50 protein-coding genes (2 of these 50 running past the window's edge) are annotated in these 56,499 nt (G+C 66.3%); 18 read left to right on the top strand and 32 right to left on the bottom strand.

The features are described 5' to 3' along the window. From ACFFJ6_RS02835 to ACFFJ6_RS02825, 3 genes are all read right to left on the bottom strand, one after another. A protein-coding gene (locus ACFFJ6_RS02835; RefSeq protein ID WP_378384131.1) for a hypothetical protein crosses the window boundary here: on the bottom strand, positions 1–424 show its 5' portion. It extends 50 nt beyond the left edge of the window; only the first 424 of its 474 coding nucleotides appear in the window; the start codon lies at positions 422–424; its stop codon lies beyond the left edge, outside the window. Between the two features lie 442 nt (positions 425–866). Beyond that, positions 867–3,875, bottom strand: a complete 3,009-nt coding sequence (gene ppdK, locus ACFFJ6_RS02830; RefSeq protein ID WP_378384129.1) for a pyruvate, phosphate dikinase — start codon at positions 3,873–3,875, stop codon at positions 867–869. Positions 3,876–3,976: 101 nt separating this feature from the next. Then, positions 3,977–4,132, bottom strand: coding sequence for a DUF3096 domain-containing protein (locus tag ACFFJ6_RS02825; RefSeq protein WP_082364218.1), 156 nt, complete (start codon positions 4,130–4,132; stop codon positions 3,977–3,979). Between the two features lie 501 nt (positions 4,133–4,633). On the opposite strand from ACFFJ6_RS02825, the gene ACFFJ6_RS02820 reads away from it, so the two are divergent. Further along, on the top strand, positions 4,634–5,914 hold the full coding sequence (locus tag ACFFJ6_RS02820; RefSeq protein WP_378384127.1) for an MgtC/SapB family protein: 1,281 nt from the start codon (positions 4,634–4,636) through the stop codon (positions 5,912–5,914). Positions 5,915–6,092: 178 nt separating this feature from the next. Here the strand turns inward: ACFFJ6_RS02820 and ACFFJ6_RS02815 are convergent, their stop codons facing one another. From ACFFJ6_RS02815 to ACFFJ6_RS02780, 8 genes are all read right to left on the bottom strand, one after another. After that, the gene (locus ACFFJ6_RS02815) at positions 6,093–7,196 is read right to left on the bottom strand and encodes a hypothetical protein (RefSeq protein ID WP_378384125.1); all 1,104 of its coding nucleotides are present in this window, start codon (positions 7,194–7,196) and stop codon (positions 6,093–6,095) included. A 493-nt stretch (positions 7,197–7,689) separates the two neighbouring features. Beyond that, positions 7,690–9,921 carry a glycine--tRNA ligase subunit beta gene (gene glyS, locus ACFFJ6_RS02810; RefSeq protein ID WP_378384123.1) on the bottom strand — a complete coding sequence of 744 codons (2,232 nt, stop codon included), beginning with the start codon at positions 9,919–9,921 and terminating at the stop codon, positions 7,690–7,692. Continuing rightward, a complete protein-coding gene (locus ACFFJ6_RS02805) occupies positions 9,921–10,355 on the bottom strand; it encodes an endonuclease domain-containing protein (protein WP_378384121.1) in 435 nt (144 codons plus the stop codon). Before ACFFJ6_RS02805 ends, glyS begins: the two co-directional genes overlap by 1 nt. A gap of 73 nt (positions 10,356–10,428) precedes the next feature. Continuing rightward, positions 10,429–11,376, bottom strand: coding sequence for a glycine--tRNA ligase subunit alpha (locus ACFFJ6_RS02800; RefSeq protein WP_378384119.1), 948 nt, complete (start codon positions 11,374–11,376; stop codon positions 10,429–10,431). A 489-nt stretch (positions 11,377–11,865) separates the two neighbouring features. Then, a complete protein-coding gene (locus ACFFJ6_RS02795; protein WP_054165624.1) occupies positions 11,866–12,054 on the bottom strand; it encodes a DUF4234 domain-containing protein in 189 nt (62 codons plus the stop codon). Positions 12,055–12,162: 108 nt separating this feature from the next. Then, positions 12,163–13,071: a S49 family peptidase gene (locus ACFFJ6_RS02790; protein ID WP_378384117.1), complete on the bottom strand. Its 909-nt coding sequence runs from the start codon at positions 13,069–13,071 to the stop codon at positions 12,163–12,165. A 349-nt stretch (positions 13,072–13,420) separates the two neighbouring features. Beyond that, positions 13,421–14,191: a tRNA1(Val) (adenine(37)-N6)-methyltransferase gene (locus ACFFJ6_RS02785; protein ID WP_378384115.1), complete on the bottom strand. Its 771-nt coding sequence runs from the start codon at positions 14,189–14,191 to the stop codon at positions 13,421–13,423. 8 nt (positions 14,192–14,199) lie between these two features. Then, positions 14,200–14,427 (bottom strand): putative signal transducing protein, encoded by a 228-nt coding sequence (locus ACFFJ6_RS02780; protein WP_378384113.1) that lies wholly within the window; start codon positions 14,425–14,427, stop codon positions 14,200–14,202. Between the two features lie 224 nt (positions 14,428–14,651). Between ACFFJ6_RS02780 and ACFFJ6_RS02775 the strand changes: the two genes are divergently transcribed. Further along, positions 14,652–15,662 carry a polyprenyl synthetase family protein gene (locus ACFFJ6_RS02775; RefSeq protein WP_378384111.1) on the top strand — a complete coding sequence of 337 codons (1,011 nt, stop codon included), beginning with the start codon at positions 14,652–14,654 and terminating at the stop codon, positions 15,660–15,662. Between the two features lie 41 nt (positions 15,663–15,703). On the opposite strand, the gene ACFFJ6_RS02770 is transcribed toward ACFFJ6_RS02775, so the two are convergent. The 3 genes from ACFFJ6_RS02770 to ACFFJ6_RS02760 form a co-directional block, all read right to left on the bottom strand. Beyond that, entirely contained in the window at positions 15,704–16,603 is a 900-nt protein-coding gene (locus ACFFJ6_RS02770; RefSeq protein ID WP_378384109.1) for a 4-(cytidine 5'-diphospho)-2-C-methyl-D-erythritol kinase, read from the bottom strand. A 188-nt stretch (positions 16,604–16,791) separates the two neighbouring features. Continuing rightward, positions 16,792–18,570, bottom strand: coding sequence for a tetratricopeptide repeat protein (locus ACFFJ6_RS02765; protein ID WP_378384107.1), 1,779 nt, complete (start codon positions 18,568–18,570; stop codon positions 16,792–16,794). 248 nt (positions 18,571–18,818) lie between these two features. Next, positions 18,819–20,477 carry an electron transfer flavoprotein-ubiquinone oxidoreductase gene (locus ACFFJ6_RS02760; protein WP_378384105.1) on the bottom strand — a complete coding sequence of 553 codons (1,659 nt, stop codon included), beginning with the start codon at positions 20,475–20,477 and terminating at the stop codon, positions 18,819–18,821. Positions 20,478–20,674: 197 nt separating this feature from the next. Here ACFFJ6_RS02760 and ACFFJ6_RS02755 point away from each other — a divergent pair, with 197 nt between their 5' ends. Together ACFFJ6_RS02755 and ACFFJ6_RS02750 are read left to right on the top strand one after the other, a co-directional pair. Then, positions 20,675–21,514 (top strand): uracil-DNA glycosylase, encoded by an 840-nt coding sequence (locus tag ACFFJ6_RS02755; RefSeq protein ID WP_378384103.1) that lies wholly within the window; start codon positions 20,675–20,677, stop codon positions 21,512–21,514. Between the two features lie 402 nt (positions 21,515–21,916). Next, positions 21,917–24,163 carry a TonB-dependent receptor gene (locus tag ACFFJ6_RS02750; protein WP_378384101.1) on the top strand — a complete coding sequence of 749 codons (2,247 nt, stop codon included), beginning with the start codon at positions 21,917–21,919 and terminating at the stop codon, positions 24,161–24,163. A gap of 7 nt (positions 24,164–24,170) precedes the next feature. On the opposite strand, the gene ACFFJ6_RS02745 is transcribed toward ACFFJ6_RS02750, so the two are convergent. The 3 genes from ACFFJ6_RS02745 to ACFFJ6_RS02735 form a co-directional block, all read right to left on the bottom strand. Beyond that, complete coding sequence (locus tag ACFFJ6_RS02745) at positions 24,171–25,679, bottom strand: glycosyltransferase family 39 protein (RefSeq protein WP_378384099.1); 1,509 nt, start codon at positions 25,677–25,679, stop codon at positions 24,171–24,173. 82 nt (positions 25,680–25,761) lie between these two features. Beyond that, positions 25,762–26,649: a ribonuclease HII gene (gene rnhB / locus ACFFJ6_RS02740; RefSeq protein ID WP_378384097.1), complete on the bottom strand. Its 888-nt coding sequence runs from the start codon at positions 26,647–26,649 to the stop codon at positions 25,762–25,764. Between the two features lie 111 nt (positions 26,650–26,760). Beyond that, positions 26,761–27,924, bottom strand: a complete 1,164-nt coding sequence (locus ACFFJ6_RS02735) for a PA0069 family radical SAM protein (RefSeq protein ID WP_378384095.1) — start codon at positions 27,922–27,924, stop codon at positions 26,761–26,763. A 181-nt stretch (positions 27,925–28,105) separates the two neighbouring features. Between ACFFJ6_RS02735 and ACFFJ6_RS02730 the strand changes: the two genes are divergently transcribed. Then, positions 28,106–28,669: a glycosyltransferase family protein gene (locus tag ACFFJ6_RS02730; RefSeq protein ID WP_378384093.1), complete on the top strand. Its 564-nt coding sequence runs from the start codon at positions 28,106–28,108 to the stop codon at positions 28,667–28,669. 109 nt (positions 28,670–28,778) lie between these two features. Continuing rightward, positions 28,779–29,702 carry a bifunctional helix-turn-helix transcriptional regulator/GNAT family N-acetyltransferase gene (locus tag ACFFJ6_RS02725; RefSeq protein WP_378384091.1) on the top strand — a complete coding sequence of 308 codons (924 nt, stop codon included), beginning with the start codon at positions 28,779–28,781 and terminating at the stop codon, positions 29,700–29,702. A gap of 153 nt (positions 29,703–29,855) precedes the next feature. On the opposite strand, the gene ACFFJ6_RS02720 is transcribed toward ACFFJ6_RS02725, so the two are convergent. From ACFFJ6_RS02720 to ypfJ, 5 genes are all read right to left on the bottom strand, one after another. Continuing rightward, complete coding sequence (locus tag ACFFJ6_RS02720) at positions 29,856–30,608, bottom strand: CoA-transferase (protein WP_378384089.1); 753 nt, start codon at positions 30,606–30,608, stop codon at positions 29,856–29,858. Further along, the gene (locus ACFFJ6_RS02715; RefSeq protein ID WP_378384087.1) at positions 30,605–31,423 is read right to left on the bottom strand and encodes a CoA transferase subunit A; all 819 of its coding nucleotides are present in this window, start codon (positions 31,421–31,423) and stop codon (positions 30,605–30,607) included. The genes ACFFJ6_RS02720 and ACFFJ6_RS02715 overlap by 4 nt, the downstream gene beginning before the upstream one ends. A 109-nt stretch (positions 31,424–31,532) precedes the next feature. Beyond that, positions 31,533–32,081 (bottom strand): molybdenum cofactor biosynthesis protein B, encoded by a 549-nt coding sequence (gene moaB, locus ACFFJ6_RS02710; protein ID WP_378384085.1) that lies wholly within the window; start codon positions 32,079–32,081, stop codon positions 31,533–31,535. 134 nt (positions 32,082–32,215) lie between these two features. Then, positions 32,216–32,503 carry a GIY-YIG nuclease family protein gene (locus tag ACFFJ6_RS02705; RefSeq protein WP_378384083.1) on the bottom strand — a complete coding sequence of 96 codons (288 nt, stop codon included), beginning with the start codon at positions 32,501–32,503 and terminating at the stop codon, positions 32,216–32,218. Between the two features lie 142 nt (positions 32,504–32,645). Then, positions 32,646–33,566: a KPN_02809 family neutral zinc metallopeptidase gene (gene ypfJ, locus ACFFJ6_RS02700; RefSeq protein WP_378384081.1), complete on the bottom strand. Its 921-nt coding sequence runs from the start codon at positions 33,564–33,566 to the stop codon at positions 32,646–32,648. A 395-nt stretch (positions 33,567–33,961) separates the two neighbouring features. Between ypfJ and ACFFJ6_RS02695 the strand changes: the two genes are divergently transcribed. Next, on the top strand, positions 33,962–35,095 hold the full coding sequence (locus ACFFJ6_RS02695; protein ID WP_378384079.1) for a site-specific DNA-methyltransferase: 1,134 nt from the start codon (positions 33,962–33,964) through the stop codon (positions 35,093–35,095). 296 nt (positions 35,096–35,391) lie between these two features. Here ACFFJ6_RS02695 and ACFFJ6_RS02690 read toward each other — a convergent pair whose 3' ends face one another. From ACFFJ6_RS02690 to mutY, 3 genes are all read right to left on the bottom strand, one after another. Then, complete coding sequence (locus ACFFJ6_RS02690; RefSeq protein WP_378384077.1) at positions 35,392–36,714, bottom strand: methyl-accepting chemotaxis protein; 1,323 nt, start codon at positions 36,712–36,714, stop codon at positions 35,392–35,394. Next, positions 36,677–37,213: a PAS domain-containing protein gene (locus ACFFJ6_RS02685; RefSeq protein WP_378384075.1), complete on the bottom strand. Its 537-nt coding sequence runs from the start codon at positions 37,211–37,213 to the stop codon at positions 36,677–36,679. The genes ACFFJ6_RS02690 and ACFFJ6_RS02685 overlap by 38 nt, the downstream gene beginning before the upstream one ends. Positions 37,214–37,342: 129 nt before the next feature. Then, the gene (mutY, locus tag ACFFJ6_RS02680) at positions 37,343–38,473 is read right to left on the bottom strand and encodes an A/G-specific adenine glycosylase (protein ID WP_378384073.1); all 1,131 of its coding nucleotides are present in this window, start codon (positions 38,471–38,473) and stop codon (positions 37,343–37,345) included. A gap of 28 nt (positions 38,474–38,501) precedes the next feature. On the opposite strand from mutY, the gene ACFFJ6_RS02675 reads away from it, so the two are divergent. Both ACFFJ6_RS02675 and ACFFJ6_RS02670 read left to right on the top strand, forming a co-directional pair. Further along, on the top strand, positions 38,502–38,999 hold the full coding sequence (locus ACFFJ6_RS02675; RefSeq protein WP_378385708.1) for a DUF721 domain-containing protein: 498 nt from the start codon (positions 38,502–38,504) through the stop codon (positions 38,997–38,999). Positions 39,000–39,146: 147 nt separating this feature from the next. Next, the gene (locus tag ACFFJ6_RS02670; protein WP_378384071.1) at positions 39,147–39,824 is read left to right on the top strand and encodes a DsbA family protein; all 678 of its coding nucleotides are present in this window, start codon (positions 39,147–39,149) and stop codon (positions 39,822–39,824) included. 1,036 nt (positions 39,825–40,860) lie between these two features. On the opposite strand, the gene ACFFJ6_RS02665 is transcribed toward ACFFJ6_RS02670, so the two are convergent. After that, complete coding sequence (locus ACFFJ6_RS02665; RefSeq protein ID WP_378384069.1) at positions 40,861–41,109, bottom strand: DUF2442 domain-containing protein; 249 nt, start codon at positions 41,107–41,109, stop codon at positions 40,861–40,863. Then, positions 41,090–41,326 carry a DUF4160 domain-containing protein gene (locus ACFFJ6_RS02660; protein WP_378384067.1) on the bottom strand — a complete coding sequence of 79 codons (237 nt, stop codon included), beginning with the start codon at positions 41,324–41,326 and terminating at the stop codon, positions 41,090–41,092. Before ACFFJ6_RS02660 ends, ACFFJ6_RS02665 begins: the two co-directional genes overlap by 20 nt. Before the next feature lie 149 nt (positions 41,327–41,475). Here ACFFJ6_RS02660 and ACFFJ6_RS02655 point away from each other — a divergent pair, with 149 nt between their 5' ends. Continuing rightward, a complete protein-coding gene (locus ACFFJ6_RS02655; RefSeq protein WP_378384065.1) occupies positions 41,476–41,658 on the top strand; it encodes a hypothetical protein in 183 nt (60 codons plus the stop codon). Between the two features lie 238 nt (positions 41,659–41,896). On the opposite strand, the gene ACFFJ6_RS02650 is transcribed toward ACFFJ6_RS02655, so the two are convergent. Continuing rightward, positions 41,897–42,178 carry a HigA family addiction module antitoxin gene (locus tag ACFFJ6_RS02650; RefSeq protein WP_378384063.1) on the bottom strand — a complete coding sequence of 94 codons (282 nt, stop codon included), beginning with the start codon at positions 42,176–42,178 and terminating at the stop codon, positions 41,897–41,899. A gap of 194 nt (positions 42,179–42,372) precedes the next feature. Between ACFFJ6_RS02650 and ACFFJ6_RS02645 the strand changes: the two genes are divergently transcribed. From ACFFJ6_RS02645 to ACFFJ6_RS02615, 7 genes are all read left to right on the top strand, one after another. After that, on the top strand, positions 42,373–43,440 hold the full coding sequence (locus ACFFJ6_RS02645; RefSeq protein WP_378384061.1) for a GmrSD restriction endonuclease domain-containing protein: 1,068 nt from the start codon (positions 42,373–42,375) through the stop codon (positions 43,438–43,440). Positions 43,441–43,442: 2 nt separating this feature from the next. Next, the gene (locus ACFFJ6_RS02640; RefSeq protein WP_378384059.1) at positions 43,443–44,351 is read left to right on the top strand and encodes a HEPN domain-containing protein; all 909 of its coding nucleotides are present in this window, start codon (positions 43,443–43,445) and stop codon (positions 44,349–44,351) included. Between the two features lie 291 nt (positions 44,352–44,642). Next, positions 44,643–48,107 (top strand): chromosome segregation protein SMC, encoded by a 3,465-nt coding sequence (gene smc / locus ACFFJ6_RS02635; RefSeq protein WP_378384057.1) that lies wholly within the window; start codon positions 44,643–44,645, stop codon positions 48,105–48,107. Between the two features lie 280 nt (positions 48,108–48,387). Continuing rightward, entirely contained in the window at positions 48,388–49,374 is a 987-nt protein-coding gene (locus ACFFJ6_RS02630; protein WP_378384055.1) for a small ribosomal subunit Rsm22 family protein, read from the top strand. A gap of 68 nt (positions 49,375–49,442) precedes the next feature. After that, entirely contained in the window at positions 49,443–49,823 is a 381-nt protein-coding gene (locus ACFFJ6_RS02625) for a COG4315 family predicted lipoprotein (RefSeq protein WP_378384053.1), read from the top strand. A gap of 204 nt (positions 49,824–50,027) precedes the next feature. Beyond that, positions 50,028–51,974, top strand: a complete 1,947-nt coding sequence (locus tag ACFFJ6_RS02620) for an alkyl/aryl-sulfatase (RefSeq protein ID WP_378384051.1) — start codon at positions 50,028–50,030, stop codon at positions 51,972–51,974. Between the two features lie 167 nt (positions 51,975–52,141). Continuing rightward, positions 52,142–52,414 (top strand): hypothetical protein, encoded by a 273-nt coding sequence (locus ACFFJ6_RS02615; protein ID WP_378384049.1) that lies wholly within the window; start codon positions 52,142–52,144, stop codon positions 52,412–52,414. Between the two features lie 91 nt (positions 52,415–52,505). Here ACFFJ6_RS02615 and ACFFJ6_RS02610 read toward each other — a convergent pair whose 3' ends face one another. The 4 genes from ACFFJ6_RS02610 to ACFFJ6_RS02595 form a co-directional block, all read right to left on the bottom strand. Beyond that, positions 52,506–53,693, bottom strand: coding sequence for a cytochrome P450 (locus ACFFJ6_RS02610; RefSeq protein WP_378384047.1), 1,188 nt, complete (start codon positions 53,691–53,693; stop codon positions 52,506–52,508). A gap of 255 nt (positions 53,694–53,948) precedes the next feature. Beyond that, on the bottom strand, positions 53,949–54,806 hold the full coding sequence (locus tag ACFFJ6_RS02605; RefSeq protein ID WP_378384045.1) for a class III extradiol dioxygenase family protein: 858 nt from the start codon (positions 54,804–54,806) through the stop codon (positions 53,949–53,951). A 2-nt stretch (positions 54,807–54,808) separates the two neighbouring features. Further along, a complete protein-coding gene (locus ACFFJ6_RS02600; RefSeq protein ID WP_378384043.1) occupies positions 54,809–55,213 on the bottom strand; it encodes a protocatechuate 4,5-dioxygenase subunit alpha in 405 nt (134 codons plus the stop codon). 107 nt (positions 55,214–55,320) lie between these two features. Then, entirely contained in the window at positions 55,321–55,932 is a 612-nt protein-coding gene (locus ACFFJ6_RS02595) for an NUDIX domain-containing protein (protein WP_378384041.1), read from the bottom strand. A 201-nt stretch (positions 55,933–56,133) separates the two neighbouring features. Between ACFFJ6_RS02595 and ACFFJ6_RS02590 the strand changes: the two genes are divergently transcribed. After that, positions 56,134–56,499, top strand: partial view of a class I adenylate-forming enzyme family protein gene (locus tag ACFFJ6_RS02590; protein WP_378384039.1) — the 5' portion only. The gene runs 1,269 nt beyond the window's last position; the window shows 366 of its 1,635 coding nt (coding positions 1–366); the start codon lies at positions 56,134–56,136; its stop codon lies off the right edge, out of view.

The raw sequence follows: 56,499 nt of genomic DNA, 5'->3' as shown, positions 1-56,499 counted from the left end.
CCCGCGCGAAGTCGGCGCTGGCCAGGGCAATTCCCTTGGTGGGAATCGGGAGCGGCATGGCAACGGCGCCCGGCATGCCGGAGAGGAAGCCGGCCGAGCATCCGGCCATCGCCAGGCACTTGCCGCAATCGACCGGTGCCTTCGGGGCCTCCGAAGGACAGCACGGCATCGCGACCATCTCGTCAGAGCTGGCGGACATCTCGTCCATCGTCGCGGTGGCGTCCTGGTGACCGGCCATCGCGTGGTCCGCCATGCCCGACATGGCCACATCTTCGGCGGACGTAGCGTGCGCGGACGTGCCGTGCATCGCGATCGTCACAGCAGACGGCGTCCCGGCCGTCGCAGGACGTGCCAGCGGCGCCAGCACGAGGCCGGCGACCATCACGGCCGCGAGCAGCCGGCGTATGGCGAGGAACAGGGTCACGGCCGCAGGTTCGCATATTTCGCGGCGCTGCGGAAGATCCGGGGCGGACCGGAGGAATGCGCCTTTCCGCCGATCGCTCGGAGCGAGCGCCGGCTCCCCCTCACCGCAGCGAGCACCGCCTCTCCCCGTCCTTGCGAGCGCAGCGAAGCAATCCAAGGCCACGCACCGGAGCTGGATTGCTTCGTCGCTGCGCTCCTCGCAATGACGGGGAGAGGCCCGTGCATAGCCAGAGAGTGAGAGGACTCGCGGGAGGTCCCCGCCCCTCTCCAGTCATCGCCCGGCTTGTCCGGGCGACCCAGTATTCCGGGGCGCTCGTTGCTCACAACGGGCGCCCTGCAATACTGGGTCACCCGCATTCGCGGGTGACGACGGTTGGTGTTGGGGTTGGCGCCGCGCAACAGCGCAGCGCGCACGCGCGACGCTCGAGTATCGCAGCCGCAGCTTACGCCTGGCTGGCGATCGCCTTGCCGAGCGCGGCCTGGGCGGCGGCCAGCCGCGCGATCGGCACGCGGTAGGGCGAGCAGGACACGTAGTTGAGGCCGACTTCGTGGCAGAACGCCACCGACGCCGGATCGCCGCCGTGTTCGCCGCAGATGCCGAGCTTGAGGTCCGGGCGGGTCTTGCGGCCGCGCTCGACGCCGATCTTGACCAGTTCGCCGACGCCGTCGCGGTCCACCGAGACGAACGGATCGACCGCGAAGATGCCCTTCTCGATATAGGTGCCGAGGAAGCTGGCGGCGTCGTCGCGGCTGATGCCGAAGGTGGTCTGGGTCAGGTCGTTGGTGCCGAACGAGAAGAACTCGGCGCTCTCGGCGACGTCGCCGGCCATCAGGCAGGCGCGCGGCAGCTCGATCATGGTGCCGACCTGATATTTCAGCTTGGCGCCGGTCTCGCGATTCACCGCATGCGCGGTGGCGTCGATGCGGGCCTTGACCAGATCGAACTCGGCGCGGGTCGCGATCAGCGGCACCATCACTTCCAGACCGACCTGCTCGCCGGTGCGCTTCTCGGCCTCGACCGCGGCCTCGAAGATCGCGCGGGCCTGCATTTCGGCGATCTCCGGATAGGCGATCGCCAGACGGCAGCCGCGGAAGCCGAGCATCGGGTTGAACTCGGCGAGGTCGCGGGCGCGGTCGGCCAGCCGGCGCGGATCGGCGTTCATCGCGCGGGCGACTTCCTCGATCTCGGCGTGGCTGTGCGGCAGGAACTCGTGCAGCGGCGGATCGAGCAGACGGATCGTGACCGGCAGGCCCTTCATGATCTCGAACAGCTCGACGAAGTCGGCGCGCTGCATCGGCAGCAGCTTGGCGAGCGCGGCGCGGCGGGCCTGCTCGTCTTCGGCGAGGATCATCTCGCGCACGGTGCGGATGCGGGTCTCTTCGAAGAACATGTGCTCGGTGCGGCACAGACCGATGCCTTCGGCGCCGAACTTGATCGCGGTGCGGGCGTCGACCGGGGTGTCGGCGTTGACGCGGACCTTGAGCTTGCGGACCTGATCGGCCCAGCCCATCAGCGTGTTGAAGTCGCCCGACAGCTCGGGCTCGATCATCGGCATGCGGCCGGCCAGCACCTGGCCGATCGCGCCGTCGATGGTGATGACGTCGCCGGTCTTGAAGGTGCGATTGCCGACCGTCATCGTGCCGCGGCCGTAATCGACGCGGATCGAGCCGCAGCCCGACACGCAGGGCTTGCCCATGCCGCGCGCCACCACGGCGGCGTGCGAGGTCATGCCGCCGCGGGTGGTGAGGATGCCTTCCGAGGCGTGCATGCCGTGGATGTCTTCGGGGCTGGTCTCGATGCGGACCAGGATGACTTTACGGCCGTCGGCCTGCAGCTTGGCAGCCTCGTCCGACGAGAACACGATCTCGCCCGAGGCGGCGCCCGGCGAGGCCGGCAGGCCGGTGGCGATGACGTCGCGCTTGGCGTGCGGATCGATGGTCGGGTGCAGCAGCTGGTCGAGCGAACCGGGCTCGATCCGGGCCACCGCGTCCTGCTTGCTGATCAGGCCTTCATGCGCGAGCTCGACCGCGATGCGCAGCGCCGCCTTGGCGGTGCGCTTGCCGCCGCGGGTCTGCAGCATCCACAGCTTGCCCTGCTCGACCGTAAACTCCATGTCCTGCATGTCACGGTAGTGCTTCTCGAGCAGCGTGTAGATCCGCGTCAGCTCCTGGAACGCGTCCGGCATCGCCACTTCCATCGACGGCTTGTCGGAGCCGGATTCGAGGCGGGCATGCTCGGTGATGTCCTGCGGGGTGCGGATGCCGGCGACGACGTCCTCGCCCTGGGCGTTGATGAGGAATTCGCCGTACAGCCGGCTCTCGCCGGTCGACGGATTGCGGGTGAAGGCGACGCCGGTCGCCGAGGTCTCACCCATGTTGCCGAACACCATCGCCTGGACGTTGACGGCGGTGCCCCAGGACTCGGGGATATCGTGCAGGCGCCGATAGGTCACCGCGCGGGCGTTCATCCACGACGAGAACACCGCGCCGATCGCGCCCCACAGCTGGTCGTTCGGATCCTGCGGGAAGTCCTGGCCGATCTCGCGCGCCACCGCTTCCTTGTACTGGCCGACGAGCTGAACCCAATCGTCCGCATCGAGATCGGTGTCGAGCGTGTAGCCCTTGGCGTCCTTGTAGCTGTCGAGGATTTCTTCGAAGTGATGGTGATCGAGGCCGAGCACCACGTCGGAGTACATGGTGATGAAGCGGCGATAGCTGTCATAGGCGAAGCGGCGGTCGCCGGACTTGTTCGCCAGCGCCTCGACGGTCTCGTCGTTGAGGCCGAGATTGAGCACGGTGTCCATCATGCCCGGCATCGACGCGCGGGCGCCGGAGCGGACCGACACCAGCAGCGGATTGGCGGCGTCGCCGAAGCGCTTGCCGGTGATCTTGCCGACCTGCTCGAGCGCGCGCTCGACCTGGCTCTTCAGCTCCTTCGGATAGGTTTTGCCGTTGGCGTAGAAATAGGTGCAGACCGAGGTCGGAATCGTGAAGCCGGGCGGCACCGGCAGACCGAGATTGGCCATCTCGGCGAGGTTGGCGCCCTTGCCGCCGAGCAGGTCGCGCATGCTCGACTTGCCGTCGGCCTTGCCGTCACCGAACGTATAAACCCACTTGCCGGCCTTCGGCGCGCTCGCCGCAACCGGCGCCTTGCTGACGGACTTGACGGCGGCCTTTCCGGCGGCGGGCTTCGCCGCCGGCTTGCCGCGGGCAACGCTCTTGGCCGCAGGTTTTGCGGCCGGCTGGCTCGCCGGCTTGCTCAGCGCCTTGCTGACGGCCTTGGCGGCCTTCGCGGCCGGCTTCGGCGGCGTCTTCACCGCCGGCTTGCGGGCGCTCGCCGCGGCCTTGCCGCGCGCGGCCGGAGCCTTGGCGACGGACTTCGGAGCAGAAGACTTCGGAGAAGACTTGGATTTCGCAACTGTCTTCTTGGTCTTGGAAGCGGCTTTGGCCATGGCTTGAACGGTCCGCAGGAGGGGGGTGGGATTGGGCCGCTATACACCACGTTTTGGCGATTGCAAGCAAGGCGGCCGGCCTTGGACCGGCTCCGAGGCGACTAAAGGCGGAAGAAGCGCAACACGCCCATGCCAATGAGTCCGATGCAGATCAGGTAGACCGCCACCACGATATTGAGCAGCCGCGGCATCACCAGAATCAGGATACCGGCGATCAGGGCAACAATGGCAGGAATGTGGGCAGTGGTGATTGTCATAGCAGTCGTCTCCGAAGTGAAAGGAAGAGAGATCGAATCGCGGGCTGATTTGTAGCTGGCGCCGCAAGCGAGGGATACCGGCCACGGTTAACCGTGATCCCGCAAGACGTTCCCATCGTGCGCAAAATAACCCGGGGGGCGTGACGTTTTTTCCTCGGAACATAGCCGCGCGAGCGGCATTGCCTCGGTGACTGTGCGGCAAGGCTTCGATCGCAGCGCGGTCAAGAACATAGATCGTTCAGGTCGATGAGAACGTCGCTTGAACGAAGCCTGGGCGCATGATCTGCGACCGGGCAGAGAACCCCGCCCCGTCCCCCGCCCGGGCGGGGTTCGTCTGTTTGGCGTCCAGTTTCCGCGTCATACGCGAAACCTGACGCCGGCTCGCTGCCGCGGACGCCTTCTCTGCCTTGCGGCGACCTGTTAGGGTCGCGCAGCCGAGCCGCTCCCGGATCCCGGCAACCGCCGATGGTGATCCTCGCCTGCGTCGGCTGGATCGTTCTCATGCTTGCGACGCCCTCCTTTCACAGCCTCGGTCTTCTGCTGCTGCTGAGTTTCTTTCTCGGCTTCGCGTTCGAGGATTTTTTCGCCAAGGCCAGCTCGGCGCGGCCCGGCGGCATTCGCACCTTTCCGCTGCTCTCGCTCGGCGGCGGGCTGCTCTATCTGTTCGATCCGACACATCTGATCGCGTTCACCGGCGGCCTGCTGGTGCTCGGCGTGTGGCTGTCGCTGTTCTACAGCGTGCACCTTCGCGAACGCGACGAGCGTGGCGAGCGCAATGCCGGGCTGGTGGTGCTGCTGCTCAACATCCACGCCTATCTGCTCGGCGCCGTCGCGCTGGCGCTGCCGCATTGGGTGGCGGTGGGCAGCACCGTGGTGGCGGTGCTGCTGCTCACCGGCCGCGATCAGCTGCACGGGCTGGCGCGCCGCGTCGACATGAAGGAGGTCACCACCGCCGGGCAATTCCTCATCCTCACCGGCGTGGTGCTGCCGCTGCTGCCGAACGAGCCGGTGACGACACTCACCAGCATCACGCCGCAGCACGTCTGGCTGTCGCTGATCCTGGTCTGCACCCTGTCCTATGCGAGCTATCTGGCGCAGCGCTATTGGCCGCCGGCGGCGCGCGGATTGTGGATGCCGGCGATCGGCGGGCTGTATTCGTCGACCGCGACCACCGTGGTGCTGGCCAGGCAGGCGAATTCCGATCCGGCCGCGCGCCGTCAGGCGCTCGCCGGCATCACGCTCGCCACCGGCATCATGTATCTGCGCATCCTGGCGATCATCGCGGTGTTCAACATGACGCTGGCGCGCGACCTCGCCGCGCCGATGGGCGGACTGGCCGCGGTCGCGCTGCTGATCGCAGCGCTGCAATACTGGCTGATCAAGGCGCCGGCCGCGCAGGCGCAGGGCCAGACTCCGCGCGGCAATCCGCTAGAGCTCGGTACCGCTGCGGTGTTCGCCGTGATGTTCATGGTGATCTCGGTGGCATCGACCTGGGTGAAGACCCAGTTCGGCACCGCCGGCATCTACTGGCTGGCCGCCATCGTCGGCTTCGCCGATATCGACCCCTTCGTGCTCAACATGGCGCAGGGCGGCATCGCCGGCATCGGCGAGCACGCGGTGTCGATCGCCGTGCTGCTGGCGGCCTCGTCCAACAACGTGCTGAAGGCGACCTACGCGCTGTCGTTCGGCGGCCGCCAGACGCTGCAGAGTGCCGCGCTGCTGCTGCTGCTTGCCGTGGCCGGCGTGGCGCTGGCTGTGTTTCTCGCCAGCGTGAAGCTGTAGGCGCGAGGGCAGTAAAAGTCTGATGGAATCAGACTTGCTGATGTGCAGATCTCGCAACACGCACAGCCTCATGGTGAGGAGGCGCGTAGCGCCGTCTCGAACCATGCGCCAGAGGCGCCCGTGGCCCCATCCTTCGAGACGCCCGGCTTCGCCGGGCTCCTCAGGATGAGGACTTCGTCTAGCCGCTCTTCAGCAGCGACAGCAGCGTCGTGGTCGACTTGTAGCTCTGCACCGCGTGGTCGCGGAAGGCCGGCGTCCAGTTGGTGGCGGTGCGCTCTTCGGCGCTCATCGCCGAATAGGTGTTGAGCAGGCCCAGGCTGAAATCGGCGGGGTTGCCCGAGGTCTGGCTCTGCTTCAGCGCGGTCAGGATGCTGGCGCGGTTGCGGCTGTCGAGCTCGCGCTTGGCCGCGAAGGTCTCTTCCTTCGAGAACAGATTGTCCTTGTTGAGCGAGATCGCCGACAGATCGCGGTTGGTGAGCGCCGACAGATCGGCCTGCTGGCCGACCTTGCGGCCGGGATCGTACACCAGCTCCTTGCCGGCGGCCGAGGCGGCCTTGGCCTGCGCATCCAGCGCGGCGCGCGCCGACTTGGCGACGCTGGCGAAATCCTGCGTCGGGATCGGACTGCCGGACGGATATTGCGTCAGATAAGCGGCGACCGGATCGTTGCTGATGCCGGACGGCACCTTGGTCGGATCGGTCTGCGTCGCCGTGATGCCCTTGCCGACCGCGGCGCGCTCGGCCTGCCAGGTCGCGGTCGCCTTCTCCTCGCTGCTGGCGCCGTCGAGATAATCGGCGGCGGCCTTGTACACCGCATTGTAGTTGCCGGTGAGCTTGGCGGTCTGCGTCGCCGGCGACAGCGCCGCGTTGAAGCCGGCGATCCGCGTCACGCCGGCGAGGTTCTGCTCGGCCTCCGTAAACTTGCTGCCGGCATTGGAGGCGATCGCATACAGCGCGCGGCGATCGAGCGACGACAGATCGATCGTCGGCTTGCCGCTGGAATCGTAGGGCGCGCTGACGTTCGCCGCCTTGTAGAGCTTGTCGATCGCGGCGCGGCTGTCGCTGATGACGGTGGTGAAGTCCTTGGTGGCGGTGGCGCTGGCGAGCTGCGCCTTGGCCTGCGCCGACAGCGTCAGATTGGTCGCCGCATTGCTGGCGCCCGGCAGCACGTCGTCGCTGCTGCCGTTCAGGATGTTGGCGAGCGAACTCTGCGATCCGGCCGCGCGGGCATAGGCCGCCCCATATTGCGCGTATCCGGGCAGTTGATTGGAAATCGACGTCATGGCGCGCCCCGCCGTCCGCAAAGAATTAAGGAACCCTTACCGAGCGCCACCCTTTCAGGACATGGTTAACGGAACGTAAATGTTGCTGGAGATTGCTGCGACGGGCGTCTTTGAAGAGCGCTCTACGCTGCTGCACGCAAGCGATCGCTTTGGCGCAAGAAGCCGCCCGACCAAAAGTCGTCATGCGCGGGCTTGACCCGCGCATCCATCGCGCGCGCAGCGCGCTTGAGAGAGTCGTCGCGAAGAGGATGGATTGCCGGGTCAAGCCCGGCAATGACGACGTGCGAGGAACGAAGGGCTGCGTCGCGGTCCTCACTTCTCGTCCCGGCAACACGCCTCTCGTCATTCCGGGGCACGAGCGAAGCTCGTGAACCCGGAATCCATATCCCCTGGACTCGCGGGTTAGCACTGCCGTCGGCGCTTCCCTCAACGAGCAGCGCAAGGGGTTATGGATTCCGGGTTCGCCGCTGCGCGGCGCCCCGGAATGACGCGGTTAGTCCTGGATCTTCGAGAAGTCCGCCACCGCGCGCGTCGCGGCGCGGATTTCGTTCAGCAGCTTCAGGCGGTTTTCGCGGACGGCCTTGTCGTCCGCATTCACCGTCACCTTGTCGAAGAACGCATCGACCGCCGGCCGCAGACCCGCCATCGCGGTCATCGCCGCCGCGAAGTCTTCCTTGGCGACGGCCGCACCGGCCTCCGCCTTGGCGCGGTCGATCGCGGCGGCCAGCGCCTTCTCCTCGTCCTGCGCATAGAGCGAGGCATCCGGCGCGCCGTCGAAAGCGCGGCCGTCCTTCTTCTCCTCGATGCGCAGGATGTTGGCGGCGCGCTTGGTGCCGGCGAGCAAATTCTTGCCGTCATCGGTGGCGAGGAACGCGGCGAGCGCCTCGACGCGGCGGACGATCATCAGGATGTCGTCCTGCCCTTCGAGCGCGAACACCGCATCGACGAGATCATGCCGCGCGCCCTGGTCGCGGAGCTGGACTTTGAGGCGGTCGGCGAAGAAAGACATCAAAGGAGCAGAAACTGTTTTCTCGACGTAGTAGACGAAATCGTAACGCCCCTCGGTGGTCCAGCCTTGTTCAGCGAGTTCCTCAACAAGATCCTCTCGCCCAAGGATTTCTTCCGCGTCTCGTAGCTTCTGGGTTGCCTCGATATCTTCCGCCTTGAATGCACGATCGGCGTAAGGAAGCGAAGCCTTAGAAACCAGTGCTCGCACGCGAATCCGTAGCTGATTATCCAGAACAAGCCTAATCACCCCCAACGCCGCGCGCCGCAGCGCATAAGGGTCCTTGCTCCCCGTCGGCTTCTCGTCGATCGCCCAGAACCCGACCAGTGTATCGAGCTTATCCGCCAGCGCCACGGCGATGCTGACCGGATCGGTCGGGACGCGATCGGCCGGGCCCTGCGGCTTGTAGTGCTCCTCGCACGCCGCGGCGACGCCGGCGTCTTCGCCCTGCGCCAGCGCGTAGTACTTACCCATCAGGCCCTGTAGCTCAGGGAATTCGCCGACGACTTCGGTCAAGAGATCGGCCTTGCACAGCTTGGCGGCGCGCTTTGCCTTTTCGACATCAGCCCCGACCAGCGGCGCGATTTCGACGGCGAGGCGTTCGATGCGGGCGATACGCTCGGCTTGCTTGCCGAGCTTTTCGTGGAACACGATCTGGTCGAACTTCGGCAGCCGGTCTTCGAGCTTGGTCTTCAGATCGGTCTCGTAGAAGAACTTCGCATCGCTGAGCCGCGCGCGGATCACGCGTTCGTTGCCGGCCGTGATGGCGGCGCCGCCATCGCTGGCTTCGATGTTCGCCGTCAGGATGAATTTGTTGGCGAGCTTGCCGGTCGCGGGATCGGCGACCACGAAGCACTTCTGGTTGGCGCGGATGGTGGCGCGGATCACTTCGTCCGGGATCGACAGGAAGGCTTCGTCGAACGAACCCATCAGTGGCACCGGCCATTCGACCAGGCCGGAGACTTCGTCGAGCAGGCCGGCGTCCTCGACCAGCGCGTAGTTCTGGGCCTGCGCCAGCGTCTTGGCGTCGGCCAGGATGATGTCCTTGCGGCGCTGCGGGTCGAGCACGACCTTGGCGTCGGCGAGCTTGGCCTCGTAGTCCTCGAAGCGGCGCACGCTGATCTCGTCCGGCGCCATGAAGCGATGGCCGCGCGTCACCTGCCCGGCCTTGATGCCGCTGACGTCGAACGCCACGACGTCCGGCTCCTCGGTGTCGATGCCGAAGGTGGCGATGATCGAATGCAGCGGCCGCACCCATTGCAGCGCGCCGGGCTTGGCCGAGCGCTCGCCCCAGCGCATCGACTTCGGCCACGGGAAGGTGCGCACGATCACCGGCAGGATTTCGGCCAGCACATCGATCGCCGGCCGGCCCGGCTTCTCGATCAGCGCGACGTAGAAATCGCCCTTCTTGGGATCGCGCTGGATCTTGGCCTCGTCGAGCGAACCAAGCCCCGTGGCCTTGAGAAAGCCCTGCACGGCGGCATCCGGCGCGCCGACCTTCGGCCCCTTGCGCTCGTCCTTGAGATCCGGCTGCCGCGCCGGAATGCCGTGCACGGTGAGCGTCAGCCGCCGCGGCGTCGCAAACGCCTTGGCGCCTTCGTAGACGAGCCCTTCGGCGACGAGCTTGTCGGTGACCAGCCGCTTGAGATCATCAGCAGCCTTCGCCTGCATCCGCGCCGGGATTTCTTCGGAGAACAGTTCGAGGAGGAGATCAGGCATTACTTGTCCTCCCCACGCACGGCTTCACCCTCCCCTTGAGGGGGAGGGTCGCCTGCCGAAGGCAGGCGGGGTGGGGTGACAGCGGTCGCGTTGTAGATGGCGTCCATCACGGCGTCGGTCTTGCTCATCACATCATTGTTCCAAAATCGGATCACCCGGTAGCCTTCCGACTGCAGCCATTGCGTTCGTAGTTCGTCCCGCTTCAGGCCGTCCTCGTCGCCGTGCTGCGATCCGTCGACCTCGATGATCAGTCGCTTCGCGAGGCAGGCGAAATCGGCGATGTAGGGCCCGATCACCACCTGCCTTCGGAAGTGACTTCCTTCCACATTCATTCGTCGCAGACACCGCCACAGGATATCTTCAGCGGCGGTGCTGTTTGTCCGCAGTTTGTTTGCGGTGGCGCGCTTGAAGTCACTGATCTGGCGCTTGACCATGTCGCAACCGCTGTCACCCCACCCCGCTCGCTGCGCGAGCGACCCTCCCCCTCCAGGGGAGGGTAAGAAAGAACTACGCCTCCGCCCGTCCCGCTTCGGTGTGCACCCAGGCTTCGCCACAAGCCTTCGCCAGTTCGCGCACACGCAGGATGTAGCTCTGGCGCTCCGTCACCGAGATCACGCCGCGCGCGTCGAGCAGATTGAAGACGTGGCTGGCCTTGATGCACTGGTCGTAGGCGGGCAGCGCCATGGCGTGGGCTTCGCGTTTGGCGCCATCGGCGGACATCACCCAGCCGGCGTCGAGATATTTCTTGCACGCCTCTTCGGCCATCTTGAACTGCGCGAACAGCATCTCGGTGTCGGCGACCTCGAAATTGTGCTTCGAGTATTCCTTCTCGGCCTGCAGGAAGACGTCGCCGTAGGTGACCTTGTCGGCGCCGTCGCGGCCGTTGAAGTTGAGGTCGTAGACGCGGTCGATGCCCTGGACGTACATCGCCAGCCGCTCGAGGCCGTAGGTCAGTTCGCCGGCGACCGGCGCGCATTCGACGCCGGCGACCTGCTGGAAGTAGGTGAACTGGCTGACTTCCATGCCGTCGCACCAGCATTCCCAGCCGAGACCCCAGGCGCCGAGCGTCGGGCTCTCCCAATCGTCCTCGACGAAACGGACGTCATGCAGCGCGGTATCGACGCCGATCGCCTGAAGCGATTTCAGATAAAGATCCTGCAGATCGGGCGGCGACGGCTTCAGGATCACCTGAAACTGGTAGTAGTGCTGCAGCCGATTGGGGTTCTCGCCGTAGCGGCCATCCTTCGGGCGGCGCGACGGCTGCACATAGGCGGCGTTCCAGCGCCGCGGGCCGAGCGCCCGCAGCGTGGTGGCCGGATGGAAGGTGCCGGCGCCGACCTCCATGTCGTAGGGCTGCAGGATCACGCAGCCGTAATCGGCCCAGAAGCGCTGCAGCGTCAGGATCAGGCCCTGGAAGGAACGTTCCGGGCGCATGTGCGGAGGCGTCTGGTCCATGATCGGCTTTGGATTCACGAGGGTTTGGAAAGCGGGCGGACCGTATCGGCAGGGCCCCGGCAAATCAAGGCGATCCGGCCGGAATCAAGCGGTTAGCCGGCATCCAGCGCGTCGCGTCCGGCGGCTGGGGGCGGCGGATTAACCGCCCCTTAACCATGCCGCCGAGGTCACTAACGGCAATTAACTTTCGTTAGCAATCTCTACCTAACCATACCGGGGTGGGATCGGCGTGCGGCTGGGGAGCCGGGCGCGCAAGGACGGGAGACCTCAATGACGACGATTCAAATGATCGGCGCCGTAATGGTGGCGCTCACCGTGGCGCCGCTGCTCGGCGGCCAAATCCGTCGGCCTTAGCGATTCAGGCGCGCCCGACCGGTCGCGCCGCAGCCTTCGCAACCTCCAAGGTTGCTTGCCGGCCCTGAGGGCGATGCCCCGCCCCGGGGCCGGCGACGATTACGAAAGATAGACTGGGAAGGGCGCGCGCGGCGTTCAGCCGGGCCGGTAGGCTCCGGTGACCGGGTCCTGGCGCAGCGTCGGAATCTCGGCCGGCTGCGGCTCGGCGAAAATCGCCGTGCGCACGTCGTCGAGTTCCTGGTTGATTCGCCCGGCCGTCCGGAAGGCCCAGCGCACAACGGCGATGCCAACGAGGGTCCCGGCAAATACGAGCAGCGGCGGCATTGGTCGATCCTCATCTTCAGGTCACGTCACGCCCCGCCGACAGTTTCGCTGAATCGCCCCTTCCCCGCAATTCCCCCAGGCGAGGCGAAACGGCGCGCCGGAGATCTTCTAAAAGCCGTATTTGGCCCACACGGCGCGCGCCTCCAGCGCCGAGATCAGTTGCTCGGGTAGCGCCGCGACGCCATCCAGCGACACCTCCGCGCCGGCCCCCGACGATTTGCGCATGACGTTCGACAACAGCCCGGTCGGCGGCGCGATCACCGGCGTGCGCACCTTGTCGCCGAACTTGTCGCGCAGCACCGCGCGGAGGTCACCGATCGCATCGCTGAGGCCGAGCGCCACCGAGGTCGCGCCGGCCCAGTACTCGCCGGAGAACAGCTTCGACTCCTCGCCCTTCAGCCGCGCGCCGCGGCTCTCCTTGACCAGCGAGATGAACAGCGCGTGGATCTCGCGCTGCAGCGCCTTGATCCGCGCGACGTCGTCCGGATCTTCCGGCAGGAACGGATCGAGCTGCGCCTTGTGCTCGCCGGCGGTGTAGAGCCGGCGCTCGACGCCGATCTTCTTGATCAGTTCGGTGAAGCCGAAGGTGCCGCCGACCACGCCGATCGAACCGACGATCGACGACGGATCGCAATAGATCTCGTCGGCCGCGCAGGCGATCATGTAGCCGCCCGAGGCCGCGACGTCTTCGACGAAAGCATACACCGGCAATTTCTTCTCGGCCGCGAGCGCGCGGATGCGCAGATAGATCAGCCGCGACTGCACCGGCGAACCTCCCGGCGAATTGATCGCCAGCGCCACCGCCTTGGCGTGGCGCGTCGAGAACGCGCGGTCGAGTAGCTTGGCGACGCCGGCCAGACTCATGCCCGGCCGCAGCGGCGTGACCGCCCCGATCGTACCGGACAGGCGGACGACCGGCACGACCGGAACATCCGAGCGAAAGCGTGCGGGAAGTAGTTTGCCGAGACCACCCAGCAGCCCCACGGAGCTGCGGCTATCAGCCGCCGGTACGTTCATGCAGTCACCCTAATGTTGCTCAGATTTGGTAGTTGATTTTCGTCGTGGTCTGGAACGCGTTTTGCATCGCACAGTTCATATAGGAAGCTGGCTGCAACGACGCAGCGGAGAGGATCATGAAAATCTATTTAGTGATGCTGCTGATCGGCGCGATCCTGGCTGCGGTGCATTTCACCGCGACGCCCGATCGCAAGACTCTGCCGCAATAGGATTTTCCGGCTTCGGCCGGCTCGGAACAACAGCGCGCGCTGCGAGCACGCAGCACGCACGGACGCCGTCATCGTAGTTGAAATCTGTGTGAGGTTTGCACACTCCCGCCTGCCTAGAGCCTGCACAATTTGCCGAGCGTCTAGGCGGACACGGGTGGTCCCGGCAAAATTTGCTCTCCGCCCATCACGGCCTGGGCGCGCGAGGTCGGCTTGCCGTCGTCGCCGTTCAGGATCAGCGGCTCGCAAATCTGCAACGGTGCCCGGCTTCCCTTGACGGCCTGAACCAGAATCCGGATGGCCGGCTCGCGCGCCCGCCCATGCACCGCGATGATGCGGATATCGCCGAAGCCGCGGCGCAGCGCCTCAAGCACATCCGCCAAACCATCGGCCCGCCAGATCAGACTGAGCGTGCCGCCGGATCTGAGCACGCGCCGCGCGGCGTGAACCCAACAGTCCAGCGTGGTCGGACTTGCGACATGGGCTATCCGGCGCACGGTATCGGGCGAGCCGCGATGCCGGGCCGGATCGTTGAACGGCGGATTCATCAGCACGACGTCGGCGCTGTCGGGGGCAAGCCCGGCAGCCGCATAGGCGGCCGCACCGGCCGCGACGTCCAGCACGATCACCCGCGCCGCAATCCCGTTGGCGGAGGCATTGTGCTCGGCCAGTCCGGCCAGACCGGGCGCAAGTTCGGCCATCACCAGGTCGAGCCCGGCAACTCGGCGGCCAAGCGCGAGCCCGGCGGTGCCGACACCGGCGCCGAATTCCACCACCCGATCGCCCGCACGCGCCGGCGTCGCCGCCGCGAGCAGAATGGCGTCGTGGCCGGCGCGATGTCCGGCAACCGGTTGCCGGAGCCGCAGCCGCCCGCCGAGGAAGCCGTCCTCGGTGGTCGCAACCGCCTCAGGCATGCCCGCGCTCAGCCATCGTCGCGAAGCTCGTGCGCGAGCCCTGCGTCCGTCAAAACCTGACGCGCGGCCCGCACATCATCCGAATGGACGAGAACCCGCCGCGGGATGACCCCGACCGAGCCCTCCAGGACGCTCATGTTCTGATCCATCACCAGATAGTCGATCTCGGCGCCGTCGAGCAGCGCTCCGATCGCCGAAAGCAGCACCACGTCATTGGTCCGCACCAGTTCCTGCAACCTTGCGCCTCCCCTGATCCCTGCATTATAGCTCCCCGCAATCGTCGCGGGCGAGCGGCACGTTTCGCGGCCGGTCAAGTCCCATGCTATAATGGGCGCTACGTCGAAGAGCGAAATCGCCGGCCGCTGCGCATCGGCGTCCAAATTCGCCTCCGAACAACCCTATGAGGAGTTTTCGCGCGGACCCGCTTTGCCGAAAACATCCGTGAAAGTGGAGACCCAGCGTGGCCGTCATCGTACCCTTCGGAGGCCCCCCGTCCGCCTCGATCGACCAACTGGTCGGACTCGTCGCCGCGGACATGGAGCGGGTCAACGCCACGATCCTGTCGCGGACCGGTTCAGACGTCACGATGATCCCGGAGGTGGCGAACCACCTGATCTCCTCGGGCGGCAAGCGGCTGCGGCCGATGCTGACGCTGGCGATGGCCAATCTCACCGGCTACACCGGCGACGGCCACATCAAGCTCGCCGCCGCGGTCGAGTTCATGCACACCGCCACGCTGCTGCACGACGACGTTGTCGACGAGAGCGAGATGCGCCGCGGCAAGAAGTCGGCGAGGATGCTGTGGGGCAACGAGGCCAGCGTGCTGGTCGGCGACTTCCTGCTCGGCCAGGCCTTCCGGATGATGGTCGAGGTCGGGAGCTTGCGCGCGCTCGACATCCTCTCGGCCGCGTCGGCGACGATCGCCGAAGGCGAAGTGATGCAGCTCGCCGCCGCCAAGAACACCGCCACCACCGAGGACGAATATCTCGCGGTGATCCGCGGCAAGACCGCCGAACTGTTCGCCGCGGCCTGCGAGGTCGGCCCCGCGATCGCCGAGCGGCCGAAGGCGCAGCAATCGGCCTGCCGCTCGTTCGGCATGAACATCGGCATCGCCTTCCAGCTGATCGACGACGTGCTCGATTACGGCGGCAAGGCCGCCAAGCTCGGCAAGAACGTCGGCGACGATTTCCGCGAGGGCAAGATCACCCTGCCGGTGGTGCTGGCGTTCCGCCGCGGCAACGATACCGAACGCGAGTTCTGGGTGCGCGCGCTGGAGAAAGGCGACATCACCGACGCCGATCTCGATCAGGCGATCGGCTTGATGACCAAGCATCGCGCGCTCGAAGACACCATCCAGCGCGCCCACCACTACGGCGCCATGGCGGTCGATGCGCTGGCGCTGTTCCCGTCCTCGCCGATGAAGACGGCGCTGGAGCAGGTGGTGGCGTTCTGCCTGGCACGGTCGCACTGAGCGACGCGGCCGCGCTTTACTGAATGACGGGAGCCTTGAGATCAGCTCAGCGCGCCCGCATGCACCCACCAGCCGGGATGCGCCGCCTTCAGCGTTTCGGCGCCGGCCGCAGCGTCGTCGTCACCCTCGAACAGCGCGAAGCAGGTGGCGCCGGAGCCGGACATCCGGGCGAGTTGCACGCCCGGCAGCGCGGCGAGCGCCTGCAGCACGTCGCCGACCACGGGCTCGACCTTCAGCGCCGGCGCCTCGAGATCGTTGGTGCCACGCGCCACGGCCTTGATCCAATCGGCCGCCGACGCGCCCTGCTTCGGCCAGCCGGTCGAACTCAGCACATCCGCAATCCCGACATTGAGCTGGCCGGCGCGCAGGCCGAGCGCCGTGAACACGTCCTTGGTGGCCACCGGCACGCGCGGATTGACCATCACGGCGGGCAGCCGCGGCAGCGGCAACGGCGAGAGATTATCGCCGACGCCGGTCATGACGCAGGGCTGCGACGGCAGGCAGACCGGTACATCGGCACCGGTGAGCCGCGCCGCCTCGACCACGCGGGGATCCTCGGCGGAGAGGCCGTTGGCGCGGGCGAGCAGGCGCAGCGCCGCCGCGGCGTCGGCCGAGCCGCCGCCGATCCCGGCCGCAACCGGCAGATGCTTGTCGAGCACGAAGGCGCCGGCACGCAGATCCGGCACGCGCTCGGCGAGCAAGCGCGTCGCCTTCAGCACCAGATTGTCGGCGGTGTCGCCGCACTCCTGCGCGCCCGGCCCCACCGTGACGAGGCTGACGTCATCACCGGTGTGCAGCGTCAGCCGGTCAGCGCAATCGGCGAACGCCACGACGCTTTCGAGATCGTGATAGCCGTCTACACGGCGTCCCACCACGCGCAGCGTGAGGTTGACCTTGGCGCGCGCCAGATCGCTCAACGTGATCGCAGAACCGTTACTCAACGAAGGCCCCCCAGCCCATCATCCTCACCACCGAACGAAAACGCCGGATGCGCCCTCCGATCACAGGAGCCGCGGCGAAGCAATCCAGCCTTTGTGCCAAACGCATCTGACGCGTGGCGATCCGGATTGCTGCGTCGGCTCAGGAGCCGGCAGACGAGCGCAGGCCGCGCCGTGCTGTGGCGGGGCGGCTAACCGCCCTTGCCGTCTTCCTTCTTCTTCTCGGCGGCAGCGGCCGACGAGGTGTCGTCCGGCAGGCCGTTGGCGAGCTTGGCCTCGATCTTCGGCAGTTCATCCGGATCGGGCTTGAGGTCGCGGGCGTGGGCCCACTGGAAGCGCGCCTCGAGCGTGCGACCGACGCGCCAATAGGCGTCGCCGAGATGATCGTTGATAGTCGGATCTTCCGGCTTCAGGTCGATCGCCCGCTCCAGCGTCTTGACCGCCTCCTCGTAGTTGCCGATGCGGTAGTACGCCCAGCCGAGGGAGTCGACGATGTAGCCGTCGTCGGGGCGCTGATCGACGGCGCGGCGGATCATCTTCATCGCTTCGTCGAGATTGATGCCCTGGTCGATCCAGGAATAGCCGAGGTAATTGAGGACGTGCGGCTGCTCGGGCTGCAGCGACAGCGCCTTCTTCATATCGACTTCGGCCTTGGCCCACTGCTTGGATCGCTCCTCGCAGATGCCGCGGAAGTAATAATAGACCCAGCTGTTCTTCTCGGCGCCGGTGAGCGCGTCGATGCCCTGCGAATAGGTGACGGCGCAATCGGCGAACTTCTTGCGGCCGCGCTCGATATTGCCGAGCGCCATGATGGCTTCGAGGTCCTTGCCGTCCTCGGCGATCACCGATTTCAGGATCTTGATCGCCTCCTCGCTGCGATCGGTCGCATCGAGGTCGGTGGCGAGCTGGATCTGGGCGTTGCGCTTCAGCGGCGAACTCGCCGGCACGCGCTCATAGACCTTCACGGCCATCGCCGGCTTCTTGACCGACTCGTAGAGATCGCCGAGCGCCAGCAGCGCCAGCGCATGATCCGGCTGCAGATAAAGCGCGAGTTGCAGATAGACGAGCGCCAGATCCTCGCCGCCGCGGCGGGTCAGCGACGCGCCGATGCCGTACAGCGCCTCGGCGGCGCCGGCCTGCGGACTATCGACCAGCGGCGACAGCTTCTTGCCGGCGCGAACTTCGCGCAGGCCGTCGACCACCAGCGGATGACGCGACAGCTTCTTGTCGAAATTCTCATAGACGGCCGCGGCCGCCGCCTCGTCCTTGTTGCGCGACAGCCAGCGCGCATAGGCGTCCATCACCCGCAGCGCCGAATCGTCGAGCTTGTAGGCCCGCTCGAACCGCGCGCCGGCGTCCTTTTGCTTGTTGGCGAGTTCGAGCATCATGCCCGAATGCAGATCCTTGAAGATCGGGTACCATTCCGGGCCGGCCAGCTTGTCGATATTCGCCACGGCGCCCTTGTTGTCACCGGCCCCCTGCATGGCCCAGCTCGACAGCAGCGTGGCGACCAGATCGGTGATCGGACCGCGCACCGACAGGTTGATGTTCTGAACAGCGGACGCATACTTCTTGGTCTTGAGGTCGCGGACGCCGAGTACCAGGCGCGCCACGCGATTGGTCTTGTCGACCTTGAGGATGCGGTCGGCGAGCTTCACCGACTCCTCGATATTGCCTTCCGCCAGCGAGGCGATGAAGGCGCGGTCGAGCAGCTCGTTGTTCTTCGGATCGGTGCGCAGCGCCGAGCGATAGAACGCCGCAGCGGCGGCCGCGTCGCGCTCGATGCTGGCGTGCCGGGCCGCCAGATAGCTGCCGGCCGTGGTCATCGACCGCAGATCCTGGCTGCTCGGAAACTGCGCGGCGTTGTCGGCCGGATGATCCGGGGTCTGCGCCATCGCCGGCCCGGCGAGCGGCAGAGCCGCCACAGTGAGGGCGACGGCCATCGAGCGACGGAATCGATGAAGAAGCATCTAGTTGCCTAGCTCCAGGAAAGGGCTCGGATGTCCCGGCCGCCGAGCCGGCAGCGTCTGGCCGACGACAATGCCGGTTTTGGCGCCCAACCGCAAGGATCGGCCCCCGGCACGCATCGCACCGGCCGCCCCGCAAAGTGTCGCGGCGCGGCCCTCGATCGGATTGAGACGGTGGCAACATGGCAGGATCGTGACCGGCGCCGGCGTTAGGCCGCGCGGCCGCTCACGTCCTCGTGGTCAGAGACCGCTTACATGCCCTGATAATTCGGTCCGCCGCCGCCTTCCGGCGGGACCCACGTGATGTTGCCGTTCGGATCCTTGATGTCGCAGGTTTTGCAGTGGACGCAGTTCTGCGCATTGATCACGAAGCGCGGCCCGGTCGGCTCCTCGACCCATTCGTACACCGCGGCCGGGCAATAGCGCCCCGACGGACCGGCGAAGACGTCGTGCTCCGACTTCTTCTGCAGCTCCATGTCGGCGACCTTCAGATGCACCGGCTGGTCTTCCTCGTGATTGGTATTCGACAGGAACACCGAGGACAGCCGGTCGAAGGTCAGCTTGCCGTCCGGCTTCGGACCGGGGTGTGGCTGGTGCGACTTGGCGGGATCGAGCGTCGAGCGATCCGGCTTGCCATGCGACAGCGTGCCGAACACCGAGAAGCCGAGAGTCGAGCACCACATCTCGAAGCCGGCCAGCACCACGCCGACCGCGGTGCCGAACTTCGACCACAGCGGCTTGACGTTGCGGATCCGGAACAGATCGCGACCGATCGCGGAGTCGCGCCACGATTCCTCGTAGCTCGCGACCTCGTCGTTGCTGCGGCCCGCGGCGAGCGCCGCGGAGATGTGCTCGGCCGCCAGCATGCCCGAGCCGAGCGCGTTGTGGACACCCTTGATGCGCGGCACGTTGACGAAGCCGGCGGCGCAGCCGACCAGCGCACCGCCCGGGAAGGTCAAACGCGGCACCGACTGCCAGCCGCCTTCGGTGATGGCGCGGGCGCCGTAGGAGATGCGCTTGCCGCCTTCGAAGATCGGCGCAACCGAGCGGTGCGTCTTGAACTTCTGGAACTGCTCGAACGGCGACAGATACGGATCGTCGTAGTTCAGATGCACGACGAAGCCGACCGCCACCAGATTGGTGCCGTAGTGATAGAGGAACGAGCCGCCGCCGACATTATTGCTGAGCGGCCAGCCGAAGGAGTGCGCGATCCGCCCCTTGCGATGCTTGGCGGGGTCGATCTCCCAGACTTCCTTCAGGCCGATGCCGAATTTCGGCGGATCGCTGTCCTTGTCGAGCTTGTACTTGGCGATCAGCTGCTTCGAGAGGCTGCCACGCGCGCCTTCGGCGAACAGCGTGTACTTGCCGAGCAGCTCCATGCCGCGGGTGTAGGAATCCTTCGGCTGGCCGTCGCGGCCGATGCCCATATCGCCGGTGGCGATGCCGCGGACTTCCCCGTTGTCGCCGTACAGCACCTCGGTGGCGGCGAAGCCCGGGTAGATCTCGACGCCGAGTTCCTCGGCCTTCGGGCCGAGCCAGCGGCACAGGTCACCGAGCGAGCCGATGAAGTTCTTGTGGTTATCGAGCATCGGCGGCACCATGATGTTTGGTACCTTGAAGGCCTTGTCCGACGTCATCACGTAGAAATGGTCGTCCTCGACGTGGGTCTTGAGCGGGCAGCTCTCGTCCTCGCGCCAGCCCGGCATCAGCTTGTCGAGCGGCGTCACGTCGATCACGGCGCCGGAGAGAATGTGCGCGCCGACCTCGGAGCCTTTTTCGACCACGACCACCGAAAGCTCCGGATTGAGCTGTTTCAGGCGGATCGCCGAAGCCAGACCCGAAGGACCCGCGCCCACGATCACAACGTCGAATTCCATGGATTCGCGGGGCGGCAGCGTTTCGTCGCTCATCTATTTTCTCGCAGACACAGTCTTGAACGTTTCCAGCCGGTGTTCTTTCTTATTTTTCCCGGAAGGACAACCACCCAAATGTACCTGCCACCCCATCGTTCCGGCTTTCATGCGGCGTTTTTCTCGGGCAGAGTTCGCTGTGCGAAACCTTCGGCGCCGTCAGGTCGCCTTCCCGTCCCACTTCGATCGCCAAATCCATGATGCCTGAACCCGCGCCGAGCCTGCGGCAATTGCTGGCGTTCTACCTCGACGCCGGGGTCGACTGCGCGCTCAACGACGAGCCGGTCAACCGGCTGCTGGACGAGGAAATCGCCGCGCCGGTTCAGGCCGAGGCGCGCGAGGCACCCGCGCGCGAAGACTCCAGACGCGCGCCGCCGCCGCCCGCCCCGCGACTTGGCGCCACGCCACCGTCGCCCGAGGCCGCGATCGTGTCGGCGCGCGAGGCGGCCGCCACGGCGCCGACGCTCGAAGCGCTACGCGCATTGATGGAACAGTTCGACGGATGCGCGCTGCGATCGACGGCAACGCGCCTGGTGTTCGCCGACGGCAATCCGGAGGCGCGGCTGATGCTGGTCGGCGAGGCGCCCGGCCGCGACGAGGACATCGAGGGGCGGCCGTTCGTCGGCCGGTCCGGCAAGCTGCTCGACCTGATGCTGGCGGCGATCGGCCTCGACCGCAGCAAGGTGTACATCGCCAACGTGATCCCGTGGCGCCCGCCCGGCAACCGCACGCCGACGCCGCAGGAGATCCAGATCTGCCTGCCCTTCATCCAGCGCCAGATCGAGCTGGTGAACCCGGACATCGTGATGACGCTGGGCAACCCGGCGACGCAGACGCTGCTGCAGACGCGCGACGGCATCATGAAGTCGCGCGGGCGCTGGGCCGACTACAACACCGGCACGCGTTCCATCCGGGCGATCGCAACCTTCCATCCCGCCTACCTGCTGCGCTCGCCAGCGTACAAACGCATGACATGGATGGACCTGCGCGCTGTCGCACAGGCGCTCGAGAGCATTGCCGACAAGCCCGCGAGCTGACCCGCGCGCCCGCGCGGTCAGCATCGTCTCAAAAGATAGAAACAATCCAAGCTGGCCTCCGGCGGATTGACCTTCGTACACCGGTACCGCATCAACAGTGCGGGCTGGGGCGACGATTAGTTCATCGAGAATGAATTGGCCGAACCGCGCGAGCCCGCGTCTCACCAGACGCAGCCGTCGTTCGATCGGGGCCCACGCTGCAGAGTGCCCTCGCTGATCACCATCACGAGCGTCGGCTCGGGTGCGTGATGAACGCTGCGCCGTGGTGAAGAGGTGGCGGCCGCCGCCTCGCAGCTTCGTCCGATAGGTGCGCCCGCGACCGCAACTATCAATTGAGTTTCAGCACAACGGCTCCGGCCGGGATCAGGATTGACCATGTATCGTTGCCGAGCGCTTGGCGGCGTGAGCCTGCTTGCCCTTTTTGCATCGCTGACGGCTGCGCCGTCCGCGTATGCCCAGTCCGCCGCTCCGTCGGGCGAGATGCTGCCGCCGGTGTCGGTGGACGCACCGCGCGCGACACGCGCCAAGCCGGTCGTGGCCCGCCGCAGCTCCGCCGCCACGGCCCGGCGGCAGACCACGCGCGTCGCGACGCAGCCGCCCCCGGCGCCGGCCGCCGCGATGACCCAGCCGAGTGCGACCTCTGACGCGAACCGGCCCGCGGTGTTCGCGGGCGGCCAGGTCGCGCGCGGCAGCCGGCTCGGCATGCTCGGCAACGCCGACACGTTCAAGTCGCCGTTCGCGACAGCGAGCTACACCAATGATGCGATCCGCAACCAGCAGGCCTCGACCGTCGCCGATGCGTTGCTGCTCGATCCGTCGGTGCGCGTGACCAGCCCGTTCGGCGGCATGGTCGACTCGTTCTACATCCGCGGCTTCCCGATCGCCGAAGGCACCGCGGGCGAAGTCGCGTTCGACGGCGTTTACGGCATCGCGCCGAACTTCCGCACTTTCAACGACTATGTCGAGCGGATCGAGGTGTTCAAGGGACCGGCCGCGATGCTGTCCGGCGTGTCGCCGAACGGCGGTGTCGGCGGCGTCATCAACGTGGTGCCGAAGCGCGCCGAGGCCGACCTCAGCCGGATCGGCGTCGGCTATGTGTCAAACGGCTTCGTCAGCACCAATGTCGACGTCGCGCGGCGGTTCGGCGACCACCGCGAATTCGGACTGCGCTTCAACGGCCGGATCGGCGGCGGCGACACCGCGATCGATCGTCAGTCCGACCGTCTGCAGGTGGGTTCGCTGGCGTTTGATTATCAAGGCGAGCGCTATCGCACCTGGCTGTACGGCTTCACCCAGAACGAGCACATCAAGGCGCCGGTTCGTCCCTACACCATCTCGAGCGGCCTGCAGATCCCGACGGCGCCGAGCGGCAGCAACAACGTCACCCAGCCCTGGGAATGGTCGAACGTCCAGGAATCCTCGGTGCTGTGGAAGAACGAATTCGACCTCACCGACAGCGTCATGGTGTTCGGCAATATCGGCGGCTCGAAGACCAATGCGGAGCGGTTCTTCGGCCTTCCGAACATCATCAACGCGCGAGGCGACACCTCGACGACGCCGCAATACTACAATCTCGACGTCAACCGCTTCACCGTCGACGGCGGTGTGCGGGCCAAGTTCGACAGCGGCTTCGTGCAGCACGCCGTCACGTTGCAGGCGTCGCATTATCAGGACGAGCAATACCGGGCGTTCCCGGCCGGAAAGGCCTATCTGTCCAACATCTACGCGCCGGTGCTGCAGCCGGAGCAGAGCTACACGATTCCATCGTTCAAACCGCGGCTGTCCGACACCACGCTGAACGGCGTCGCGCTCGCCGACACCATGTCGGTGCTGAATGAACGCGTGTTGCTGACGCTCGGCGTCCGCCAGCAGCAGGTGATCTCGCACAATTTCTCGACCACCACCGGGGCGCAGACCTCGTCATACGACAAGTCGGCGACCACGCCGATGGCGGGCATCGTGGTGCGGCCGATCGAGCATCTCTCGCTCTACGCAAATTTTATCGAGGGCCTCAGCCGCGGCGACATCGCACCGGTCACCGCGCGCAATTCAGGCGAAGTGCTGGCCCCCTACCGGACCAAGCAATACGAGACCGGCGCCAAGCTCGACCTCGGCCGGATCGGCGCGACGCTGGCGTTCTTCCAGATCACCAAGCCGAACGGCGAGCTCAATAACGGCCTGTATTCGGCGAGCGGCGAGCAGCGCGTGCGCGGCACCGAGCTCAGCCTGTTCGGCGAGATCACGCCCGGCGTTCGCACGGTCGGCGGCGTGACGCTGTTCGACGGCGAGGTGACGCAGACCGCGACGGTGGCGAATATCGGCAAGACGCCGATCGGCGTGCCCAGCGTGCAGATCAACATGACGGGCGAATGGGATGTGCCGATGCTCGCCGGCACGACGCTGACCGGCACCGTGGTCCATACCGGCCGGCAATTCGTCAACGGCAGCAACACACAGGTTCTGCCGGCCTGGACCCGCATCGATCTCGGCGCCCGCTACGTCACCACGATTGAAGGCCGCAAGACCACGATCCGCGGCACCGTGCAGAACGTCGGCGGCACCAACTACTGGGCCAGCGTCGCCTCGTTCGGCACGTTCGCACTCGGCACGCCGCGGGTCTATCTGCTGTCTCTGGATGTTGAGCTGTAAGGCGCGGTCAGCGCCCACGCGGGCGCACGATCGCCCAGCCGATGCGCAGCAGCGGCTGGCGACCGGCGATCGTCCGCTCGAACGCGCGCGGCAGTTCGGGCACGATCTCGGGAAACCGCGCGGCGATCTCGGGCGGCGGCTTGCCGGCGGTATCGGCTGCGCGCCAGACCACGATGCCGCCATGCTCCCGGAAGGTCTCGGCCGTGACCCAGGGCGTGCGGGCCGGGGTAGCGTCGAGATAGAGATGCGGCCGCGACGCGCCCATCGCGATCAGACCGGCCAGTTCCGGATCGCCCGCCACCGCCGGCAACGGCCGTCCGGTGCGGCGCTCGAAGCTTTCGCCGAAATAGCGCGCGATGTCCTTGGCGGGCAGTGACGTCGGCAGGCTCGTCGGGCTCAGCCATGGCTGCACCAGCGCGGCCAGGATCACCAGCGCCGCGGGGGCCGCGACCAGGGCGGCCCAGGCGGTGCGGAGCACGCGCTGACGGCGCAGATAGATCACGTCGCCGGTCGCCATCACCACGGCGAACCCGACCATCAGCAGCGCGATGCCGGCTCCGCCGATCACGTGGGTCAGCCCGAACACGCCGGCCACGATGCAGCCGAGCAGCGCCGGCGCCAGCGCGAACACATACACGTAGCGCCCCGCCAGCGGATCGACCGGAGCGCGCATCACCGAGGGCGCGTCGTCCGGCCGCGGATCGAACCGCCGCGTATTCAGCAGCACCAGCAGGACGACGCCGCCAACCGCGAGCACGAGGCCGCCGAGCAGCTCGGCGCCCAGCCTGGCGCGCGCCGCCAGATCGGCCGGGGCCGGAAGCGGCGGCAGCGCGAACAGATCGGCACGTAGCAGCCAGATGCCGTAGGGCAGCACCAGCACCGCAACCACCAACAGCGCGAACAGCGGATCGAGCGACAGCAGCGCACGGCGGCCGCGTGCCGTCGCCAGCGCGAAGCCGATCGGCAGTAACAGCAGCGCCGGTGCGGCCACCGTCGTCAACAGCAGCAGGCCGATCTCTATCGACAGCGCAAACCAGGCGCTGCGGCGGCCGCGCCCGATGACCTCCCAGCCGTGCCACAGCACCAACGCCCACAGCGGCCGGGCCAGCACCAGCGGCCCGAACTCAACGCCAGGCGTCGCGAACGCCGTGATGGTCGAGGTCAGCACCACGGCGACGACCGCGTGCTGGGGACCAACCATGCTGCGCGCAAGCTTGAACAGGGCGTAGAAGGTGACGACGAAACAGAGCTGCGCCAGCACATAGACGCCGATGATATGCCCGCCGGCGGCGCGGAACGCGATATCGGCCAGCCAGAACGCGAGCGGCGGCCCGAGGTCGCTGCCGACCTGATACTCGCGGCCGTAGGCCAGCACCGTGGCAATCTCGCCGGGTGGGCTCGCATAGAACACCACCGGCACCAGTACCCACAGCAGCGCCTGAGCCGACACGACCAGCCAGAACACCAGCCGCGGCCGGGCGCGGATCAGTTCGATGATCAGGGAAGCGAAGCGCATCTGGGCCCAGCGGAGTTCGGTCCGCTCGTGATAGAGCCCGCCGCCTGCCCAGGCAACCGGATTGGCCGCCTGGCGGTCGTCCTTACGCGGTGGCTGCGAGCCCGGCCTCGGCGGGTGGATCGAACAGATCGCCGCTGACCGTGGGCAGCTCCGCCGGTACGCCCTCGATCCTGCGCCACGCCGCGGCCACCGGCGCGAAGAAGCGACGGTGATGCACGGTCGGCCCAAGTCGCGACAGCGCGTCGAGATGCTCCGGCACGCCGTAGCCCTTGTGCGATTCGAAGCCGTAGCCGGGGCATTGCTGCGCCAGCCGGCACATCAGCCGGTCGCGCGTCACCTTGGCGATGATCGAGGCCGCCGCGATCGAGGCGATCAGCCCGTCGCCGCCGATCACCGCCTCGCTCTCGCACCGCGTCGCCAGCCGGTCGCGGCCGTCGACGAAGACGTGTTGCGGCAGGTCCGGCAGCGCGTGCACGGCGCGGGTCAGCGCCCACAGCGAGGCGCGCAGGATGTTGTCGCGGTTGATCCGCTCGGGTGAGGCCGACACCACCGAGACTTGCGCGGTGGCGCAGATTTCCTCGAACAGCTCCTCGCGCCGCTCGGCGCTCAGCCGCTTGGAATCGTCGAGCCCCTTGGGAACGCGCTTGGGATCGAGCACCACGGCGGCGGCGACCACCGGACCGGCGAGCGGTCCCCGCCCGGCCTCGTCGCAGCCGGCGACCGGCCAGATGCCCTTCTTGATCAGCGCCCGCTCGCGCCGAAAGCTCGGCGGCGCCACGGCGATCACGCCCTTGCCGAGGCCTTTGGCCGGCGAGATCTTTCCCGCTGCCGGCCTGGCACTGCCGGCTTTCGCACCGGATACCTTGGCGGCCTTTGCAGCGGACGCTGTCTTCGTGGCACGTTTCGCCGCACCATCGAGCGGCAGAGTCTTGGCCGCAGCCTTACTGGGCTTTTTCGAATCCCGAATCATGCGGCGATGCTGCGGGTAGGCACCGGCACGCGCAACCGGAAATCCCGCGCCATGCCCGCAATTCAACGCGACCGGGGCGCGGCCGGGAGGTTCCGCGCGAGGCCTCCCCCCTCAAAACAGACTGAGCTGCTGCCCGGCCCGCTCCGGCTTGGCGAAATGGTCCATCGTCAGCTTCGAGCGGCGCTTGTTCAGGCCAAGCCTCGCGCAGGCGGTTTCGAAGCGGCGGCCGATCATCCAGGCCATCGGACCGGTGCCCTTCATCCGCGTGCCCCATTGCGAGTCGTAGTCGCGGCCGCCGCGCATCTCGCGGATCAGCGTGAAGACGTGGCGGTAGCGATCCGGATAGTTGGCCATCAGCCATTCGCGGAACAGGTCGCGCACTTCGAGCGGCAGCCGCAGCATCACGTAGCTGGCTTCCTTGACGCCAGCATGGGCGGCGGCGTCGAGGATGCGCTCGATCTCCATGTCGTTGAGTGCCGGGATCACCGGCGCCACCATCACGGTGGTCGGAATGCCGGCATCGGCGAGCCGCTTCAGCGCCTCCAGCCGCTTGGCCGGCGTCGAAGCCCGCGGCTCCATGGTCCGCGCCAGCTTCGGATCGAGCGACGTCACCGACAGCGCGACCTTGGCGAGCTGGCGCTTGGCCATCCGCGCCAGGATGTCGATGTCGCGGGTGACCAGCGCCGATTTGGTGACGATGCCGACCGGATGCCCGGTTTTCTCCAGCACTTCGAGGATGCCGCGCATGATCTTCCGCTCGCGCTCGATCGGCTGATACGGATCGGTGTTGGTGCCGATCGCGATCATCTTCGGCTCGTATTCGGCCGCGGCCAGCTCCTTCTCCAGCAGCGCCGGGGCGTCGGGCTTGGCGAACAGCCGCGATTCGAAATCCAGCCCCGGCGACAGGCCGAGATAGGCATGGGTCGGCCGCGCGAAGCAGTACACGCAGCCGTGCTCACAGCCGCGATAGGGATTGATCGAGCGGTCGAAGCCGATATCCGGCGACTCGTTGCGGGTGATGACCTTGCGGGCCGTGTCGATCGCGACCGTGGTCTTGAACGGCGGCAGTTCGTCGAGGCTTTGCCAGCCGTCGTCGAACGCGACCCGCGCCTCGGCTTCGTAACGGCCGCTGTCGTTCGACAGCGCACCGCGACCGCGGCGGCGCTGCTTATCGATCGCAACCTCGATCGCTGGGAAAGGGGAAGGCGCGCCCACCGGCTCGGAGGGCGCCGTGACCGGCGGGCGCTTGAGGGCACTGCTGGATGCTCTGCTCATGCGAGCGAAGATAGCTACGCGTAAGAACAAATCAAGAACATAATTGTGACATCCACCATCGGCTTCAAAAGCTGAGCCGCATAGGCCGACGGGATGGCCTTGTCCGCAAATCCCGGCTGATTTCGCGCCGCCGAGGTGTTAAGCGTGCTGCGCACCGTCGCAATCAGGTCATCCGGCTGACATGCTGAGCGTCATCATTCCCACCGATGGAGTCGAGCGGACTGCGGTCGCTACGCTGGCGGCGCTGGTTCCGGGCGCCGCTGCCGGCGTGATCCGCGAGGTGCTGCTGGTGGATCGCAAAAACGACGGCGTGATCGAGCGCGTCGCCGACGTCGCCGGCTGCGGCTTCCTTGCCGTCGAAGGCAGCCGCGCCGCCGCGCTGGCCGAAGGCGCCAAGCGATCGACCTCGCCCTGGCTGATGTTCCTGCATGCCGGCGCGGTGCTCGACGCCGGCTGGATCGAAGAGACCACGCAGTTCATCCAGGGCGTCTCGCTCAGCGGCCATCCGCGCGCCGGCATTTTTCGCTACGCGCGCTCGCCTTATGCGGAGCCGAGCTGGGCCGAGACGTTCCGCACGCTGCGCCGCCAGCTCTCCGGGCCGCGCGCCGACCAGGGCCTGCTGATCGCGCGCGAGCACTACGACAAGCTCGGCGGCCACGACCCCGAGCGCTCCGAAGGACGCCTGCTCCGCCAGCTCGGCCGCTCCTCGCGCACGATGCTGCGCAGCCGGATCGTGCTGGTCTAACTACGCGGCCACCCCCGTCGCAGCGCGCTGGTGCCGGCCGAATAGCCGCCTCAAAATATACTTGCTAAAGGCAACTATTTATATGACGATGGCAACCATAGAGGTTGCCATGTCGAAATCCGTTGCCGCCGACCAGATCGCCGCCGTCCGGGACTTCAACCGGTTCTACACCCGCCATCTCGGCGTGCTTGGCCAGCACCTGATGGACAGTCCCTACTCGCTGACAGAGGCTCGGGTGCTGTACGAGCTGGCACACCGCGAGGCGCCGCTCGCCAAGGAGATCGGCGCCTCGCTCGGGCTCGACGCCGGCTATCTCAGCAGGATCGTGCAGGCCTTCGTGGATGGCGGCCTCGTCAAGCGCACCCCCTCCCCCGCCGACCGGCGGCAGCATCTGCTGGCGCTGACCGCCAAGGGCCGCGCCGCCTATGCGGATCTCGAACGGCGCTCGGTGCGCGATATGGGGGCCATGCTCGAACGTGTGCCGGAGACCGAGCGGCCGCGCCTCGCCGCAGCGATGGCGACGATTCAACATCTGCTCGGCAACGGGCCTGCCGCGGCACCGATTCTGCGCAGCCCGCGACCGGGCGACATCGGCTGGGTGGTGCAGAGCCATGGCGCGTTCTACGCCGCCGAATACGGCTTCGACGCCTCGTTCGAAGCGCTGGTGGCCGAGATCGCCGGGCAATTCCTCGCCGCGCACGATCCCGGCCGCGAACGCTGCTGGATCGCCGAATATGACGGCGCGCAGGCCGGCTCGCTGTTCCTGGTGCGGGACAGCGACGCTGTCGCCAAGCTGCGACTGCTGCTGGTGACGCCGCAGGCGCGCGGACACCGGCTCGGAGACAAGCTGCTGAACGAGGCGATCGGCTTCGCGCGGCAGTGCGGCTATCGCAAGGTCACGCTATGGACGCAGAGCATCCTGATCGCCGCGCGCCGCCTTTATCAGAACGCCGGCTTCGAACTGGTCGGCTCCGAGCCGCATCGCAGCTTCGGCCAAAATTTGATCGGTGAGACCTGGGAGTTGCGACTGTGACGTCGCCGCGTCGCGACGAACCGCGGCGCGTCACCTCCGAGATGATCGCGTTCCACGCCCGGCGTGGACGGGCGCTGCAGCGCGCCGCAATTCACGCCGCGGTACGTGCCCTGCTGAGGAGCTTGCTTGCTGCGGCCCGATGGTTAGTCGCGCTCAGGCCGCGCGATCGGCGATCAGCGTCTCGGCGAACTGCGGGTAGCACTCGGCGAGTTCGTTCGTGACCCGCCCGCGCAGCAGCGTCAGCGTCTCGGCGTCCGGCTCCGGCGTCGACGGCACGACATCCGGCACATCGTAATCGAAGCCGGTCGCGGCGCGGACATCGTCGGCGGTGTGGCCGCGATGCACGCTGCGCAGCCGGAAGCGCTTCTTGTGCTTGTCGAAGTCGAACAGCGCCAGAGAGGTCAGCAACGCATGTGGGCCGCCGGTGCGATGAATGCCTTCGCTCGATCCCGGCGCGCTGACGAAGTCGACCTTGTCGACCAGCACGCGCGGCGAATGCTCCTCGCGGAACAGGATCACCCGCGGGATCAGATAATACATGTAGGCCGATCCGAACGAGCCCGGCCAGCGCACGGTGCTGGTCGGATAATCGCCGGTGCCGACCAGATTGATATTGGCCTGGCCGTCGATCTGACCGCCGCCGAGGAAGAACGCATCGACGCGGCCCTGCGCGGTCGCGTCGAACAGCTCGAACGAGCCGTTGGTGAAGAAATTGTGCTCGCGCGAGCCGAGCACGATGACACGCACGCGCTCGCGACCGCGCTGTTCGTTGCGCGCGCGCAGCAGCATGGCGCCGGCCGCCGGGATCGGCGACGACGCGCCGACCGCGACGGTGCGAACGCCGTCGAGCAGATCGGCGATGGTGGCGATCAGGATTTCGCGCGTGGTGGCCGGTGCCGGGCTCATGCCACGGCCTCGAAGCGCTGGGCGAAGCCCTTCATGTAAGCGGCGAAGCCGTCGGCCGAGCGCGCCATTCTGGCGTAGCGGGCGACTTCGGCCGTATCGGTGGTGTATTCGCCGGCGAGCCCGATCGGCCAGGCCCCCTCCTTGGCCTCGGCGATCGCGCCGACATACAGCGCCGGCAGCACGCCCGCAGCGGAGCGCTCGTCCGCCAGCAGCGAAGTCTCGACGATGCGTTCGACCGTCACCAGCGTGGTCTTCGCCGCATAGGCCATCGCCGCGAGCTCGGCCTGCCGGCCGATCCGCACATTGCCGAAACGATCGGCCTCGCGGGCGTGAAACAGCGCCACGTCCGGCCGGATCGCCGGCACCACGACAATCGGATCATCCGCCGCGAACGGGTTGTCGATCACCTTCCAGTCGGGTCGCATCTTCAGCACGTCGCTGCCGATGATGCCGCGGATCGGCATGAACGGCACGCCCTTCTGCCCGGCGACGAGGCCGGCAAGGATCGCCGGGCAGGTCGCGTCCATCATCTTGAACGCGCCAGTCCGAATGCCGTCGGCAAAGCGCGGCGCGCCGCCGGCTTCGCCGAGCGTCACCGCGCTGGTCTCGAGCGTCCCGACGCAGCCTGCGCCGATCAGCATGTCGGCCTGAATGCCGCTGATCGGCACGCAGACGAGATGAAGGTTCTTCGGGCCTGCGGCGATCAGCGCAGCAGTCGCGGCCATCGCCGGTCCCGCATTGTCGGCGCCGAGCGCGACCGTCATGCCGTCCTTGATCTGCGCCGCCAGCGCCTCGATCGAAACGATCTCTCCCACCGCATCCTCCAATTTCGGCGCACGGATCTTTCCGTCGCGTATTGTTAGGAGCAATGGTTTCGCGGCGCCGCGCCCCTGTCAAGGCGGGGCCACAGCGCGCAGCTATGCGTCAGCTCTTGTTGCGGCGCAGGTGCTCGTCGAGTCGCGGCATGATCTCGACGAAGTTGCAGGGACGCGTGCGATAATCGAGCTGCGCGGCCAGAATGCCGTCCCAGCCGTCGCGGCACGCGCCGGGCGAACCGGGCAGGCAGAAGATGTAGGTCGCGCCCGCGACGCCGGCAGTGGCGCGCGACTGGATCGTCGAGGTACCGATCTTGCCGTAGCTCATCATGTGGAAGGCGATCGAGAACCCGTCCATTCGCTTCTCGAACAGCGGCTCGATCGCTTCCGGCGTGACGTCGCGACCGGTGAAGCCGGTGCCGCCCGTCGTGATGATCGCGTCGACGCCGTCGTCTGCAATCCAGCGCCGGATGATGGCGCGGATCGCCTCGACATCATCGGTCACGATCTCCCGCGCCGCGAGGTTGTGCCCCGCCGCCGTCAGTCGCTCAGCCAGCGTGGCGCCCGACTTGTCGTCCTCGAGCGACCGCGTATCCGACACGGTGAGCACCGCGAGGTTGAGGGGGATGAAGGCCTTGGCTTGAGTGACGGATGCCATTGTCCGTTTCCGGCGTCATTGCGAGGAGCGAAGCGGCGAAGCAATCCAAAGACGCAATGCACCATATATGGATTGCTTCGCTTCGCTCGCAATGACGGATGTGTCGGTTGCAGTCAATCGGCGAGCGACTTCCATTAGATCAACGTATCGTAGAGGTCGGTCCATTCCGGATTGAGCTGTTCAATCAGGGTAATCTTCCTGGCCCGACTTCCAGCCTTGATCTGCTTTTCGCGGGTGATCGCCTGAATCATCGTCTCGTGCGCTTCGTACCAGACCAGCAATCGGCAAGCGTATTTCTTCGAGAACTCATCGACCAGACCTTCGCGATGTTCGAAGGCTCGTTTGGGCAGGTCGCTGGTCACGCCAATATACAGCGTTCCATTTCGACGATTGGCAACGATGTAGACGCAAGGGTTTCTCATCTATCCCTCCCCGCCGTCATTGCGAGGAGCGAAGCGACGAAGCAATCCATAGCGCCGTGCAGGGAGCTGGATTGCTTCGCTACGCTCGCAATGACGCAAAAAGCAGGCGCATGCGCAAACTCAAGACGTCGGCCCCTTTGCCCTAAAGCTTCTCCGCCGCGAAGGTGTTGCAGGCTTGCACGGTGCCCTGCTTGTAGCCGGTCATGAACCAGCGCTTGCGCTGTTCGGCGGAGCCGTGAGTGAAGGAGTCGGGCACGACGTCGCGGCCGGCCTTGCGCTGCAGCGTGTCGTCGCCGATCGCACTCGCGGTGGTGAGCGCGGCGTCGATGTCGCCGTCTTCGAGGAAGTTCGGCCGCTTCTTCTCCTCGCGGTTTACCCACACGCCGGACAGGCAGTCAGCCTGCAATTCGACGCGGACCTGCAGCGCGTTGGATTCTGCGCGCGAGCCGGCCTGCTCCTGCAGCCGCGTCACGCGCGGCAGGATGCCGAGCAGGTTCTGCACATGATGCCCCGCCTCGTGCGCGATGATGTAGGCTGCAGTGAAACGGCAGGCGCTGCCCGAGCAGCCCTTGAAGCGGGTCTCGACCTGCTTGAAGAAGTTCGTATCGATGAAGATCTGCTTGTCCGGCGGACAATAAAACGGTCCCATCGCGGACTGCGCCATGCCGCAGCGGCCGCCATTCGTCGAATTCCGGAACAGCACGATCTTCGGCCCCACATAAGTCTGGCCGTTCGCCTTGAAGATCTCGGTCCAGCGATCGTCGATTTCGCCGAGCACGCCGGAAATCATCTTGCCCATGTCGTCGGTCGGTGCGCCCTGTTTGCCGGGCGACGAATGCTCGGTCTGATAGCTTCCGCCACCGCCGGTGAGGATTTCGGCGCCGCCGATCAGCAATCGTGGATCGATGCCGAAGGCCCAGCCGACCAGGCCGAGCACTACGATGGTGCCGATACCGAGACCACCGCCCCCCATCGGAAAGCCGAAGCCACCGCCGCCGCCTCCGCCACCACCTTCACGGCGGTCGTCGATATTGTCGCTATGACGGAAATCGTCGTCACGCATCGGTTTGTCCTCGGGTCCAAATCAGTGGGGCCGTCTCACGGCTTCACGTCGAGCCTTCGCCATGCAACCGACATCACGAAATCCCGACAATTAGAATTAACCCGCCGGGCAAATATTGCCTAGTGCACAGATCAGCCGTCGGCAGCCGGCGACGCACACGCGAAAACACGCCGGCCGACGAACGCGACGACCGAGCAACCGGAATCATGTGCAACTTCGCCCCTCGGGATTAGGAACAACAAGCCGTCGAAAGAACCGCTGCGGCTCGTAGTGGTTCCAGTTCGACAATTCGATTTCAATTAAGTCGATTTTTACTTTGCCGGGCCAATGTGTCGCCAGTCGGTTGTTTAGTCCCGCGTCTCCGACGGCGTCACATGAGTCAGGTTAGTTGAGTCATGGTTGTGTCGCGTCGCGGGGCGTCTGCAAAGGCGCCCCGCACTCAATTTGAAGTCGAGCCCCTGAGCGAAATCATCGTCGGCGATTGCGTCGCCGAGATGGAGAAGCTCCAGGCCAAGTCGGTGGATCTGGTGTTCGCCGATCCGCCGTACAATCTGCAGCTCAAAGGCGCGTTGAAGCGTCCCGACGAATCGGAAGTCGACGCTGTCGACGACGATTGGGACAAATTCGACTCCTTCGCCGCCTACGACAACTTCACCCGCGCCTGGCTGCTCGCCGCGCGCCGGATCATGAAGCCGTCGGCGACGATCTGGGTGATCGGCTCGTACCACAATATCTTCCGCGTCGGCGCGATCATGCAGGACCTCGGGTTCTGGCTGCTCAACGACATCGTCTGGCGCAAGACCAATCCGATGCCGAATTTCCGCGGCCGTCGCTTCACCAATGCGCACGAGACGATGATCTGGGCGGCGCGCGACGAGAACGCCAAGGGCTACACCTTCAACTACGAGGCGCTGAAGGCCTCCAACGAAGATGTCCAGGCGCGCTCCGACTGGCTGATTCCGCTGTGCACCGGCGACGAGCGTCTGAAGGGCGCGGACGGCAAGAAAGTGCACCCGACCCAGAAGCCCGAAGGCCTGCTGGCGCGCGTGCTGCTGAGTTCGTCGAAGCCCGGAGACCTCGTGGTCGATCCGTTCAACGGGACCGGCACGACCGGCGCCGTCGCGAAGCGCCTGCGCCGCAGCTACATCGGCTTCGAACGCGACCGCACTTACGCCGACGCGGCACGTGCGCGAATCGACGCCGTCGAGCCGCTGCCGGAAGACACGCTGAAGCCATTCCTCACGGCGCGCGAGGCGCCACGCGTGGCGTTCTCCGAACTGATCGAACGCGGCATGATTTCGCCAGGCGCCAAGCTGGTCGATTCGAAGAAGCGTCACGGTGCACTGGTGCGTGCCGACGGCGCCATCATGCTGGGCGACAAGGTCGGCTCGATCCACCGCATCGGCGCGGTCGCGCAAGGCTCCGAAGCCTGCAACGGCTGGACGTTCTGGCATGTCGAAACCAGCCAGGGCCTCAAGCTGATCGACGAACTCCGCGCCGAAGTCCGCAGCGCGATGGCGGCGGGCTGAAGTTCAGCCCGATAAACGAACTCTCCCCGTCATTGCGAGGAGCGCAGCGACGAAGCAATCCAGCCCGGGTGCATTGGGCTGGATTGCTTCGCTTCGCTCGCAATGACGATTATGGTGAGGTCTCGTGTTTTGATGACGGGCCGGGCCGCGAAGCTATCGATAAGCCCACCAGCACAGTCCTCAGGGTGAGGAGCGCGCAACGCGCGTCGCGAACCATGAGCTGATCGGGCACGCGCTCGCCCCGCTTCGACGCCGCAATCACCGCGCCCTTTCGGCGCGCGCCTATTAGAACGCCGTCACGCCGCACTCTGCCGGATCAGATCCTTGCGTACCTGGCCGAGATAACCGCGGATCTGGTCCGCGAGGGTTTCTGAATTCGTCGACAGATGGCTCGATGCCGTCATGGTCGATTCGGCGTAGCGCTCGGTGTCGCGGGCATTCGCCGCGATGGTCTGGATGCTGGTGGCGATGTCGCTCACCACCGAAAATGCCTGCTCGATGGTCTGGGCGATATCGGCGGTCGCATCCGATTGCGCTTCGGCTGCGCCGGCCACCTTCGTCGTGATGCTCTCGACCTCGGTCATCACCGCGCCGATCTCGGTGATCGACTGGCTGACCACATCGGCGGCGCCGTGGACGTGATCGACCTGGGATTCGATCTCGCCGGTGAACTTCGCGGTCTGCTCCGCCAGCGCCTTGACCTCCTGGGCCACGACCGCGAAGCCGCGGCCCGCATCGCCGGCGCGCGCCGCTTCGATCGTCGCGTTCAGCGCGAGCAGATTCGTCTGGCTGGCGATCGCTTCGATCGACTTCACCACCTCGCTGATTCGCTCGGCGACGCTGCGCAGCGCCGCGACGTTGCTGGTCGCTTCCGACACCCGCGCCACCGCGCGGCCGACGATTTCGGCCGAATGCGCGACGTCGGCACCGACCTGCCGCGCGCTCTCCGACAAGCCCGCGGTCGCGTCCGCAACGTGCCGCATGTTGCCGCTGGCCTGTTCGGACGCCGCCGCGACCGCGGTCAGTCGCTCGCGCGTCGTCGACGCACCGCTGGTGAGATGACCGGCGGTGACGCGCATATCCTTGGAGTCGGCATCGAGCGAGCCGACCACGGTGCTGACCGCGTCTTCGAGTTTGCTGGCCTGCTGTTCGAAGCTCAGGATCCGGCTTTCGAGACTGTCGGTCGCGGCGTTGATGGTGGTGGCGCCGCGCAGCAGCGCGCCGTGCAGACCGCCCGGCAGGATGCGGCGGAAATAACGGCGCTGCTGCACCGCCTCCATCGCCGCAGTGGCTTCACGCACGAAGGCGTCGCAGCCGTCGATCATGTCGTTGACGGTCAGCACCAGCTCGCCGGTGCGGCCGCCGTCGTCGACATGCAGCACGCGCGCTTCGAAATCGCCCGCGGCGATCCGCTTGCAGACGTCGCAGGCCTGATCGATCAGCCGCGCCGCCTTGCCGACGCTGAGAAAGCCGCTCAGCACCGCGACGATCACCAGGGCTTGCGCGCCGAAAGCCGACATCGGATAGCCCAGCGCATGCAGCGCGGCCGCGGCGATCGACGCGACGATTGCGAGGGTGAGGCTAAGCTGCGCTCGCGAGAGCGAACATGAGTTCGTCATAAGAGACCTTCTGGGAAGCAACGAAATCCGTCAGCGCGCGCATGCCGGCTTCGACCGCGTCCTTGCCGTTGACGTGGCTCTGCTCGGTCTTGAGCACTTGCGCGTAGAGCGGCGCGATCGCGCTGGCGATCACCTTGGGATCCGGCGTGCGGCGATTGGAGTGATAGCCGATGATCTTGCCCGCACTGTCGAACGACGGCGTGACGTGCGCGAACACCCAGTAATGATCGCCGGAGCGCGCCATGTTCTTGACGTAGCCGAAGATCTCGCGGCCCGCCGCGATCGTGTCCCAGACCAGACGAAACACCGCGCGCGGCATGTCGGGATGCCGGATGATGCTGTGCGGCTGGCCGAGCAGCTCCGCCTCGGAATATCCTGCGATGTGGCAGAACGTGCGATTGGCGTAGGTGATGCGACCTTTGAGATCGGTCTTCGAAACGATCAGTTCGCCCGGCGGAAAGTGGACTTCTTTTCCGGTCGGGCGGATGGTGACGGCCATCGAGACTCTCCGATGGATGGCGAGAATTTGCCTGTCATTACGATCCGCGATTTAAGGCCTGATTAAAACGCCGAACCGAATACCGTTCGAATGCAACCGACCGGTATTCTTACAGGCCCGGAATGTGGATTAGTCGAGCGCGTGCGCCAGCACCTTGCGCATCAGATTCGGCAGCGCTTCGTCCGCGAGCGTCGCGATCTTCACCCAGCGCATCCCCGCCGGCGCGCGCGTGCCGCTCGGCGCTTGCGCGGTGTAGACGACGAGTTCGAGCGGGAAATGCGTGAAGACGTGAGTGACCACGCCCGCCTTGCGATGCCAGCGCGTGACGCCGCTTAGTTGCGGCGCCTGCGCGCGCGCCGCGGCGTCGCTGTGTCCCGCGAGCCACTCGGAATTCGGCACCTCGGTCATGCCGCCGAGCAGCCCCTTGGCTTCGCGCGTCCGCACCAATACGGAGTCGCCACGCACCACCACGAAGGCTGCGCCGCGGCGCAGTTCGCCGGTCTTCTTCGGCGCCTTGCGCGGAAACGACTCGGCATCGCCGCGCAGCCTTGCCGTGCAACCCTCCATGAACGGACACAGCGCGCAGGCCGGCTTCTTCGGCGTGCAGATCGTGGCGCCGAGATCCATCAGCGCCTGCGCGCTGTCGCCGGCGCGGCTGTCCGCCAGCAGCGTCTCGGCCAGCGCCTTGATGCGCGGCTTGGCCTTCGGCAACTCCTCCTCGACCGCGTAGAGCCGCGACACCACGCGCTCGATATTGCCGTCCACCGGCATGGTGCGGCGGCCGAATGCGATCGCCGCGATGGCCGCGGCCGTATACGGCCCGACGCCCGGCAGCGCGCGCAAGCCCTCTTCCGTATCGGGAAAGCGGCCGCCGTGCTGCGTCGCCACCGCGACCGCGCAGGCGTGCAGATTGCGGGCGCGCGAGTAGTAGCCGAGACCGGCCCACATCCGCAGCACGTCGTCCAGCGAGGCCGCGCCGAGATCGGCGACGCTCGGCCAGCGCGCCAGGAACTTGGCGAAATACGGACCGACCGCGCGCACGGTGGTTTGCTGTAGCATGATTTCGGACAGCCACACCGCATAGGGATCGGCCGGGGTGCCGGCGGGCGGGCGCCAGGGCAGCGTGCGGCGATGGCGGTCGTACCAGGCGAGCAGCGCGGCCGGGCGGCCGGCCGGGCCGGCGCCGTCCTCGTTCGCTGTGTTGACCGGGGATTGTTTCCGCCGCGGCGCCAAGGCAGCTCGACGATCTGCTATACTCATGGCCCGTATCGTCGCAAAGCCCTCCGCCATGAGCAAGCCCGCGCCCATCTACAAACCCGGCCCGATCAGCGCCAAGCCGCTGGCCGGCCTGCTGGGACCGACGCTGAACGAAGCCTTCGCCAAGCAGGGCTTCGCGGCACGGGAACTCGTGACCCGCTGGGCCGAGATCGCCGGCGCCCAGATCGCCGCGCATTGCGAGCCGCTGAAGATGCAATGGCCGCGCCCGGTCGAGGGCCAGCCGCAGGAACCGGCGACGCTGGTGCTGCGGGTCGAGGGCCCGATGGCGCTGGAGATCCAGCACTCGTCCGACCAGATTCTGCAGCGGGTCAACCGCTTCTTCGGCTGGAACGCGGTCGGCAAGCTGGCGCTGCGCCAGGCGCCGCTGTCGCGACGGACCCGCAAGCCGGCGCCGCCGCCGCCGGACCCGAAAGCCGTCGCGCGGGAGGCTTCGAGCCTCGAAGCGGTCGAGGACGACGACCTGCGGCTGGCGCTCGCCCGGCTCGGCGCCACGATCAAGCGGAAGTGACGCTGGCGCGAGGGCACGGATTCCGGCCCGGCATTGCCACAATTGCGGTTTCAAGCTAGCGAACGGCTTGCGTGGCCCCTCGGCCGCGCCAGCTTCGTGTCTTGCCTTGTCTTTGCCTTGAGCGGCGCGCCGCCGCGTTGGAGCACCTTGATGATCACGCGCCGCACCTTCACCGCCGCTCTGTCGCTGACCGGCCTCGCCGCCGTTGCCGGCCTCTCGCCGTTCCGGCTGATCGACCAGGCGTTCGCCCAGAGCACCAAGGCCGCGACCGCCGCCGACGTCGCCAAACCGATGTCGCTGCCCGACATGGCGCTCGGCCCGAAGGACGCCGCCGTCACCGTCACCGAATACGCCTCGATGACCTGCTCGCACTGCGCGGCGTTCAACGAGCAGGTGTTTCCCAAGCTGAAGGCCGCCTATATCGACACCGGCAAGATCCGCTACGTGTTCCGGGAATTCCCGCTCGACATCAAGGCCGCGGCCGGCTCGATGCTGTCGCGCTGCATCGCCAAGGACGACGCGCAGAAGTACTTCGCCGTCACCGACCTGCTGTTCAAGACCCAGGCCGAGTGGGTGCTGAAGGACACCACCGAACAGCTCAAGCGCATCGGCAAGCAGGCCGGCCTCAGCGCCGCCGAAGTCGAGACCTGCCTGAAGGATCAGGCCCTGCTCGACAAGATCGCCGCCGACCAGAAATACGCCAACGAAGTGCTCAAGGTGAACTCGACGCCGAGCTTCTTCATCAACGGCGAAATGCTCCGCGGCGAAACCTCGCTGGAAGAATTCGCCAAGCGCATCGATCCGCTGCTCGAGAAGAAGAGCTGAGGCTTCTTCCTTCTCCCCTTGTGGGAGAAGGTGGCGCGGCCAAGCCGCGCCGGATGAGGGGTCAGCTCCCACAACAGCGCATCCGCGTCGCACGTGGTCGCTGTTTTTCCCCCACCGTCGTTGCCGGGCTCGACCCGGCAATTCATCCTCTTGGCAAGACGGACTTCAGTCAGCGCGCTGACGCGCGCGATGGATGCGCGGGTCAAGCCCGCGCATGACGGATGATGGTGAGGAGGCGCGGCGCCAAAAGTAGCGCGCGTGTCCCAAAGTAAGCCGTTATCCCTGCGAATGCCGGGGCCCCAGTATTCCAGAGCGTCGCCCCCTCTTTTTCGGAAGACGCTGCGCGGCCCCAAGTCAGCTGTCATCCCCGCGAAAGCGGGGATCCAGTATTCCAGAGCATCGCAGCAGCGCGCTGCGTACCAACGAGCGCTCTGGGATACTAGGTCGTCCGGTCAAGCCGGACGATGACGTGAGAGGCTGGCTCGAGCGCTGTCCTGCACCGCTGCTCTCTGATTTGATTATCAAACAGCCACGCCCAATCGTTCTCGCGGCGCCGGAGCGTCCGAGCTTTGCACCCGTCGCTTCGCAGCGAGGGGTGGGGGCGCGCCGCTTGGCGCGGAGTGATGGTAGGTTCTCGCGATGGCTTCTTGCGAAGTCACCGCGCAACGCCTCGCGGCGCGCCCACCGCGGCGGTTTTCGGCGATCAGGCCCGTGCTTCCGGGGACAGGCAGGGGTAATGAAACCCCACTGATCCGGCGGATTACGCCGCCTTCGCCTGCCCCCGTCCAGCGAACTAACAAGTCGCAGAGCCTCGTAGTAGGCCCGGACGGGTCCCCGACGCCTCCCGGACGTGCGGGTGCGAACCGCAACGCGCAGGACGCCGCATCCGTTCGACTCCCCCGGCACAGGGCCGGCGTCCTCGAACCATCGTTCCGAACCGGTTGCCCGGCCCGCCGATCTGTCCCGCTCAACGACGCCTCGCGAAGCGCCCCTCACGGACAGGACGACGGGGACTATAGTCACAATAGGAATTTTGTCAAGACGCCATACGTCCGCGCAACATGCCGGCGATACCAAGGTCTTCGTCGAGGTCGGGCCAATGGATGCCCATTGGCATCAACTCATAGTTTGCGCGTGCCTCGGCACTTGCGCCAGACAACCGGGGGTACCAGGCAAGCGGCGTCGCGATGCGGCGACCATCGGTAAGCGTGACCACCAACTCCTCAGCCGTAAAGTCAACCGCCACGGGCCGCAAATCGCCGACGTCAATTTCCAAAGTGCTCATGCCATTTGCCTTCGAGCTCGCCGAGCCGCGGTCTCAGATAACGAACAATAGCGCCGATTTCATGCGCAGGAAATCCAGCATTTACCGCCAAGGACAAATCGTGCAGCCAGAATTTGGCTTCGCAGTCGCCGCGCCGGACATGAAGATGCGGCGGCTCGCCGCTTTCATTGGAGTAGAAGAAGGCGCGGTAAGCTCCCCAGCGCAAGATAGTCGGCATATCGCCTTCCAATGACGAAAGAAATGTCAGTGCCCATCGCCAAGCGACTTACCCGTGCGACGGTCGTACACGCAGGGTGCGCTGTCGTTGTGCTGTTTTCAATCCGGCGCTATTTGTTCTTCAGGTCGCAGCGCGCTGCGGAGGATCCGATGACCGACATCCTCTACTTATTGACCGTTCCTATCCTCGTAACACTGATGGCTGCCGGCGTAGTCTGGCACAGCAACCGCCAAGCCGATCGATCGTTTCGCGCCCACCTGCGCAGCCGCCCCGAGACGATCGTCTCCGTACCGCCAGCCGATGTGATCCGCGCTCAGCGCGATCAGGCGTGATCATGGCAAGAGCGCAAGGATATCGCTGCTGACGTCCCCCCCCACGAAGACCTCTCGCCTCCGTCATTCCGGGGCGCGCGCAGCGCGAACCCGGAATCCATAACCACCATCATCGACCTTAGATCACGACAGCTCGGCATCGTGCTTCGCCGACAACTCAGGGCGTATGGATTCCGGGTTCGCTCACTGCGTGAGCGCCCCGGAATGACGAACGAGAGGTGGTGCTACTTGTCTGCGGTCACGCCGCTTTCTCGATCACCGGCTTGATCTTGGCGAGGTCGCCGGCGATGCGGGCCTTCGCGGTGCGCATGTCGTAGGCGTTCTGCAAATTGAGCCAGAACTCCGCGCTCGTGCCGAACGCCTTGGCAAGGCGGAGCGCGGTGTCGGCCGTCACGCCGGTCTGCCCATTGGCGAGTCGTTCGATTCGCGTTCGCGGCACACCACAAGCCTTTGCCAGCGCGCCGGACGACATGTCGAGCGGAATCAAAAACTCCTCGCGGAGAACTTCGCCTGGATGCATCGGTGGCAAAACTCCGCTCACGATGACGATTCCTCATCGCTTCAGAAGGCACAGAAACCACCCTTTGTCAGGATTTTTCGTATTATTGAGCACTTCGATGTTGCGTGCAACATCCTTCCTTGTCGGTACTGAGACAGGCGAGCTAAAATGCCCTCGGCAAAGCTCTACATAAAGGGCCGACACAAGGTATTTTGATGCGAAACCAGAATTCAGTCCTCAAAAGCTTCCATGATGCTCAGGCTCAATTAGTTGTTCAGACAGCTGACTTGCCTCTCGGCACATTAGCTGGAATGGTGGATAGTGGCGCGATCGATCTACAGCCCGGATTTCAGAGGCGGGAGCGCTGGTCTCCAGAAAAGCAGGCAGCTCTAATTGAGTCTTTCCTACTGAACGTTCCAGTTCCTCCCGTATATTTAGCAGAGGAAGAAATCGGAACATACACCGCCATCGATGGAAAACAGCGCCTTCGTGCGATTGCCGATTTCATTGCGAACCGGTTCTCGCTTCGCCATCTCGAGCGATTGCAGGAAGTGGAAGGTCTTTACTTCAGGGATCTTCCAGCCGAAATCACTAACGCACTTATGCTACGCCCCTTCCTTCGGGTCGTAACTCTGCTTAAACAGACGAACACCACCTTGAAATACGAAGTGTTTCTTAGACTGAATCGGGGTGGAGAGACGCTCAATCCGCAAGAAATAAGGAATGTCGCATTCCGCGGGGCAATGAACGAGGCAATTTACGCCTTGGCAGATCAGCAATTCCTGCGAAAGCAACTCAAAATTACTGATGAAAAATCTTCGGCATTTAGAAGCATGAGTGATGCAGAGTACGTTCTTCGCTTCTTAACTCTTGAAGAGAGGTCCGAAAATTTTAGCGGGAGTCTAGTCCGAGAGATGGATGACTTCATGGAAAGACATCAGAACGCCGGGACAGAACAAGTTCAAAAATCTAAGGACCTTTTCTCCACTGCGATAGGCCGTTGCGAACACATCTGGGGTGATCATGCATTCAAGCGTCCCGAAGGCAACGGGTGGAGAGATCAATTATTAGCAGGGATGTATGACGCCCAAATGATCTCCGTGTCTCGACTCTCGGTTTCAGACTTTGCGAAAGCCGCCAACAAGTCGGAAAAAGTGATCTCTGGCACTAGAAAACTCTTTACGGACGATGAATTTGACAAAGCTGTACGAACGGGGACTAACACCCCTGCACGCATCGCATACAGAATCGAAGCGATGACGGAACTCCTGTCAAGCGTGTAGAAATGAACGCTCGAATCGATTTTTACTCTCGCATTGAGCTAATCCGAGACCTCTCTGACAACCCTTTATTAATGGATACATTTCCACACAACGACGCCCACAACACTCGAGCAGCTATCCTCCGTAACGGACTTGTTGTATCGGCATTCTCGCTTCTCGAGAGCTACCTTCAGAGGCGCGTCGACGAGACTATTGTGGAGATGCAGAGATCTCAGATTGGCTATTCGATGCTCGGCGAAAAACTACGCAAGCTCCTCTCTCTGGATGCAATAATAGGCCTAGCAACCCGATTAGGATTCACTGACAAGGCAGAAAGGCTTGCGTTCGCAGAAGCGAACATCGTCAGATTAGCGGGAGGCCCCGCGCTACCGATTAACTACACCGGCCTTGGGTTCAGCCCTAAAGGCTCAAACGTTTCAGGAGACGACATTCAGACCCTGCTAGCTGCATTTGGCGTTCAGAGCCCCTGGCAATGCATAGGAAATGTTATCTCAAGCCTTGGCGCAACCCGATTAAGCGCAAGGGACGATTTTCTGAATTTCGCACGAGCTAGAAACAAGGCCGCACACGATTCGACCACTAACATTGCAACATCGGACCTAAAGACCTACCTCGACACGGCCCTGTTGGTGGGCATGGCAAGCGACATCATAGTTACAAATGCAGTCGCAGCGTTTGTAAGCGAGCGCACGCCAACGTCCGCTACGAACTTGGCGAATGCCTTGCCACTCAGTTATCGCTTCCTCGACCGAGACCAAAACGGTCTCTTCAAAGAGAAGGTCAGCACTATAGGACGGACTATCAGGCTGCATCCCGACAAAGAAAGCGCTGTCAGCTCCGCCCTTCGACGAGCGAGACGTCTAACTATCGTGGTTCGAGATTCTAGAGCAACTCCAATCGAGTTGATCTGACGGAGACGAGGAGCACTCTTTCTGGGCAACACCACGATTCAGAATGCTCCGAGCGGCAGTCGGAGGCTGCCCCTCTCGAAATCCCCACCTTTCTCGCCCCTTCCCCCCAAATCCCCCCGTGGAAAAGCCCGGTTCCGCGGTTGCCGTGCCTGTTCCGGGTCGCCATTGTCGCCGGCTAACGCCGCTGCCGGCTGCGAGCGAGTCGCGACCGGTCGGACTGCCTATGGTATTGTCCGGCTTGAGAGATTCGCCAGCGCCGTCCGACCACCGGCCAATTGAGCATCGGACCAGATGAAACTCACGCGTCTCCGCCTTCACGGCTTCAAGTCGTTCGTCGAGCCCACCGATTTCATGATCGAGCCCGGTCTGACCGGCGTGGTCGGGCCCAACGGCTGCGGCAAGTCCAATCTGGTCGAGGCGCTGCGCTGGGCGATGGGCGAGACGTCGCACAAGTCGCTGCGCGCCACCGACATGGACGCGGTGATCTTCGCGGGCTCCGGCAACCGCCCGGCCCGCAACCACGCCGAAGTGGTGATGTCGCTCGACAATTCCGAGCGCACCGCCCCGGCGGCGCTGAACGATTCCGACACGCTGGACATCTCGCGGCGGATCGAGCGCGAGGCCGGCTCGCAGTATCGCATCAACGGCCGTGAAGTCCGCGCCCGCGACGTCCAGCTGCTGTTCGCCGACGCCGCCACCGGCGCGCGTTCGCCGGCGCTGGTCCACCAGGGCAAGATCGGCGAGATCATCCAGGCCAAGCCCGAGCAGCGCCGCCGCGTGCTGGAAGACGCCGCCGGCGTCGCCGGCCTGCATGCCCGCCGCCACGAGGCGGAACTGCGCCTGAAGGCGGCCGAAACCAACCTCACCCGCGTCGAGGACGTGATCGGCCAGCTGTCGTCGCAGGTCGACGGGCTGAAGAAGCAGGCGCGGCAGGCGATCCGCTTCCGCGAGGTCGCCGCCAAGGTGCGCAAGACCGAAGCCACGCTGTACCATTTGCGCTGGTGCGACGCGCAGGCCGAAGTGGGCGCCGCCGCGCAGGTGCACGATCTCGGCGTCCGTGAACTCGCCGAGCGCACCCGCGAGCAGGCCGAAGCCTCCCGCATCCAGGCCGACCGCGCCTCGACGCTGCCGGGCCTGCGCGAGGCCGAAGCCCGCGCCGCCGCCGGCCTGCAGCGGCTGGTCAACGCCCGCGAATTGCTCGACCGCGAGGAAGCCCGCGCCAAGGAGCGCGTGGTCGAACTCGAGCGCCGGCTGGCGCAGTTCTCCTCCGACGTCGCGCGCGAGCAGCAGCAGGCGGTGGACGCCGACGAGGCGCTGGAGCGGCTGCAGATCGAGGACGTCGAGCTGCGCGAAGAAATTCTGGAGCGGGTCGAGAAGCGCAGCGGCGTCGACGAGCGCGTCGGCGAGGCCGAGGCCGCGCTGGGCGAGGCCGAGCGGCTGTTCGCCGAGCTCACCACCCAGCTCGCCGAGCTGACGGCGCGGCGCAATCAGTTCGAGCAGGCGGTGCGCAGCCATCGCGACCGGCTCGGCCGACTCGACACCGAGATCAAGAACGTCGAGAGCGAGATCGACCGGCTGACCCAGGAAACCGGCGGCGCCGGCAATGTCGACGAGCTCGCCGAAGCGGTGGCGATGGCGCAGGAGACGATCGCCGAGCTGGAAGGGGCCGTGCAGCACGCCGAGGCCGCGCATGTCGCCGCCCGGCAGAAGCTCGACGGCTCGCGCAGCCCGCTGACCGAAGCCGACAAGCGGGTGCAGCGGCTCGAGACTGAAGCCAAGACGATCAGCAAGATCCTCAACGGCGAAACCAAAAATCTGTGGCCGCCGATCATCGACGGCATCACGGCCGCCAAGGGCTACGAGAAGGCGATCGGCGCCGTGCTGGGCGACGATCTCGACGCGCCGGTCGATCCGTCGTCGCCGATGCGCTGGACCGATATCGGCGTGCAGGCCGACGACCCGGCGCTGCCGGACGGCGTCGAGCCGCTGAGCCAACACGTCACCGCGCCGCCGGAACTGGCGCGGCGCCTTGCGCAGATCGGCGTCGTCGCCAAGGAGCGCGGCGGCGAACTGGTCGGCCAGCTCAAGACGGGCCAGCGGCTGGTGTCGCTCGACGGCGACGTCTGGCGCTGGGACGGCTTCGTCGCCTCGGCGCATGCGCCGACCGGCGCGGCCCGCCGCCTCGCCGAGCGCGCCCGGCTGGTCGACATCGAGAACGAGCTGGAGCAGGCCAAGATCGACGCCTCGGCCAAGCGCCAGGCGCTGGAGATGGCCGAGGCCGAGCTGCGCAGCGCCGCCGCCGCCGAGACCGCGTCGCGTGAAAACCTGCGCGGCGCCCGCCGCGAGGCCGATGCGGCGCGCGAGCGGCTCGCCGCCGCCGAGCGCGAGGTCAACCGCCACGCCGCGCGCAAATCGGCGCTCGCCGAAGCACAGTCGCGCCTCGCCAGCGACCGGCTCGAGGCCGAGATGGCGCTGGAGGCGGCCGAGAATGCGATCGGCGATCTCGCGCCCAACGACGATGCCGAGCAGCGACTCGCCGCGGTGCGCGGCGAGATCGACATGCATCGCCGCAACGCCGCGCAGGTCCGCGCCGAGGCGCAGGCGCTGGCGCGCGAGGCCGAGCTTGCCGACAAGCGGCTGCAGGCGATCGTCGCCGAGCGCAACGAATGGACCCGCCGCAAGCAGAGCGCGGCCTCGCAGATCGCCACCGTCGAGGAGCGCGTCGCCGAACTGACCGCCGAGCGCGCCGAGCTCGACAATGCGCCGACCGTGTTCGCCGAAAAGCGCAGCGCGATCATCACCGAGATCGAATACGCCGAAGCCGACCGCCGCAACGCCGCCGACGCGCTGGCCGAGGCCGAAGCCGCGATGGCCGACACCGACCGCGCGGCAAAGTCGTCGCTCGAACAGCTGTCCAGCGCCCGCGAAGCCTGCGCCCGCGCCGAGGAGCGGATGGAAGCGGCGCGGCGCCGGCTCGAAGACATCGAGCGCGAGATCCGCGACATGCTGGAAATCGAGCCGCAGGCGGTCGCCTCGCTGGCCGAAATCCAGGAGGGCGCAACGCTGCCGCCGCTGGCGGAGATCGAAGCCGACCTCGAAAAGCTGCGCCGCGACCGCGAGCGTCTCGGCGCCGTCAACCTGCGCGCCGAGGAAGAGCTCAACGAGGTCGAGAGCCAGCATGGCTCGCTGGCGGCCGAGCGCGACGACCTGGTCGAAGCGATCAAGAAGCTGCGCACCGGCATCCAGAGCCTCAACAAGGAAGCGCGCGAGCGCCTGCTCGCGTCGTTCGAGGTCGTCAACGGTCACTTCAAGCGGCTGTTCACCACGCTGTTCGGCGGCGGCGAGGCCGAGCTCAAGCTGATCGAGAGCGACGACCCGCTCGAAGCCGGCCTCGAAATCATCGCCAAGCCGCCGGGCAAGAAGCCGCAGTCGCTGTCGCTGCTGTCGGGCGGCGAGCAGGCGCTGACCGCAATGGCGCTGATCTTCGCGGTGTTCCTGACCAACCCGTCGCCGATCTGCGTGCTGGACGAAGTCGACGCGCCGCTCGACGACCACAACGTCGAACGGTTCTGCGACCTGCTGCAGGAGATGCGCGAGACCACCGAGACGCGCTTCATCATCATCACCCACAACCCGATCACCATGGCCCGCATGAACCGCCTGTTCGGCGTCACCATGGCGGAGCGCGGCGTCTCGCAGCTGGTCTCCGTCGACCTGCAGGGCGCGGTGGATATTCTGGATCAGAACGTGGCGTGATTTCACCCTCCCTCTCGAGGGCGGGGCAATCGCAGATGGAACGTCTTGGGCTGTTGTGCCGGCGCTCTCTTCACCCTCCCCTGGAGGGGGAGGGTCGGCACGCAGCCCGCATAGCGGGATGCGGGACGGGGTGGGGTGAGCCGCGAGCACCGCGTTTAGTAACTTCGCCACCCCACCCCGCTCGCTGCGCGAGCGACCCTCCCCCTCCAGGGGAGGGTGGTGCTCGCACCGACTGCAACGTTTCAGACGCGATCGTCCTGTCCTCACGAGGAGCGAGACGATGATCTCCCCCGCCCTCCCCGCTGATCTCAAAGCGTCACTTGAGCAACTGCTGCACGGCACGTCGCGTGCCGATGCGGCTGCGCGGGCGGACGCGATTTCGCGCAATTATCGCGACGGCGGCACCTCGGCGCCGATCGTCGGCGCCACCGACGCGATCGCCTATGCGGGGGCGCGGATGCCGGCGACTTATGCGGCGGTGGCGGCGAGCCTCAATGCGCTGGCCGAGATCACGCCCGACTTCTCGCCGGGCACGTTGCTGGATGTCGGCGCCGGGCCAGGCACGGCGACATTCGCGGCGACACAGGCCTTCGAGTCACTGCGCGCGCTGACGCTGCTCGACGCCAACCCGGCGCTGCGCGATCTGGCGTTGACGCTCGCCAATGATCGCCCGCGCGCCGCGACGCTCGACTACCAGCTCGGCGATGCCCGCAAGCTGCTCGCGAGCGCAAAGCCCGCCGAGCTGGTAATCGCCAGCTACATCATCAACGAGCTCGGCGACGCCGCGCGCGATCAGCTTGCCGATGCGCTGTGGCGCGCCACCGCCGGCACGCTGCTGATCGTCGAGCCCGGCACGCCGGCCGGCTATGCGCGCATCGTCGCGCTGCGGGCGCGGCTGATCGCGCAGGGCGCGCACGTCCTTGCACCATGCCCGCACGACGCCGCCTGTCCGCTGCAACCGCCGGACTGGTGTCACTTCGTGCAGCGGCTGCCGCGGTCGCGATTGCATCAACACCTCAAGGGCGCCGAACTTCCCTATGAGGATGAAAAATTCAGCTATGTGGCGCTGAGCCGCACGCCGCCGCCGTCGCGGCCGTCGCGCGTGCTGACCCAGCCGGAGCAGAGCAAGGTGGCGATCACCGCCAAGCTGTGCACGCCGGAGCGGCTCCGCATCGCGGTCGCGCCGCGGCGCGACAAGGCCGCGTATGCGCGCTTTCGGCGGCTGAGCTGGGGCGATGCGATCAGCAGTGAGAGCGGCCGGGAATAATCGGCGCGCGGTGCTGTTGGTAAGGAGGACGCGATCGCGTCGCCCCCGTTCACCAGGAGTAACACCTCATGTCCCGCACGCTCACGCTGCTCGCCGCCGCCGGCTTCGCGCTGATCGCCTCCGCCGCCTCCGCCCAGATGCTGAAGACTGCCGACACCGCCGCCGGCAAGACCTTCGTCGATGCCAAGGGCATGACGCTCTATACCTTCGACAAGGACGCCGGCGGCAAGTCGATGTGCAACGGCCCTTGCGCCACCAACTGGCCGCCGCTCGCCGCCCCCGCAGACGCCAAGCCGGCCGGCGACATGACGCTCGTCACCCGCGACGACGGCAGCAAGATGTGGGCCTACAAGGGCAAACCGCTCTACACCTTCGCCAAGGACAGCAAGCCCGGCGACACCACCGGCGACGGCTTTCTCAACGGCGCCTGGCACATCGCCAAGCCGTGAGGCATCGCTCACGTCCGTCATGCCCGGCCTTGTGCCGGGCATGACGAAGTAACGGGGCGTGGCGACGTCTCGATGCTCGCTTTCGCACCGCAACTACGTGCCGCATTACAAAACGGTCAGGTGTCCGATCGGGCTTTGCAATCCGATTCGTCATCCTGTTGAATGCCGCCCGCGTCCCAATCAGAACAACGCGCGGGGGAAACAATGAGCGACGCTGGTCACAATCCCGAGTCCGCAGGCGTCCCAAAGGACGCGTCCACCGCGGTGATGGCGCGTCACCAGGCGGTGCTGGACGAGTTGCCATTTTCCGACACGCGGGATTTCGACGAGGCGCGGCGCGGCTTTCTCGGCAGCATCGACGACGCGACGATCACCTCGGCGCAGGGCCGCACGGTGTGGTCGCTGGCGCCGTATCGCTTCCTCGACAGCGAGACCGCGCCGCCGACCGTCGATCCCAGCCTGTGGCGGCAGGCGCGGCTGAACATGCATCACGGCCTGTTCGAAGTGGTGCCTGGCGTGTACCAGGTGCGCGGGCTCGACATCGCCAACATGACGCTAATCGAGGGCGACCGCGGTGTCATCGTCGTCGATACGCTGACCTCGATCGAGGGCGCGCGCGCGGCGCTGCAGCTTTACTCTCAGCATCGCGGCGAGCGGCCGGTGAGTGCGGTAATCTTCACCCATACGCACACCGACCATTGGGGCGGCGCGCGCGGCGTGCTCGACGAGGACGCGCTCGAACGCGGCAACGTGCCGATCATCGCGCCCGATCAGTTCATGGAGCACGCCGTCTCCGAGAATATCATCGCCGGGCCGGCGATGCTGCGGCGCGCGCAGTATCAATTCGGCCCGCTGCTCGCCAAGGGCGAGCGCGGCCAGATCGATTGCGGGCTCGGCAAGTCGATGGCGATGGGCTCGGTGGCGCTGCTGCGGCCGACCGATCTGATCAAGGCCACCGGCGACACGCGGACCATCGATGGCGTCACCTTCGAATTCCAGATGGCGCCGAATTCCGAAGCGCCGGCCGAGATGCACTTCTTCATCACGCGCTACCGACTGCTCAACCTCGCCGAGAATTGCACCCACAATTTCCACAATCTGCTGCCGTTCCGCGGCGCCGACGTGCGCGACGCGCTGGCGTGGTCGCGCTATCTCGGCGAAGCCTTGCAGCTGTGGGGCGGCAAGGCCGAGGCGATGTGCGGCCAGCATCACTGGCCGGTGTGGGGCAGCGAGCGGATCGACGAGATGATCCGGCAGCAGCGCGACCTCTACAAATACGCGCACGACCAGACGCTGCGGCTGATGAACCACGGCCTGACCGCCAGCGAGATCGCCGAGACCATCCGGCTGCCGAAGAGCCTCGATGGCGCCTGGCACGCCCGCGGCTATTACGGCCATATCCGCCACAACGTGAAGGCGATCTATCAGAAATATCTCGGCTGGTACGACGCCAATCCGGCCAATCTCGACCCGCTGCCGCCGGTCGACGCGGGCAGGAAATATGTCGAGTACATGGGCGGCGCCGAACAGCTGCTGACGCGCGCGCGCGCCGATTTCGCGCGCGGCGAATTCCGTTTCGTCGCGCAGGCGCTGGGTCACCTGGTGTTCGCCGAGCCGGACAACCAGGACGGCCGGCTGCTGCTCGCCGACACATTCGAACAATTGGGCTATCAGTCCGAGAGCGCGACCTGGCGCAACGCCTATCTGTTCGGCGCGCAGGAGCTGCGCCACGGCATGCCCAAGGTGCCGGCGCGGCCGCCGATGCCGCGCGAGACGCTGGCGGCGTTGAAGACCTCGCAGCTGTGGGACGTGCTCGGCATCCGCCTCAACGGGCCGAAGGCCGAGGGCAAGACCATCGTGCTGAATTGGCACTTCACCGACACCGGCGAGCGCTGGGTGCTGACGCTGGAGAACTGCGCGCTGACCTATCTCGAAGGGGAGCCGGCGGCCAAGGCCGACGCCGGCTTCACGCTGGCGCGTAGCGTGCTCGATGCGGTGATCGCCAAGCACACCTCGTTTCCGGAGGCGGTGATGGACGGCCGCATCCAGGTCAGCGGCAATCCGATGAAACTCGCCGAGCTGATGGCGCTGATGGACGAGTTTCCGCGGATGTTCGAGATCGTCGAACCGAAGCGGACGGCGGTGAGCTGAGCAAGACCTGACGCCGGCAGCGACGTCGATCGGACTTGATCGATTTCAGTGCCACTTGCTCCCGTTATGTCCGGGCTTGTCTCGGCCATGACGCAGTTCTTGTCCGCAATCTCGAAAGGAACGGCGCGCGGAGCGACGCGTTTCAGCCTCGAATCAGGAGGCGCCGCATGCCGATTCAGGACCCGCGGACCCGCAGATTATCGCCCAAGGCTGTCACCCGCACGCTGGCGCTGGCCGGCCACGCCATGATGGGCGTTGCGCTCGGTCTCGGCTTCGCGCTGCTGACGACGCGCTCCGACGCCTACGGCATTCGGCCGGCGCTGATGGCGCTCGACCCGACCGGCTTCCGCCTCACCGATTTCGCGGTGACGTGCGCGTTGGCGTTCGGCGTCGTCGCCACACTCACCGGCCTTGCGTTGACGCTCGGCGAGGAAAAGTAGTTTTCCCGTCATTGCGAGCGAAGCGAAGCAATCCAGAGCGTCGCACACGGAGCTGGATTGCTTCGTCGCTTCGCTCCTCGCAATGACGCGGTTACGCCGCATGCCGCGTCGCGGCGCTCTCCACCGTCATCTCCAGCCGCAGCGGGCTGCGGAAGGTGGAGGACGGCATCCAGTCGAGTTGCGGCGCGGTGCGCGTGTAGTCCGGCACGACCTTGTGAAACTCCTCGAAGGCGATCTTGATCGCCATGCGGGCGATCGCCGAGCCGAGGCAGGCGTGGACACCGCCGCCGAAGCCGAGATGGCCCTTCGGCTTGCGCTTGAGATCGTAGACGTCAGCGTTCGGAAACTGCCGCTCGTCGCGATTGGCGGAGCCGTAAGCGAGGCAGACGAAATCGCCGGCCTTCATGGTGACGCCGTGCAGCGTCAGATCGCTCTGCAGGCAACGTTTGAACCGCTGCGCCGAAGTGTTGTAGCGCAGCGATTCCTCGACCGCGTCGGGCAGCAGCGACGGATCGGCCGCGACGGCGCGACGGACGTCGGCGAAGTCCGCCAGATTGAGCGCCAGCATGCTCATGAAGCCGCCGAGCGACTCGATGCCGGCCATGATCAGCGTCGTGGTGGTCAGCAGCACCTCGCGTTCGTCGAGCCGATCGCCGTCGATCTCGGCCATCGAGAAATGCGAGATCAGATCGTTCTGCGGCGCGGCGCGGCGCTGCGCGATCACGCCGGCCGCGTAGTCCTGCATCCACGCATAGGCGGCGAGATGCTCCGGGCCTTTGGCGCGCGACACCGGATCGCTCTGCACCATCAGCACCGCCTTGTCGCGCACCGTCTGCTCGTCGCCGAGCGGCAGGCCGAGCGCGGCGAACAGCACCCGCACGGTGAATTTCGACGAGAAGTCGGCGATGAATTCGAACTGCGCGCGGCCGCGCAGCGCCTCGGCCGCCTCGCGGGCGATGTCGCGCATCGGCTCGGCCAGGGCCTCGAGATTGCGCTTCATGAAGGCGTGCTGGACAAGGCCGCGCAGCCGGTCATGACGCGGCGGATCAGTGGTGCCGAGCGTCGCGCCGGCGCGGTTCGGCAGCTCGGTCATCAGATTGCCCTGCGCCGAGGAGAACACCTGCCAATTGGTGCCGGCGCCCGCGACGTCGATGTAGCGCGACAGCACCCACATCTGCGCCGCCTCGCTCCAATACACCGGATGCTCGTCGCGCAGGATCTTGTAAAGCGGAAACGGGTCGGCATCGACCGCGGGCGAGTAGGGATCGAAGCTGAACATCGGGCGGGTCCTCCTGGCAGCGGTCGTGATGGCGACCGCTGTTGTCTTCGTTTTGCGGACTACCCGCCCCACCGACCTCATCCTGAGGAGCCCGCCGAAGCCCGAAGGGTTTTGGAGGGCGTCTCGAAGGATGGGCCGCGGGTCCGTTGCAAGGCCGCGACTCGCGACCTCATGGTTCGAGACGCCGGCGCCGCTCCGACGAGCGGCGCCGGCTCCTCACCATGAGGGACTTTGACTCTCCACAGATGACGGCTGCTACGCCGCCCTTGCCAGCCGCGGCCGGTTTTCCAGCAGCATGATGCCCGACGCGGTGTTGGAGATCGGCAAGTGATAGTTGCGGTGCAATTCGTGAACGTCACCCAGGAGCGCGCCGCGCATGGCGACCCAGTTCATCACCTCGACGCCCTGGCTGCCGGCGAGTTCGACCAGTTGGTGCGGGTCGATGTCGAGCAGGCTGTCGATGTCGCCGGTCATTGCGTCCATGCAGCGGCGGTCGAACGCGGTGTTGATGAAGCCGGCGCGCTCGCCTTCTAACTGATGCGACAGCCCGCCGGTGCCGATCACGACCACCTTGAGGTCTTCAGGATAGCTCTCGATCGCGCGGCCGATCGCCTGGCCGAGCTTGAAGCAGCGGCGCAGCGACGGCAGCGGATGCTGCACGGTGTTGACCACCACCGGCACGGTGGGGATCGCGTGCGCCCGGCCGCGGAAGAACAGCTCCATCGGCAGGCTGTAGGCGTGGTCGACCAGCATCTCCTGGCAAGTCACCGGATCGAACTCGGCCCCGACCAGCGTCTCGATGATGTGCCACGACAGCGCGGTGTCACCGCGGAACGGGTCGCGCACCGGGATGCCCCAGCCCTCGTCGTCGTTGCGATAGTCCGGCGCGGCGCCGACCGCGAAGGTCGGCATCTTGTCGAGGAAGAAGGCGAGGCCGTGATCGTTGTAGATCACCACCGCGGCGTCCGGCTTGTTGGCGTCGAGCCAGCGGCACGGCGCGTCGAAGCCGTCGAAGAACGGCGCCCAATACGGGTCCTTCTGCAGGCCCTTGGCGATCGCCCCGCCGATCGCGGGCACATGGGACGCGGCGAGGCCGCCGATGATGGTGGCCATGATTAGTTGTCCCTCGCCGCGAGCAGCTTCGCCTTGAATTGCTCGACCGTCAGGCCGGTCTGCAGCGCGCCGATGTCCTGCATGTTGAGGCCGAGGATGCCGGCGAACTTCGCCAGGTAGTAGGCGTTGCCGCCAAGGTCGAGCAGCTTCAAGAGATCACGCTTGAGCAGCGCCTCGGTCTGCGCCGCGGTGAGGCCGTAGCGCGCGCAATACGCCGCCTCGTCGCGCACGAATTCGGCGCGGTTCGCGGCGTCGTTGAAGGAGAAGCACATCTTGTTGAGGGCGTAGCCCTTCTGCGCGGCCTCGGGGCCGAAGATCGGCGTCCCGAAGATCTCGCGCCGGGCGCTCGGCGCCCCGCCGGCACGGCGCTCGGTCGCGCCCTGGTCTCTGGCCACAAGCGGGCTCATCGGCATCCCCTCCCGATCGCGTGCCACCATGCGGCGGCGTTTCGCGAACGATAGGCGGGGGCGGAAGCCGCAGATTGAGCCAAATCAAATCATTGTTTCGTCGCGGCTCACTCGCGGCCACGCCACCAGGCACGGAGCCGCTGCACCAGGCTCGTCCGCGGCCCGATCTCGCCCCTGTCCATCGGCTGCTCCAGCGCCAGCGAAGGCGCATCGGCAAGTTCGCGGATCGGCTGGTCGGCCGGCGCTGGCGACGACACGGTCGGCGGTGGCGGTTGATCGGGCAAAATCGCGCCGGGCGTGCGCGCCGCGTCGGCCGCGGCGGCCAGTACGCGCGGGCCGACCTCGGCGAGGAAGACCTGCTCATAGCCGCGCGTCAGGCGCTGCGTCGCTTCGTGCAGCGGCAGCCAGTCGACGGCGCGGATATCCTTCATCAGCGGCCGGCTCGGCGTCGCCTCCGCGTCCATTCGCCAGAAATGCACCACCTTGGAGCGGCCGCCGACTTCGTAAGCGACCGTGCCGAGGAATTCGTGCACCGTGACCAGATGCCCGGTTTCCTCGATCGCCTCGCGCTCGGCGGCAGCGCGCGGCGTTTCGCCGGCATTGAGCTTGCCCTTGGGCAGGACCCAGTCGCCGCGCTTGCGCATGCGGACGACCGCGAACAGCGGCGCACCGCCGCTTCGCACCACGATCCCACCTGCCGCCAGCACTGTTGTCCGCAAGGTTCTCCCTCGTTCGCGACCTGAAACCCCGGTTGTTTATATAGGCTGCGGCCATGACGGGAACGAGGTTCGGCGATGCGCAGCCGCGTTGCGCTGGCGGTCGGCGGCCTTACCGGGATATTCTGAAGTCGACGCCGGGCGAACCGGCGCGGGCCGATCGCGGGCTGAACCACGGCGGCCATCACCAACGAGGACACGCGCATGACTTTCTGGGCAGACACCGGCCTCGGCGGCCCGCTGCGTCGCGAGACGCATTACGGCGACCGGACGATGCTGTGCTTCGCCGATCGGCCCCCGACCCTGGCAGCGATGTTCGACGATCTGGTCGCGCGGTTCGGCGACCGTCCCGCGATCGTCGACGACCGCATGCTCAGCTATTCCGAGCTCGACGTCTCGGTCCGCAGGATCGCAGCGTCGCTGGCATCGCTCGGCATCGCGCGTGGCGACCGCGTCGCGCTGTTTCTGGGCAATTGCTGGGAATTCCTCGCCGTCACGCTGGCCTGCAACCGGATCGGCGCGCTGGTGGTCCCGATCGGCACGCGGCAGCGCAAGGCCGAGCTGGACTTC

The sequence above is a fragment of the Rhodopseudomonas telluris genome, from assembly GCF_042432815.1.
Taxonomy (GTDB): Bacteria; Pseudomonadota; Alphaproteobacteria; order Rhizobiales; family Xanthobacteraceae; genus Rhodopseudomonas; species Rhodopseudomonas telluris.
The sequence above is the reverse complement of the archived record's forward strand: the minus strand, read 5'-3'. Positions and strand labels throughout refer to the sequence as shown.

Coding starts and splice junctions, on each gene's coding strand:
- ppdK (WP_378384129.1), bottom strand. CDS start 3,875: ATGGCCAAAGCCGCTTCCAAGACCAAGAAGACAGTTGCGAAATCCAAG.
- ACFFJ6_RS02825 (WP_082364218.1), bottom strand. CDS start 4,132: ATGACAATCACCACTGCCCACATTCCTGCCATTGTTGCCCTGATCGCC.
- ACFFJ6_RS02820 (WP_378384127.1), top strand. CDS start 4,634: ATGCTTGCGACGCCCTCCTTTCACAGCCTCGGTCTTCTGCTGCTGCTG.
- ACFFJ6_RS02815 (WP_378384125.1), bottom strand. CDS start 7,196: ATGACGTCGATTTCCAATCAACTGCCCGGATACGCGCAATATGGGGCG.
- glyS (WP_378384123.1), bottom strand. CDS start 9,921: ATGCCTGATCTCCTCCTCGAACTGTTCTCCGAAGAAATCCCGGCGCGG.
- ACFFJ6_RS02805 (WP_378384121.1), bottom strand. CDS start 10,355: ATGGTCAAGCGCCAGATCAGTGACTTCAAGCGCGCCACCGCAAACAAA.
- ACFFJ6_RS02800 (WP_378384119.1), bottom strand. CDS start 11,376: ATGGACCAGACGCCTCCGCACATGCGCCCGGAACGTTCCTTCCAGGGC.
- ACFFJ6_RS02795 (WP_054165624.1), bottom strand. CDS start 12,054: ATGCCGCCGCTGCTCGTATTTGCCGGGACCCTCGTTGGCATCGCCGTT.
- ACFFJ6_RS02790 (WP_378384117.1), bottom strand. CDS start 13,071: ATGAACGTACCGGCGGCTGATAGCCGCAGCTCCGTGGGGCTGCTGGGT.
- ACFFJ6_RS02785 (WP_378384115.1), bottom strand. CDS start 14,191: ATGCCTGAGGCGGTTGCGACCACCGAGGACGGCTTCCTCGGCGGGCGG.
- ACFFJ6_RS02765 (WP_378384107.1), bottom strand. CDS start 18,570: ATGCTTCTTCATCGATTCCGTCGCTCGATGGCCGTCGCCCTCACTGTG.
- ACFFJ6_RS02760 (WP_378384105.1), bottom strand. CDS start 20,477: ATGAGCGACGAAACGCTGCCGCCCCGCGAATCCATGGAATTCGACGTT.
- ACFFJ6_RS02755 (WP_378384103.1), top strand. CDS start 20,675: ATGATGCCTGAACCCGCGCCGAGCCTGCGGCAATTGCTGGCGTTCTAC.
- ACFFJ6_RS02745 (WP_378384099.1), bottom strand. CDS start 25,679: ATGCGCTTCGCTTCCCTGATCATCGAACTGATCCGCGCCCGGCCGCGG.
- rnhB (WP_378384097.1), bottom strand. CDS start 26,649: ATGATTCGGGATTCGAAAAAGCCCAGTAAGGCTGCGGCCAAGACTCTG.
- ACFFJ6_RS02735 (WP_378384095.1), bottom strand. CDS start 27,924: ATGAGCAGAGCATCCAGCAGTGCCCTCAAGCGCCCGCCGGTCACGGCG.
- ACFFJ6_RS02730 (WP_378384093.1), top strand. CDS start 28,106: ATGCTGAGCGTCATCATTCCCACCGATGGAGTCGAGCGGACTGCGGTC.
- ACFFJ6_RS02725 (WP_378384091.1), top strand. CDS start 28,779: ATGTCGAAATCCGTTGCCGCCGACCAGATCGCCGCCGTCCGGGACTTC.
- ACFFJ6_RS02720 (WP_378384089.1), bottom strand. CDS start 30,608: ATGAGCCCGGCACCGGCCACCACGCGCGAAATCCTGATCGCCACCATC.
- moaB (WP_378384085.1), bottom strand. CDS start 32,081: ATGGCATCCGTCACTCAAGCCAAGGCCTTCATCCCCCTCAACCTCGCG.
- ACFFJ6_RS02705 (WP_378384083.1), bottom strand. CDS start 32,503: ATGAGAAACCCTTGCGTCTACATCGTTGCCAATCGTCGAAATGGAACG.
- ypfJ (WP_378384081.1), bottom strand. CDS start 33,566: ATGCGTGACGACGATTTCCGTCATAGCGACAATATCGACGACCGCCGT.
- ACFFJ6_RS02695 (WP_378384079.1), top strand. CDS start 33,962: ATGGTTGTGTCGCGTCGCGGGGCGTCTGCAAAGGCGCCCCGCACTCAA.
- ACFFJ6_RS02690 (WP_378384077.1), bottom strand. CDS start 36,714: ATGACGAACTCATGTTCGCTCTCGCGAGCGCAGCTTAGCCTCACCCTC.
- ACFFJ6_RS02685 (WP_378384075.1), bottom strand. CDS start 37,213: ATGGCCGTCACCATCCGCCCGACCGGAAAAGAAGTCCACTTTCCGCCG.
- mutY (WP_378384073.1), bottom strand. CDS start 38,473: ATGAGTATAGCAGATCGTCGAGCTGCCTTGGCGCCGCGGCGGAAACAA.
- ACFFJ6_RS02675 (WP_378385708.1), top strand. CDS start 38,502: ATGAGCAAGCCCGCGCCCATCTACAAACCCGGCCCGATCAGCGCCAAG.
- ACFFJ6_RS02665 (WP_378384069.1), bottom strand. CDS start 41,109: ATGAGCACTTTGGAAATTGACGTCGGCGATTTGCGGCCCGTGGCGGTT.
- ACFFJ6_RS02660 (WP_378384067.1), bottom strand. CDS start 41,326: ATGCCGACTATCTTGCGCTGGGGAGCTTACCGCGCCTTCTTCTACTCC.
- ACFFJ6_RS02655 (WP_378384065.1), top strand. CDS start 41,476: ATGACCGACATCCTCTACTTATTGACCGTTCCTATCCTCGTAACACTG.
- ACFFJ6_RS02650 (WP_378384063.1), bottom strand. CDS start 42,178: ATGCATCCAGGCGAAGTTCTCCGCGAGGAGTTTTTGATTCCGCTCGAC.
- ACFFJ6_RS02645 (WP_378384061.1), top strand. CDS start 42,373: ATGCGAAACCAGAATTCAGTCCTCAAAAGCTTCCATGATGCTCAGGCT.
- ACFFJ6_RS02640 (WP_378384059.1), top strand. CDS start 43,443: ATGAACGCTCGAATCGATTTTTACTCTCGCATTGAGCTAATCCGAGAC.
- smc (WP_378384057.1), top strand. CDS start 44,643: ATGAAACTCACGCGTCTCCGCCTTCACGGCTTCAAGTCGTTCGTCGAG.
- ACFFJ6_RS02630 (WP_378384055.1), top strand. CDS start 48,388: ATGATCTCCCCCGCCCTCCCCGCTGATCTCAAAGCGTCACTTGAGCAA.
- ACFFJ6_RS02625 (WP_378384053.1), top strand. CDS start 49,443: ATGTCCCGCACGCTCACGCTGCTCGCCGCCGCCGGCTTCGCGCTGATC.
- ACFFJ6_RS02620 (WP_378384051.1), top strand. CDS start 50,028: ATGAGCGACGCTGGTCACAATCCCGAGTCCGCAGGCGTCCCAAAGGAC.
- ACFFJ6_RS02615 (WP_378384049.1), top strand. CDS start 52,142: ATGCCGATTCAGGACCCGCGGACCCGCAGATTATCGCCCAAGGCTGTC.
- ACFFJ6_RS02610 (WP_378384047.1), bottom strand. CDS start 53,693: ATGTTCAGCTTCGATCCCTACTCGCCCGCGGTCGATGCCGACCCGTTT.
- ACFFJ6_RS02605 (WP_378384045.1), bottom strand. CDS start 54,806: ATGGCCACCATCATCGGCGGCCTCGCCGCGTCCCATGTGCCCGCGATC.
- ACFFJ6_RS02600 (WP_378384043.1), bottom strand. CDS start 55,213: ATGAGCCCGCTTGTGGCCAGAGACCAGGGCGCGACCGAGCGCCGTGCC.